Below are 43915 nucleotides of genomic sequence, written 5' to 3' on the forward strand. Positions count from 1 at the left end.
GGCCGCGGCCGTGGGCCGTACGCGTCTCAGATGCCGATGATCTCGAACGGCAGCGCCGGCACCCCGCCGAAGCGCGCGCCGAACCGCGTCAGCTTGGTCGTCAGATACCCGGCCGCGTCCGCCATCGGGTTGTCCGGCGGCAGCGACGCCAGATAGCCCGCGTGCGCGGCCAGGGCCTCGATCCCCGCCTCCAGCCCGTCGGTGACGTCCACGGCGTACGTGGACGCCGGGGAACCGCCGACCGCCAGCCACCGCACACCCGGCCAGGGCTCGTGGCCCTCCTCCACGAGTTCCGGGAAGACCCACGGATTGCCGGCGTCGTTCGCCGCGTCGAGCAGCGCGACACCGACGTTGCGGTGGTCGGCGGAGTTCCAGTCGCCGCTGCGCCACCGCTCGTAGAAGTTGATGGTGACCAGCACATCGGGCCGGTACTTCCGGATGGCGCGCGCCAGGTCGCGCCGGAGCGGCAGACCGTTCTCGATGGTGCCGTCCGGATGGCCCAGGAACTCGACGTCCCGCACCCCCACCGCCTTCGCCGCCCGCACCTGCTCGTCCGCGCGCAGCGCTCCGGTCGCGTCCGGAGCCAGGTCGGGGATACCGGCCTCACCGCGGCTCGCGATCGCGTATGCGACGAACTTCCCCTGCGCCGTCCACCGGGCGACGGCACACGCGGGCCCGTACTCCAGATCGTCGGGATGCGCGGCGACACACAGCGCGCGCCCCCAGTCCTCCGGCAACGGCTCGTACGGCTCGGTCATGGTGCTGCCTTTCCAGGAGTACGTGGGCGGGACGTCGGGGAGCGGTGTACGTGAGCGGCTACGGCACAGTCGCCATCAGGCCCGCCAGGCGCTCCTCGAAGAAGGCGAGCGCGCGCAGATGGTAGGAACGGGCCGCGCGGCCGAGGCTGATGTTGTGTCCGGCTCCCGGCTGCCGCTCCACCCGGACGAGCGGCGCCCGCTCCAGACGGGCGGTCAGGTCGGCGATGTGCGGCTCCCCGTGCAGCCACCACGCCTCGTGCTCGGCGAACGTCAGCCGGAGCGGTACGCCGACGCGCGGCGCGAGTTCGTCGAACATCCCTGGCCACAGCGCCACTTCGGACGCCTCGCGCGAGGGCATCGGGGCCACCAGCGCCTGCGCCGCCCGGAACGTGCCCGGGGGATACAGGTCCAGCGGCCCCCAGGTGCGCTCCCAGTGCACATGGGGGCGGATGCGCGACAGGCCCGCCGACTCCACGGCGTACCGGTGCCCGAGCCCCGAGACATCCAGGGCGAGCAGCAGACCCGGGGAGTGCGCGGCGGTCGTGAGAGCGAGCTTGCCGCCGTAGGAGTGGGCGAGCATCAGGAAGCCCGCGCCCACGTCGTGCCGCTCGGCGAAGGCGTCGAGCGCCGCGGGCAGGACGACGGCCTGCTCGCCGAGCGTCAGACCGGCGGGCACCTGCGCGGCGGACCGGCCGTAGCCGGGCCGGTCGAGCGCCAGCACGGTGAAGCCGAGCCGGGCGCCGAGCGCGAGCAGGGACAGACCGGGGTGGGCCTGCCCGTCGAAGTAGCCGGCCCGCATCCCGCCCCCGTGCACCGCGACGACCGTCGCCCGGGGACTACCCTCCGGCGGTTCGGCCACCAGGCCCGACAGCGTCAGACCCGCCGCCTCCAGCAGGAGCGGGCGTACGCCTGCCGAGTGGGTCGGCACCGTCTTCTTCCGGTCCGTCCTGGACACACTCACGGGGCCGTCCTTGTCGGTTGCTCGGCGGGGACCGGGCCGGGGAACCGGGACACCCGGTTGGCCCGGCCCGTGGGGCGACGCTAGGCCGGGCGCCTCGCCGGGGCCTCGCACAGCGCTGGAGCGGCCCCGGCCCGCGTCCCTCATGCCCGCGCGGTCATGGCCTCGGCGGCCGGCTCCGGCTCGGGCACCCGTGTCCGCTCCGCCCACCGCACGACCGGCCCGCCCGCCAGCAGCACGCCGGTGAACAGGGCGCCGATGACCAGCCACCCGGGCCCGCCGAGCCGGTCGGGCACCAGGGTGACCAGCGTCGGACCCGCGATCAGGGCGAAGGCGTCACCGGTCGCGAAGGCGCCCAGGTACTGCCCCTGCGCGTTCGCGGGCGCCAGCTCGTAGCGCAGCCCCCACCGGGCCGCCTCGCCCCAGATCTCCCCGAAGGTGAACAGCACCGCCACCGCCAGCAGCACGGCGGCCGCCGCCCACGCCGGCATCGCGCCGGTGAACGCGGTGACCGCGCACGCCGCCGCGAGCACGATCGCCGTCAGCCGCTGGAGCCGCGCGGCCCCGCGTACGGTGTCCGCGTCGCGCGCCAGACGCACCTGGAGCGCCACCACCATCAGGGTGTTGACCAGCATGATCCACGCGGCGAGCGCCCGGGGCGCGTCGGTGTGCACGACCAGCCAGAGCGGCAGTCCCACCGCGAGGGCGGTCGGTCCGATCCTGACGATCCCCGAGACCTGCGCGACCGCCAGATACGGCACATCGCGCAGGGCCCCGCGCTGACGCTTGCCGCGCGGTTCACGCGGGACGCCCGGGACTTCGGGCAGCCGCATGTAGAGCCCCGCCACCAGCACCATGGCCAGCGCATTGCCCCAGAACAGCGACAGGAACGCGGTCTCGGAGTCGAGCGCGATGACCAGCCCTGCCGCGAGCGAGGCCAGTGAGAAACCGCCGTTGAACACGGAGCGCATGTACGCCGAGAGCCGGACCCGGCCCTCACGGCCCATCACCCCTGTCACCAGCGCGCCCCGCGCGACGTGGCCGCTCTGCTCGGCCAGCCCGAGGACGACGGCCATCACCAGATAGGCCGCGAAGGAGTGCACGAAGGCCGCCGCGGCCAGCGCCGCCGCCTTCCCGAGCGCGAACACGGCCGTGGTGCCGCGCGGCCCGAACCGGTCGGCGAGCTGCCCCGCCGGCACGCCCGTGAACAGGGCCAGGACACCGGCGAGCGACATGCCGATGCCCACCTGACCCGGCGACAGGCCCACCACATGGACGAAGTAGACGGCACCACCGGTGACATAGAGTCCGTTGCCGAGGCTGGCCACGGCGGTGCACAGCACCAGCAGCCGGCCGGGTCCGGGGTCGGGCAGCAGACGAGAGGTCAGGCGGGAGATCGGACCGGACACGGCAGGCACCTCGCTCGATGGGACGGGCCGGCACCGCGCACGGCGGACCGGCATGCATGGTTCGTGGATCCCGGACGACCGGGATCCACCCGACAGGAAGAGACGGCGCGATGGACGGGATCAGCCCGATCGGCGTGGTGCGCGGCGGACGCCGGCAGGCCTACGAGGACGGGTGGGGAGTGGAGGTCTCGCGGATCGAACTCGACCCGGACGTCCTCGACGCGTCGGCGACCCTCGGCCTCGACGCGTACTCGCACATCGAGGTCGTCTTCTCGTTCCACCTGGCGCGGAAGACCTGCACCGGCAGCCAGTATCCCCGGGGCAACACCGACTGGCCGCTGACCGGGATCCTCGCGCAGCGCGCCCCCAACCGGCCCAACCACCTGGGCGTGACCGTGTGCGCGCTCGACGCCGTCGACGGGCTGACGCTCACGGTGAACGGCCTGGACGCCCTCGACGGTACGCCGGTGCTCGACGTGAAGCCCTACCAGCCGGAGTTCGCCCCGCGCGGCGAGGTGCGCAGCCCCGCCTGGTACAGCGAGCTGATGCGCGACTACTTCTGAGCCGGGCGGGCCGCCGCGCCTCACGACCGGGCCACCAGGTCCGTACGCGCCGCCGCTATCAGCGTGTTGGCCTCGTCCCGGGGCAACTCCTCGTCGACCAGCAGCGCCACCGGGAGCCCCGCCGCACCGCGGACCCGGGCCGCGGCGGCGCTGCGGGTCACCCGCCCGCCGCCCGGCCGCGCCCGCACGGCGAGGAAGTCGATTCCGGGCAGCGGCCGTCCGGGCGCCTCGTCCACCAGCAGCCCCACCGCCCGCGCACCGTCCCCGCCCCGCAGTACGCAGGTGCCGTCCCGGTGCTCCACCTCGACGAGCCGGTGGCGCAGCCGCACCCGCCCCACCGTGAGCGGCACGTCGACGGGCTCCGCGGTGGTGGGCCGGCCGGCCAGCCGCGCCACCGTGCGCGCGACGAACTCCGGGTCCCGCTCCCGTAACCGGCCGTAGGTGTTCGCGCTCCGGCGGCTGCGCAGGGCGAACACCGTCTGATGCCCCTCCAGCCGGTCGCCGCGGCACAACTGCTCGAACCACGCGGTGCTCTCGGCCGCCTCCTCCTGCGCTCGGGCGACGACCGGTTGCCGGGCCGCCTCGTAGGCGGCCAGCGCCTCGTCCGGGTCGTCGTGTTCCGCGAGGGACCGGGCGAGACACAGCGCGTCGTCGATGGCAAGGACCGTGCCCGAACCGGTGGAGAAGTGGACCGTGTGCGCCGCGTCCCCCACGAGCACCGTCCGGCCGTCGGTCCAGCGCCGGTTGACGACCGTACGGAACTCCTGCCAGCCCGCTGTCCGCGAGACGAGCGGAGCACCGCCCAGCTCCTCCCGGAACAGCCCGGCGAGCCGCGTCTGCGTCTCCTCCGGCGGCAGCCCGAGGAGCCCGAGCGCGGCCAGGGTGCCCGGATCGGCCTCCACGATGAAGGTGCTGGCGTCCGCCGCGTGCGGATAGGCGTGCACCACCAGCGGACCGGCGCCCAGGTCCTTGAGCAGGAAGCACGGCTCCAGTACCGCGGGGGTGCTCATCCAGACGAACAGGGTGCGGCCCGATGTCATGGTGGTGCCGAACCGGTCGGCGCGCTCCCGGCGCCGCGCGCCGCCCGCCCCGTCCGCCAGCACGACCAGATCGGCCTGCCGGGGCAGCCGGATGACGTCGCGGCTGACCAGCCGCACATTCGGGCTGCGCGTGGCGAGTTCGCGTACATGGGCGTGGAAGACCTGCCGGGAGATCCCCGACATGCCGAAGGCGCCGGACCGGATGCGTTCGTCGCCGACCGCCGTGACCGTCTCGTCCCACGTCGCGTACGCGGCTTCCGGCAGCCGCAGCGCGTCGGGGTGGACGGCGCGCAGGCGCTGCGCGAAGTCGTCCGTCACGACGATGCCCGCCCCCGGCCCGCGTTCCTCGCGGTAGTAGAGGTCGATGGCCGTGTCGGGCATCAGCCGGGCCAGTTCCAGGGCGCAGAAGGCCCCGGCGGGCCCCGCGCCCACCACGGCCACCGCCCGTACGCCGGAGCCGGTCATGCCGGAGTCCCGTCCCAGTGGAACCGCTCGCCACGGGCCAGGGCGGCGCCGCGTGACACCGCCGTCATCTCCCCGCTGGCGATCTTCATGATCGTCAGGAACTCGGTGAAGTGCGGCTCCGGAGCGTTCAGTCGTGTCCCGGCCTCCTTCATCAGGGCCAGCCAGCGCAGCCGTTGCTCCCGGGAGATCAGGAAGTGCGCGTGCGCTTGGTGCATCTTGGGGTCCCAGGCCGCGGTGAGGTCGTTCTCGCCGTAGATCCGGCGGAAGTGGTCGTACAGCCGTGCGGCGTGCCGGTCCCAGTCGTGGACGGCGAACAGCGGCAGCAGCAGTTCGTCCTTCGAGACCAGTTCGTAGAAGCCCGTGCTCAGCGCCTGGAAGAACTCCGCGCCGCCGATGCCCGTCCAGAAGTCGGAGACCTTCCGGTCGACCTGCGTCGCGCTCATCTGCTCGGCCGACCGCAGCCCCTGGTCGGCGACGAGGAGTACCTTGCCGTCGTGCCGGGGGACCGAAGTGGCGGGTTCGGGGGACATGGGCGTACTCCTTCAGTGGGATCCGTCGAGAACCAGGCCGGCCGCCAGGAGGGTGCTGACGGTGCAGCCGCGCACCCGCTTCGCCTGGACGGTTCCGAGCCCGTAGGCGATCGTGGTGATGCCCAGCCCGGGGGCCAGCTCGGCCGGGCGGTAGAACATGGTGGCGAAGTACGTGAACGAGGCGTCGGGGTGCTTGTAGTCGGTGCCGCTCATCAGCGCGGTCCACTGGTCGCCGTCGCGCACCAGCATCGTGAACGACAGCAGCGCGCCGTCCTTGCGGGCCTCGACGACCCAGACGTTCTCCGGGCCGAAGTGGTCGCGCAGATGCCGGAAGGACCCGGCCTCCCGCTCCGCGTCGGGCACCCCGCCGTACTTCGTCACGATCTGGGCCCGCAGCGCGACGAGTTCGGGCTCGTCCTCACCGATCGGGCGTTCGCTGATCTCGACACCGTGCTCCGCGATCTCCCGCAGTTCGCGCCGCACGGCGAAGCGCCGGTTGCGGCGCAGCCCGGCGATGTAGCCGTCGAGGTCGTCCCAGGTGACGTCCATGTCGCAGCGGTCCACCATCGGCACCACGTCGAACCCCTCGGCGCGCAGGGCGTCCAGGAACTCGGGGTGGTCGGGCCGCAGGAAGAGCGCGGAGACACTGCGGATCCCCTGCGCGCGGCACCAGTCGAGCAGGGCGCGCACATACTCCTTCAGCACCTGCGGGTCGCGGGCGCCGGGGCCGGTCGGGGCCGACTCGTAGTTGGGGCCCATCAGCAGGCAGGAGGGGAACAGAGCGTCGGCGGAAAGCCCGTGCCACGGGTGCGGCCCCTCGGCGACCACTCCCTCACCGACCGATCCGCCGGACAGCACGCGCTGCGGATCGAAGCGCACATGGCCGGTCGGTGCCTCCATCACACCGCCGATCAGGGCCACCCGGTCACCGTCGGGTCCGGGCAGCCCGAAGGTACGGAGACCGCCGGGAATCCGGCCCTCGGCGAGCGAGATCCAGCGATGGCGCAGCGTGACCGGTGCCCTGCCGACCCAGCGGTCCCAGTTCTCGTCGATCCCGCCCCGTACGTGCAGCCCGGTGGTGGCCTCGGCGCGTTGTGTGCGTGGTGTCGTCATGGCGATGTCCTTCCGGTCCCGCCCGCCCGTCCGGCCCGGCGATCCGCAGGGCCGCCGGGCCGAATGGGCTGTGAGTGAACGATCAGGCCGCCAGGGGCTGCGGCGCGCGGTCCCAGACGGACAGGTCGTCGGAGGCCGCGTCCCAGACCGACAGGTCGCCGGGTGTCGCGTCCCACACCGCCAGGTCCCCGGAGCCCGCGTCCCACACCGCCAGGTCCTCGGACACCGAGTCCCAGACGGCGAGGTCCCCGGGGGCCGAGTCCCAGACAGCGAGGTCCTTGGACGCCGAGTCCCAGACGGCGAGGTCCCCGGCGCCGGAGTCCCACACGGCGAGTTCGCCGGCGGTCCGGTCCCAGACGGAGAGGTCCTCGGAGGAACGGTCCCAGACGGAGAGGTCCTCGGTGGCCCGGTCCCAGACCGGTGCCGCGTCCCACACGCCGAATTCCTCGGCCGACGTCGCTCGGAAAACAGAGAGTTCGCGCATTGATTACCTCTTCATTTGATTCACGGAAGGCGATCCACCGGACCGCCGGAACGCGACCCTTGCCGCGTTCATAATTGAGTGTTGCAGGCGGGTTCACGGCCTGTCTTCTCCTCAATTGCTGAGCTGCGCAACGCCGGAGAGGGCGCCGGGGATTCCGTTTGTGCAGGTACCTCGATACCGGGAATGGCGAACAGAATGGGCGGCTGTGACCATGTGCGCGGACGCAGTACGAGCTCGACCTCGCAGTCGGCGAACGGGTCGAGCCGAAGGGGCCCGAGCACGGCGGTGAACAGGACGGGCCGGCCCGGAGTCCCGGCCGCCGCCCGCATGGCCGCGTGCACATGGCAGACGCCCTGGGGGAGAAGGGGCAGGCAGAAGGACCCCAGACGGTCCGTGGTGGTCCAGCCGAAGGGCTGACCTTGAAGGATGGGGCCGTCGAAGGCCCCGATACAGACCGGTGAATCGGGCTCTGCCGCTGCCCGCACGACCCCGCGGACCCGGCAGCGGCCCGCCCGGCCCCGCCGGACACCGGGTGGCCCCACGGCGAGTGCGCCCCGGCCCCGGCTCAGCTCGCGATACCGGGTGGGAGTGACACCCACGGATTCGGAGAAACGTCTGGTGAACGTGCCGGTGCTGCTGTAACCCACTTCGGCGGAAATGGTGGCAACTCCGAGATCGGAAAATTGCAGAAGTCGTTTTGCCTCGCCCATGCGTACGGCGCCGAGAAAGCGCCCGGGGGTCACCCCCGTGAACTGGTCGAAGACGCGGAGCAAATGGAATTTGCTCATCAGTACGGCACGGGCGACCTCATCCAGACTGAGGGGTTCCGCGTAACGTTCCCGGATGATCCGCACGGCCCGTTCCACCACCTGCTCCATACGCGACTCCTGAACAGACGTGGAACGAAGGCGTACGCATAGGACGGTAGGGAGGTGCTGTGGAGGACCGCTCGACACCGGATCGAGGAACCGTCCACAGCGGGTACAGGCGGTCGCCCGGCGCCGGGCTGCCCGTGCTTGCGGGGAGGGTCGGCCGCCACCGTGCGCTACCTTCCTGGGGACATGGACGACGTGGCCGAGGCACCCTTCATCGACCCGGAGTCGGACTACCCGTGCTGCTGGTTCTGCCCCGCACTGCGGCTTCCGCGCACCGGCTTCCTCGTCGCGGACCGCCCCAGCAGGGACTGGCCGTTCGACGCGGCGGACGGGTTCCGGTACACCACCGACACCCGGACCCCGGTCTGCGTCCACCCGGGCCGCGTCGGCCTCGACCCCGAGCGCACCGCCCGGACCTACGTGGACCCGCCGCTGCCGGACCTCGACCGGGACGACGCCGACGCGCCGCGAGGTGTGCACCGGTGGTGGCGGCTGCGGCGGCCCGGCCCCCGGGCCGTGCCGGGGCGTCGGTAGCCTGGGGCGTCATGACGCGTGTCTGGCTGGTGCCGATCCTGTTGCTCGTCTCCGGAGCCGCCGCCGGGGGCGGGCTCATCGCGCGGGGCAGCACCCGTGAGGGAGCCGTTCTCCTGCTGGCCTTCGCGCTCTTCGCGGGCCTGCACTCGCCCCTGGTCTTCCCGAGGTCCATCGGTGTGGCGGAGGCCCGGCGCCGCAGTGAGGCCGACGGCCGGCCCATAGTGTTCTGGCGGCCCGGGTGCGCGTACTGTCTCCGGCTGCGGTTCCGGTTGCGGCGCCGCGCCCGCCGTCTGCACTGGGTCAACATCTGGCGCGACCCGGATGCCGCCGCCGAAGTCAGGGCGGCCAACGACGGCAACGAGACCGTGCCGACCGTGGTCGTGGCCGGGAAACCTCACACCAACCCGGACCCGTCGTGGGTACGTGAACAGCTCGTCGCCGCCGGGCGACGGGTCTGACGGGGCCACCGGGGCTCACGCACGGGCCGGCGCCACCCCGCACGCCCGGGGGACGCCTGCTTACGCGCCCAGCGCGTCCCGGCCGGTCGCGGCCTTGTCCTCCACACCTTCGACGCGAGGACCCTCGACGCGAACGCCCAGCCGGTCCGCCACCGCCCCCAGAGCCTCCCCGAGCGGCAGCGCGATCCGGGTGACGGCCTGGGCATCACCCCGGGTGGGCTCCCGGTTGACGATGAGTACCGGCTTCCCTGCCTGAGCCGCCTGGCGGACGAACCGGAGGCCGGACATCACCGTCAGCGAGGACCCCAGCACCAGCACCGAAGTCGCCGCCCGCACCAGCTCGCGGCAGTGCTCGACCCGTGCCGCGGGCACCGTCTCGCCGAAGAACACCACGTCCGGCTTGAGGATGCCGCCGCAGACCTCGCACGGCACCACCCGGAAGTCCCCGACCTGCTCGTCGGTGAGATCGGCGTCGCCGTCCGGATTGACCCCGGCCGCCACCGGCTGGAACCCGGGGTTCGCCTCCTCCAGCCGCCGCGCGACCTCCCGGCGCGCGACGAACGTGCCGCAGTTCAGGCAGACGACCCGGTCCAGGCCCCCGTGGAGCTCGACGACGCCCTCGCTGCCGGCGGCCTGGTGCAGTCCGTCGACGTTCTGGGTGATCACCCCGGACAGCGCACCGCTGCGCCCGAACGCGGCCACCGCCCGGTGCCCGGCGTTCGGGAGGGCACGCCGGAAGGTCTTCCAGCCGAGGTGGCTGCGCGCCCAGTACCGGCGGCGCGCCGCAGCGCCGCCGGTGAAGTCCTGGTAGGTCATCGGGGTGTGCCGGCTGAGGCTGCCGCCCTCGCCCCGGTAGTCCGGGATGCCGGACTCCGTCGAGATACCGGCCCCGCTCAGCACCAGCACACCGCCGGCACCGAGCGCTTCGACGACGGGTTCCGGATCAGTGGTGGCCGGGGGCAGTCCTTCGGTGGGAGTCCAGCTCAGAGTGGGGCGCATGCGCATGCCTCCAGAGTACGGAACGGGTCTCCCACCGCCCCGCCGTCACGACAGCAGCTCCACGTACCCGTCGGTGCCGTGCACACGGATGCGCTGACCGTCCCGGATCAGCCGGGTGGCCCCGGCCACGCCCACGACGGCGGGCAGTCCGTACTCCCGGGCGATCACCGCCCCATGCGTCATGAGGCCGCCCACCTCCGTCACCAGCCCGGCGATCCCGACGAACAGCGGTGACCAGCTGGGATCGGTGAAGGTGGTGACCAGGATGTCGCCCGCCTCCAGTTCGGCCTCGGCCACATCGAGGATGACGCGGGCCCTCCCCTCCACGGTCCCGCCGGAAACGGGCAGACCGGTCAGCGCGCCCTCCGGCACGTCGTCGCGCCGGTACGCCCCGTTCACCGCCTCACCGTCCGACGTGAGCACGCGAGGCGGGGTGAGCGCGCTGAACGCCCGGAACTCCTCCTTGCGCCGCCGGATCAGCTCCTCGTCCACCGTGTTCGTGCGTACGGCGTCACGGAACTCCTCGAAGGTGAGGTGGAAGACGTCCTCGCGGCGGGCCAGCACCCCGGCGTCCACCAGACGGTCGGCCTCCCGCACGAGGGCCTGCTTGTAGACGGAGTAGCGGTGGATGATGCCGTACTTCGGGTACTCCCGGTACCCGACGAAGGTCCGGACCCGGTCGATCATCTCTTTGGTCTCCTCGGCCTTCCGGTCCCCGTCCGGAAGGGCCCGCAGGCGCGTGAGCACGTCCCGCTCCTTCGCCAGGGCCTTTTGCCGCCCCTCCTCGAAGCGCCGGCCGGCCGCTCGCGGGCCGAAGAGGCGCACGTTGTCGAGGATCACCGGCACCAGCGCGGTGGGACGCTCGCTCCAGCGCGGCCGCGTGATGTCGATCTCGCCGACGCACCGCATGCCGTACCGGTCCAGGTACGCCTCGATGGCCTCGCGCGCCTCCGCCCCGCCCGCCACCTTCGCCAGGCCGTCGAGGAAGCCCTCGTCGCCCCCGGCGTCCCGCAGGTACGCCACCGCTTCCGGATGCGGGCGGATCACGTCCGCGACATCGAGCAGGGCGAGCCCCATCTCCGAGGTGACGTTGTCGGGGGCCGACAGCGTGAGCGTGTCGGCCGCGTTCTTCTCGCCGAGCCACTCCAGCAGCTTGTCGTTCAGCCACCACGTGGACTCCATCCCGGCCATGATCGCCTGCATGCTCCGGGGGTCGCCGAGCACCCGCTTGTGTTCCTCGAAGGCGGTGACCAGGAAGTCGAACAGCATCGGCCCGGAGTGCGTCCGGATGTCCCGCTCCAGGGCGGCGACCGAGGCCTCGCTGCGCGCGATCAGCGCACGGACGACGGCCGGATCGGTCGCGATCGGGGCGGGTCCACCGGCGGCCGGCGGTGCGGCGGGCACCGGGTCCGGGAGCGTGGGCACGAAGCCGGGGTGGCCGAGCACGGTCTCCAGGGCATCCCTGACCAGCGGATCGCCCTTGCCCATCATGTCCAGGAGGCCGGCCCGGACCGAGGGCGGGCCCAGGCGCGAGGTGACGTCGACGAACAGCCGCCCGCCGGCCTCCAGCATCGGAGCCATGGCCGTCAGCCGCCACATCGAGAGCCCCAGGGACTTCATCGCGTCGGTCATCATCTGCTGATGGCCGACGGAGACGTAGACGTGGTTCTCGTCGTCCGCCACCTCCGGTACGGGGAACAGCGTCGTGATCGGCCGGCTCTGGACGATCCGGAACCCGTCGTCGACGAGACACCACTCGATGTCCTGCGGGCGCCCGAAGTGCTCCTCGATCCTTCGTCCGAGCCGGACGAGCCGCAGAACCTGCTCGTCCGTCAGCGCGGGCTGCTCCCGCCGCCGCGCCTCGACCGGCACCTCGCGCGTGCCGCCACCCTCCAGCGCCTCGATCGCCCGTTCCTTCGCGGCGATCGACCTGCCGATGATCTCGCCCTCGCGCACCGTGAAGACGTCCGGGTTCACCAGCCCGGACACCAGCGCCTCGCCGAGCCCGAAACCGGCGTCCACCGTGGCGTTCCTCCGGTTGCCCGTCACGGGGTCGGCGGTGAACAGGATGCCCGACGCCTGGGGGAACACCATCCGCTGCACGACCACGGCCATGTGCACCGTACGGTCGTCGATGCCGCCGCGCCGCCGGTACGTCACGGCCCGCTCGGTGAACAGCGAGGCCCAGCACCGGCTGATGTGCCGGAGCACCGCCTCCGTACCCACGACGTTCAGATACGTGTCCTGCTGCCCGGCGAAGGAAGCCGTCGGCAGGTCCTCCGCCGTCGCGCTGGACCGTACGGCGTACGCGGCGTCCTCGCCGTACCGGGCCAGCGCACCGGTGACCTCCGCCACCAGCTCGTCCGGCAGGGGAAGGCCTTCGACGGTCCGGCGGACCTCCGCGCTCAGGGCGCGTACCGCCTCCCGGTCGTCCGGGTCCGCCCGAGTCAGCCGGCCGAGCTGCTCGTCCACCTCCGGAGCCCCGGCCACGACGTGCCGGAAGGCGTCCGTCGTGACGCAGAAGCCGCCGGGCACCCGGACGTCCTCGATACGCGACAGCGCACCCAGGTGCGCGCCCTTGCCGCCGACGGCCGCGATCCGCGAACCGCCGGCCTCGTCCAGATCCCACACGTACCGCTTACGCACGCAGCGTCCTCATTTCCGCAGGTCGGGGTGGTCAGGCCGACGATTGTGCGCCACCCCCCGGCCCTTGCCGCAAGCCCCCCGGTGCGCTATAAGTTGGGTACGGCAGGGAGAAGGTTCTCCCTGCCTTTGCTTTTGTACGCCGTGGCAGGCGGCCCGGACGGCGTCGCCACGCGCACCCGTACAACCCGTACGGCACTGGGGGCTACGAGGCCGGCCTGCCCCTCCGCAGAAGCACCGGCCGCAGCCGGCTGTAGCCGCGCACCGGCACCGGACGCAGCGGCTTCAGCGCGTACGCCGCCCGCCCGGCCAGCTCACCCGCGAGCGCGGTGTCGACCAGCACGGACGCGGGGCGGGCCACCGCCGTGAGCCGGGCCGCGATGTTGACCGCCGCTCCGTAGACGTCGCCGAAGCGGCCGATGACGGGGCCGTGGGCCAGCCCGGTGCGCACCTGTGGCAGCTTCGGGTCCGCCTGGGCGCGGGCAGCCAGCTCCAGGCCGATGTCGGCGGCCCCCGCCGCCGACTCGCAGACGAAGAGCACCTCGTCGCCGATGGTCTTCACCACCTGCCCCCGGCCCTCGGCCACCACATCACCGGTCATGGTCTCGAACCGGTCGAGCACGTCCACCAGTTCGGCGCCGTCCAGGCCACGGGTCATCCGCGTGTAGCCCACCATGTCGGTGAAACCGACGGACCGGTCCCGGACGTGCGCGCCCGGCCCCGCTTCCTCCTCCCGGCCCTCGCTGAGCAAGTGCCCTGCGTACGCCACGAGATGACGGCGCCACACATAGCGCTGCACCCGTTCGATCTCCGGCAGCAGCGCCGCCATGTGCTCCAGCAGGACGTCCCGGTCGGGCGTGGCGCCCTCGTCGCCGCTCATCCAGTCCCGCAGGGTGTCCACCTGCCAGTCCGCGAGCCGGGAGAGGTGGTGGCCGAGGGCGCGGGCCATCATCGTCTCGCTGTGCTCGGTGATGAGCCCGGCCGCGATGAGGCGTTCGCCCGCGCGCAGGGCCTCCACGTCGGCGTCCGTGAACACCCTGGCGTCGTCGTCGACCGCCGGGAACCCGAGCGCCCGCCACACCTGCACCGCGCGCTCGAACCTCACCCCGGCCCGCGCGGCGACATCGCGCCTCGTCCAGACCCGGCCGCCGCCCAGCAGTATTTCCTCGACGGACTCCGGCCGCGTGCTCATGTGGTGTGGACGATCAGCACATCGAGTCCGGCCTTCCGGGCGACGTCCGCCGGTACGGAGCCCAGGATGCGTCCCGCCAGCGAGCGCAGTCCGCGGTTGCCGACCACGACCAGGTCGGCCGAGCACCTCCGGGCGGCCCGCACGAGCGAGGGGACCGGTTCGCCCTCCACCGCGACCGTGCGCACCTCGGCCGCGCCCTGCAGACGGGCCCGGTCCTTCGCGGTCCGCAGCGTCTCCTCGGCCGGCGCCGAACCCACCACCTGGTACGCCTCCGCCCCTAACTGGTCCTTCGCGGCATCGAGTTCGGCGCCGCTCATGGGTGCGTAGGCGCAGGTGATCACGAGCTCCGCCCCGCATACGCCGGCGAGCCGTGCGGCGGCCTCGACCGCGGCGAACGACGATTCCGATCCGTCCGTGCCGACGAGCACAGTTCTATAGGCGGCCAAGGCAAACTCCTTACTCCGAAGTAAACTTACTTCAGAGTAAGGTAAGGGCCCCGGCGGCCCTGGGCAAGAGCGCGGCGGGCGTGGTCAGCCGTAGAGGGAACGGCCTCCCGGGCTGTCGCCCGTGAAGCGCTGACCCGCGGCGATCTCGTCGCCGACGACCCACCACACGGTTTCGTCGTCCCGGAAGGGAAGCGGGTCCACAGCGCTGGTCGTCTCCCGGACCTGTCTCACCTCGCCGTCCAGCCGCTCGAAGTCGGCGTCCTCGTCGGCCTCTTCACCGCTGAAGGTGAACTCCTCCAGCAGCCGCTGGAACAGCAGGGCGACATGGATCAGGGAAGAGACGTCCGTGTGCAGCTCCACCACCGTCTCCTCGTCCGAGTCGAAGGCATACACCTTGCCGGAGCCGGGATCGAGGGCGAGGTGGGCATTGAGCAGCCACCCGAACACGGGCCACTCGCCCGCGTCCCCGTCGGCCGCGACGACCTCCCGTACGAGGGGGAGGAGGCCCGATTTCGTATCGGGCTCCCGGAGCGAGAGCGTCCCGGTGGGTACGCCGACGGTCTGCAGCAGAAGAGCCCCCTCGGTGTCGGCCGCGAGGGGCGGGAACGCGGCGGCGGGCAGGGACGCGAGCCGCTCCTCGCCGCATACATCAGCGAGTTGGGCACGAGTGACATCGAAGAGCACGGGACGACTCCGGACGCGGTGGGCATGCAGAACGGCACCAGCATGGCGTACGGCCGAGGGCGGCTCCGTCCCGGTCGGTCCGGTCCGCGGTGGGATAGGGTCCCCGACCATGGCTGAAGCGAACTTCCTTTCCTGGCCGCCCACTCCGCTGCGCACCGAGCGGCTCGTGCTGCGCGAGCCGGAGAGCCGGGACCGTCCGGCGTTCGTCGAGCTGTTCGCCTCGTCGGAGGTCCACACCTACCTGGGCGGCCCCCGCCCACGTGACGAGTGCGAGCGCGTCATGCCCGAAATTCCGGGGAGGCGCCCCGGCCACTTCGTCATCGAGTGCGACGGCGCGATGATCGGCACCGTCGAGCTCAAGCAGCGCGACCTGGAGAACCCGGACGCGGTCCGACCGGACGCCGGGAGGGCCGAACTGGGCTACCTGCTGCTGCCGGAGGCATGGGGCCACGGATACGCCGCCGAGGCGTGCGCGGCCGTGCTCGACTGGTTCGCCGAGGCATGCCCCGACGAGCCCGTCACCCTCTTCACCCAGACCGCCAACACGCGCTCGATGCGCCTCGCGGAGAAGCTCGGCTTCACCGGGATCCACCGCTTCGAGGCGTGGGGCGCCGCCCAGTGGATGGGCGTACGCCCTCCGGCCGCGTAACCCGGCCCGCGGCCATAGGACCTCAGGCGTCGAGCACGGCGGCGACGGCCTCGATCTCGACGAGCTGGTCCGCGTAGCCCAGCACGGTGACGCCCATCAGCGTGCTGGGAACGTCGTGCTCGCCGAACGAGTCCCGGACGACCTCCCAGGCCTTCACCAGATCCTCCTGGCGGCTCGACGCCACGAGGACCCGCGTACTGATGACATCCTGGAGCGACGCGCCGGCGGCACGCAGGGCGACCTCCATGTTCTCGACGGCCTTGAGCGCCTGGCCCGCGTAGTCGCCGACCGCCGCCGTCGAGCCGTCGGCGTTCAGGGGGCACGCCCCGGCGAGAAAGATGAGCCGGGACTCGGCGGGCGCGGTGGCCGCGTACGCGTACTCGGCGACATCGGACAGGGCGGCCGAGCGGATCAGGGTGACGGCGCGGGGCATGACGGCTGGGTCCAATCGCAGAGGGGGCGGAGCCCGGACATCCTGCCAGGAAGGCACCACCCCGTCCTCTCCTTTTCCGCGCGCTCAGCAGGCCGCCGTCCACCGCAGCCCGCCCAGCAGGTGGGCACGGAAGGCCGGGTCGCTGTACGCCGATTCCGCGTGGCCCAGGGACGTATAGAAGGAGCGGCCCGCGCCGGAGTCCCGGCACCAGACCAGCGGGTGGTCCGCGCCCATGGTGCCGCCCTCGTACGCGGTCTCGTCGATCGTCGCCAGGATCCGGATCCCCGGGCGGCGCGGGTTGCTCCGGAAGTCGTACCACTCGTCGTCCCGGTCCCAGCGCGGCGGCAGATGGCGCGTCGCCGGGTGGTCCGGGTCCTCGATCCGCACGGTGCCGGGCTGGAAGGGGGTGGCCGGCGAAGCGCGCGCCGACCAACTCCCCGTAGTACGGCCAGTCGTACTCGGTGCAGGCGGCGGAATGGACCCCCATGAAGCCGCCGCCGTCCGAGACCCAGCGCCGCAGCGCATCCCGCCCGTCCGGGGTGAGCACGTCCCCGCTGGTGGACAGGAAGACCACCGCACCGCGCCCCGCCAGGGACGCGTCCGTGAAGACCGAGGGGTTCTCGGTGGCCTCCACGCCGAAGCCGTGCTCCTCGCCCAGCTCGCGCAGGGCCGCACGACCGGCCGGGATCGAGTCGTGGCGGTAGGCCGTGGTGCGGGTGTAGACGAGGACGTCCGACAGGCGGCCGGTCCGGTGCATGCTGCGACTCCGGGGTTCTGGTGGGCGGGGGCGGCGGTCACGGGCAGTCTGCCCCGGTGGGGTCCGGGGCATCCGCCCTGCGCGGTCGCGCGCCTGTTCGCAACGGTCCGCCCAGTGGGCGAGACGGATGTACGTACCAGTTGGGCAACCGTTGACGCCTCCGGGATCTCCCGGGCCGGCCCGCTCCCTAGACTCACCGCATGAACAACCTCACGTGCACCCACTGCGGAACCGTCGGTCTCGAGGACGGTTTCATCGAGGATGCCGGCGAACACTCGCGCGGGTACGCGCGCTGGATCGAGGGTGCGCTGGAGCGGGGGATCTTCGGCGGCGCCAAGCGCATGGGCCGGCCGCGCCGGCAGATCGAGGCGTTCCGCTGCCCCAAGTGCGGATACCTCGCGCTGTTCGCCACCGGTCAGGTGTAGGAACGGGCGGACGGAACCCGGCCGGCCCGCCCCCCGTTTTCGATACGCCGACGATACGCACCGACTCGTAGCATGGGCCGCATGCGCGTGCTGATCGTCGAGGACGAACCGATCATGGCGGAAGCCATCCGGGACGGGCTGCGTCTGGAGGCGATCGCGGCCGACCTCGCGGGCGACGGCGACACCGCGCTGGAGCTGCTGGGCGTCAACACGTACGACATCGCCGTCCTCGACCGGGACATTCCCGGGCCCTCCGGCGACGAGATCGCCGAGCGCATCGTCGCGTCCGGCAGCGGGACGCCCATCCTCATGCTCACCGCGGCCGACCGGCTCGACGACAAGGCGTCCGGCTTCGGGCTCGGCGCCGACGACTACCTCACGAAACCGTTCGCGATGAGGGAGCTGGTGCTCCGGCTCCGAGCACTCGACCGCAGACGTGCGCACAGCAGGCCGCCCGTACGGGAGATCGCGGGACTGCGCCTCGACCCCTTCCGCCGTGAGACCCATCGCGACGGCCGGTACGTCGCGCTGACCCGTAAGCAGTTCGCGGTGCTCGAAGTCCTCGTAGCCGCGGAGGGCGGTGTCGTCAGCGCCGAGGAACTGCTGCAACGGGCGTGGGACGAGAACGCGGACCCGTTCACCAACGCCGTACGCATCACCGTCTCCGCGCTGCGCAAACGGCTCGGCGAGCCCTGGGTCATCGCCACCGTCCCCGGCGTCGGCTACCGCATCGACACCGCGCCCGGCACGGGACGCGAGGGAACGGACCGTGGATAGGCGGCCCGGCCTGAGCATCCGCCTCAAGCTCACGCTCAGCTACGCCGGATTCCTCATGGTGGCCGGCGTCCTGATGCTCGTCACCGCATGGCTCTTCCTGACGCGTGTGCGGCACATCGGACTCGTCTTCGTGCCGGACTACCGACTCGCCGTCGCGCGCGACTTCGCTCCGCTCGCGGCCACGTCCCTGTCATTCCTGCTGGTGTTCGGGCTCGGGGGAGGGTGGCTCCTCGCGGGCCGCATGCTTGCCCCGCTCAACAGCATCACGCACGCCACCCGCACCGCCGCCGACGGATCGCTGTCCCACCGCATCCGGCTTCCCGGACGCCAGGAGGAGTTCCGCGAACTGGCCGACGCCTTCGACACGATGCTCGCCCGGCTGGAGGCGCACGTCGGCGAGCAGCAGAGATTCGCCGCCAACGCCTCCCACGAACTGCGCACCCCGCTCGCGGCGACCAAGGCGCTGCTCGACGTGGCCCGCGCCGATCCGGGCCGCCCCGCCGATCCGCTCCTCGACCGCCTCCACACGGTCAATACCCGCGCCATCGACCTCATCGAGGCGCTGCTCCTGCTCAGCCGGGCCGGCCAGGGGTCCTTCGCGCGGGAGGACGTCGACCTCTCCCTCGTCGCGGAGGAAGCGGCCGAAATGCTGCTGCCGCTCGCGGAGAAGAACGGTGTCACCCTGGAGACCGACGGCGACATCGCGCCCACGACCGGCTCACCGGCCCTCCTGCTGCAACTGACGACCAACCTCGTGCACAACGCGATCGTCCACAACCTGCCGGAGCACGGCAGCGTGAGGGTCACCACCGGGGTCCGTCCGGGCACGGTGACACTCACCGTCGAGAACACCGGCGAGCCCGTCTCCCCGGAGCTGGTCTCCCGGCTCACCGAGCCGTTCCAGCGCGGCACCGAACGCGTCCACACCGACCACCCCGGCGTCGGCCTGGGCCTGGCCATCGTCAGGTCCATCACCCGCGCACACCACGGCATCCTCACCCTCACCCCGCGCCCCGCCGGAGGACTGCGCGTCACGGTGGAACTGCCCGCCGGCACCACGCCGCCACGGCACCTCTGACTCCTCCCGCACATATCGCCCGCGTATGGGAATGCGCATACGCGGCGGCAACCGACCCGCCTCTTGAATATGAGGCATGGATCAGAACACCGCGCTTCCCGCGTCTCCCGGCCGCGTCCGAAGAGTCCTCCGCCCGGTCGTGCTCACCGCCCTCGGCATCGTCGGCGCGGCAGTCGCCCCGTTCGTCCTGCGCATGTTCGTGGTGTCCGTGCCGATGGTCGTGCACGGCGGCTGGTACGCCTGGTTCTTCACGTTCAACGGTGTGATGCTCGCCATGGTGGCCGCGCTGCCGATCTCCGCGCCGGCGGTGTGGTTGCTGGCACGCAGGCACCGGGCGGCCGGCGAGGAGCGCGGCCGGGCCCGGCGCATGGCGCTGGCCGAGGTCGGCATGGTCCACGGCACGGTGCCCTGGGTGTGGCTCATCCTGATGCCGGGTGCGCACGCCGGTGAGGTCCCCGGCCGCGTCAGCCTGGTTCCGCTGGCGGACCTGGTCACGATGGGCCCGCTCGGACTGCTCGGCAACCTCATGGTGTTCGCGGCGCTCGGCTTCTTCGCCCCGATGAGGTTCGCCGCGCTGGCGTCGCTGCCTCGCGTGCTGGCGCTCGGGGCGGCCCTCTCGGTCCTGCTGGAGACCCTGCAGTACGTGTTGCGGCTGGACAGGGTGTCCTCCGTGGACGACGTCCTGGTCAACGCGGCCGGCGCCGCGCTGGCCGCCCTTGTCTCCGCCCGCTGGTGGCGCACGGCGGCTCCGGTCCCGCAGACTGCGGCGTCCAGGTGAGCGGCGCGCTCCCGGGCCCGCACCCCTCGGGTGGCGCGACCACCTTCCACGACGACCCCGAAGTGCCCTGAGCCCGAAGGGGGTTCAGGCGTAGGCCGCGAGGAAGGCGCGGATGCCGCCCTGCGCGTAGCGGTCCAGGTCGGCGTCGGTGTGCTGGGGGCCGCCGTGGAACATGGCCTGGTTGACCGGGATCCACAGCAGCAGCCCGGAGAAGTGGTGGGCGGCCAGGACCGGGTCGGGGGTCTTGAGCAGTCCCGCGTCGGTCAGGCGCCGGAAGGTGTCCGCCAGAGTCGCCAGCACCCGTTCGAACCCCTGCTCGTACCAGGCCGCCCCCAGCTCCGGAAAGGTGTCGGCGTTGGCGATGACGAGACGCCGCAACTGGATCACCTGGGGCTGAGTGAGGGCGCCGAGGAACCGGCGGGCGAGACGGGTCAGGTTCTCGTCGAGGGTCGCGGCGTCGGCGGGGATGTCGGCCACCAGGTCGACCATGGCGTCGATGCGGTCGGTGGTCGCGAGCACGATCTCGGCGAACAGCTTCTCCTTGTCCGCGAAGTGCTTGTAGACGGTCTGCTTGGAGACCGCGGCCAGCTTCGCGATGTCGTCCATGCTCGTGCCCGCGTACCCCTTGTTCAGGAACACGCTGGTCGCAGCGTCCAGAATCGCCTGGTGCTTGCGCACCGACCGGCTGTCCATGCCAGCCACCTCTCTTCGTCCACGTCTCTTCGCCCACCAGAAGAGTACTGGACTGATCAGTACTCAAATGGGTACTGTACCGTCCAGTTCCAGATGGCCGCGTCAGTGGCCCGTCACGGTGAGCGCACGGGAAACCGGCGCAGCCGATGCCCGCCCGCTTCGGAAAGAAGGCAGCAGCATGACCGCACCGGTCAAGGGACCCGCCAGCTACTTCCCGTCCATCGAGAAGAAGTACGGCCGCCCCGTCGAGGAGTGGAAAGCGATGATCCGCGCGTCCGGCCTGACCAAGCACATGGAACTGGTGGCCTGGCTGAAGGCCGAGCACGGCCTGGGTCACGGCCACGCCAACGCGCTGGTCGCCCACACGCTGGCCGAACCGGGGAGGTGACCGCCCGGCCCGGCAGCGGGTCGCTCAGTCGTTGTGGAGGGCCTCGCGCAGCGCGTCGACGGCGAGCTTCCGGGCGACGTTGGCGGCCCGGGTGTCACGCAGGCTGTCCAGGAGGAGGAAGTCGTGGACCATGCCGGCCACGCGCACCGAGGTGACGTCCACCCCGGCCTCCCGCAGCCTGTTGGCGTACTGCTCGCCCTCGTCGCGCAGCACGTCCGCCTCGTCGGTGATGACGAGGGTGGTGGGCAGCCCCCGGAGCTGGTCCAGGCGCGCCCGGAGCGGAGAGGCGTACATCTCGGCACGCTGGGCCGGTTCGCTGATGTAGGCGTCCCAGAACCACTTCATACCGTCGCGGGTGAGGTAGTAGCCCTCGGCGAACTGGTGGTACGAGGGGGTGTTGAAGTCGGCGTTGGTGACCGGGTACAGCAGGACCTGGGCCCTGAGGTCGATCCCGCCCCGCTCCTTGTTCATCAGCGCGAACACCGCGGACATGCAGCCTCCGACGGACTCGCCGGTGACGGCGACGCGCGAGGCGTCCAGACCGTGTTCCGCGCCGTGTTCCAGCACCCACCGGCCCACGGCGTAGTTCTGTTCCACCTGGGTGGGGTACTTCGCCTCCGGGGCGCGGTCGTAGACGGGGAAGACACCCGCCGCACCCGCGCCCACGGTGAGTTCACGGAAGAGCCGGTCGTGGGTCCGGTCGTCACCGAACACCCACCCCGCGCCGTGGATGTAGAAGACCACCGGCAACGGCCCGGTCACTCCCTTGGGCCGGATGACGCGGGTGCGCACCGTGCCCCACTGCCCCGCGTCCACGTCGACCCACTCCTCGTCCACATCGGGGCGGGGCGCACCGGTGCCGCTCTGGAGGTCGAGAAGGATCTGCCGGCCCTGCTCCGGTGGGACCTCGTAGATCCGCGGATGCGGGTCGGTCGCCTCGGCGAGCTCCTTCGCGGCGGGTTCGAGCCAGGGCTCGACGGGCGGCGGTATCTCGGTCATGACAGCTCCCTGGTGTTCCGGGTGCGTACACAGGATGGCGCCGCGCCTCCGAGCCGCCGGTGACAGGCGCACGGAACGGCGCACGTCCCCCTTGTTCATGCTCGTGGATCGGTAGCGATGCGCAACATCTGCCGGGGCCGGGGCCGGGGCGATGCCGTGGGGGAGTGCGTCGTGTTACGCCGCCGGTTCCGTCCGGCGGGACGAGCCCAGCCACGCGCGGTAGCGGCGCAGGGCACCGCGCTGGCGTATCTGCTCGCAGAGCAGCGCCCGCGCCGGGTGGGTGCCGGGCGTCGGGCGCCGGTCGCGGGCGACGCGGCGCATCTGGTGGCGGACCTGGGCCATGGTGGCGGCAGACGCGAGGGCCTTGTCGGACCAGGACACCGGCCGCAGCCGCCGTCCGGCCTCGCGTCCTTCACGCCAGCGCCGGGGCAGGTCGGGTGTGACGGAGAGGGCGGTGCCGATCCCGACGAGCGACACCCCGCTGTCGAGGACCTTCTCGGCGGTCCCGCGGAGGTTGATGCCGCCGGTGAGCATGAGGGGCAGCGGGCTGGTCGTGACCAGGTCCTTCGCCAGATCGAGGAAGTACGCCTCGCGGGCCTGCGTGCGCTTGTCGGCGGGGCGGCCGGTCATCGCGGGGCTCTCGTAACTGCCGCCGGAGAGTTCGACCAGGTCGACGCCGAGCGGCTCCAGCATCTCGATGACCCGGCGCGCGTCCTCCGCGTCGAATCCGCCGCGCTGGAAGTCCGCGGAATTCAGCTTGACGCCCACGCCGAAGGAAGGTGAGACGGCCGCGCGCACGGCACGGACGACGTCCAGCAGCAGCCGGGCGCGGTTCTCCAGGGACCCGCCCCACGCATCGGTCCGGGTGTTGACCAGGGGAGACAGGAACTGGGACAGCAGATAGCCGTGGGCGGCGTGAATCTCCACCCCGTCGAAGCCCGCCTCCTCGGCCCGGCGTGCCGTCAACGCGAACCGGGTCACCGTCGCTTCGATCTGCGCCGGCGTCATCGCCACGGGCCGGCCGAAGCGCCCGCTGTGCCGGCCCAGGTCGACGCCCACATCGGACGGCCCCCACACAACACCGGGCATGCCGGCCTGTACCTGGCGGCCCGGATGGTTGATCTGCATCCACAGGGCCCCGCCACCCGCCTTTCCGGCCTCGGCCCACGCGGTGAACGGCTCCAGCGGTGCGAACTCGTCGAGCACGACACCCGCGGGGCCGGTCAGCGCCTCGGCGTGGACCATGACGTTGCCGGTGATCAGGAGTCCGGTGCCGCCCGCCGCCCAGCGCCGGTACAGCGTGATCAGGCGTCGGCCGGGCAGCTGACCCTCGTCGGCCAGGTTCTCCTCCATGGCCGCCTTCGCGATCCGGTTGCCCAGGACCTGCCCGGATCGCAGGGGCAGTGGCGTATACAGCTCGCTGGTCATCGGAATACCTCTCCAACCGCGCGACCGCCGGAGCGGTCCGCCTCACATGTGTGCGCTGCTCACATTACCGAAGGAATGTAAGCAGCGCACACATGGTGGAGGTGTCCTGTGCCACAAGGGCCCGCCGGGAGGGGTTACCGCAGACCGGACGCGCTCTCCTGGGCGGGTTCCCCGGCCGCCGGACTCCCCGGGCCACCGACGTCCGGTGAATGCGGGGATGCGGCACGCAGCGCCGCCTCGACGCGCCGGTTGTTGGTCATGGAGGCGGTGACGGCCGTCATCGTCAGGAGCAGGGCGGCGGAGGCGTAGAGCGGGGTGCGCAGGTCGTAGGCGGTGGCCAGCCAGCCGCCGAGGAAGGCCCCGACGGGCGCGGCGCACATGGCGAGCATGCGGGAGGTGGAGGCGACACGGCCCATGAGGTGTCCCGGGACGATCGCCTGCCGGAGGGAGGGGCCGAGCACCATCGTGGCGCCCATGGCCGCTCCGCAGACGGCGAGCGCGAGCCCGGCGATGTAGGGGTTCGAGGCGGACGCCAGGCCCAGGATCGCCAGACCCTCGATGGCGGCCGTGCAGGTCAGGGCGGTGCCGGTGCCGAGCCGTCGGCCCAGCTGCGAGGCGATGGCCGCCCCGAGCAGGCCGCCGGTGGCCTCCGCGGTGAGGAGCAGGCCGAAGCCGAACGTGCCGATGCCGAGGCGGTCGTGGGCGAAGAGGGCGAGAACCGTCTCCACGGCGAGGAAGGCGACGTTCCCGACCGCCGGGCGGAGCGCGAGCCCGAGCAGCAACCGGTTGCGGAAGACGTACGAGGCGCCGGCCCGAGCCTGCGTGAGCAGTGACGCACGGGCCTCCGGAACGGGCCGGGGCATGGCGGGCAGTGTGCGTACCAGTAGCGCAGACACCGCGAACGACACCGCGTCGGCCACCAGCGGAACCGACCGTCCCACGGCGAGCAGCGCGCTGCCCGCGGGCGGTCCCGCGAAGCCGGACATCGCGGTCTGGGCGCCGCGCAGACGGGAGTTGGCGCGTTCCAGGAGTGCGGGGTCGCGGCTGAGCAGATCCGGCAGATAGGCCGTGGCGGCCGTGTCGAAGAAGAGTCCGCCGAGGCCGAGCAGGAAGGCGACGGCCGCGAGCAGCGGAATGCTCAGCATGTCGAGCCAGGCTGCCACCGCGGGTATCCCGAGCAGCACCGCGCGTACCGTGTCCGCGACCCACATCGTGCGCCGGCGGTCCCAGCGGTCCACCAGGGCGCCGCCGAGCACCCCGAAGATCAGCCAGGGCAGTGTGCCCGCAGCCGTGACGACGGCGAGCGCCATCGGGTCCCGTGTCAGTGTCAGTGCGATCAGCGGCAGCGCGGCGTGCGTCACGCCGTCACCCAGCGAGGAGACCGTCTGCGCGGTCCAGAGCCGTCCGAATCCGTCCGGCAACTTCGTTGCTTTCGTGTTCACTTGGCTTCCCCCTCGGAGTTCTTGACCTGTGCGGGACGGAACAGTGCGAAGACGAGCGAGGTGTCGGGCAGTGCGGGGTCGGACGCCTCCCGGTACTCGTCCGCCAGCGCCTGCAACCGTGCTCCCAGTTCCGCGAACTGCTCATCGGTGAGCCGCAGATGGGCCATCCGTACGTGCCGTTCACCGTCGGCCGGTGAAGCCTCCAGGTCCGCCACCGCATGCCGCATCAGCACGTCCGGTCCGCCCTCGCCGGGATCGGGCAGCTCGATGGACCGTGCGGCCATCGCGTAATACCGCTCGGTGACGCCCCGTACCTTCCGCGTCCGGACCACCTTGACCAGGCCCGCCCGCTCCAGGAGCCGTACGTGGTAGCTGGAGCTCCCCTTCGCCAGGCCGACCCGCTCGGCGATCTGAGTGATGGTCGCCGGCTCGAAGCGGAGCACGGCCATGATCCGGTGGCGGGTGAGATTGGAGACGGCGCGCAACTGCTCGTCGGTGGTGACCTGAAACGTCTCGGGGACGTCGTCGATTGGCATGCTCACAATGGTCAACGTTTCTTGACCATTGAGCAAGGGCTTTGCGCGAAGATTCGGAACGAGCGGGGATCCAGGGCAGAGTGAGGGGATGACGATCACGTACGAGTGGCGGGGCGACATCGACAACGCGGCCCTCAACGCGCTGCACGCGGAAGGGTTCGGCCAACCGGCCGGCGACACGGACTGGCGTTCGCGGCTGCACCGGCACAGCCTCGGCTGGGTCTGCGCCCGGGAGGACGGCCTGCTGGCCGGCTTCGTCAACGTGGCCTGGGACGGCGGGGTCCACGCGTTCGTCCTCGATACGGTCGTGGCGCCCGGCAGTCGCGCGAAGGGGGTGGGGGTCGGGCTGATCGCGGCGGCCGTCGAGGGGAGCCGTGCGGCGGGATGTGCGTGGCTGCACGTCGACTTCGAGGAGCACGTGCGCCCGTTCTACGTCGGCGCGTGCGGCTTCCGGGAGACCGCGGCGGGGCTCATCGCCCTGTGAGCCCCGCCTCCGGGGTGCGACGTGGGTCAGTCGCCCGAGGTGTCCTCGGCCTCCCAGCGCAGCAGGTCCCCCGGCTGGCAGCACAGCACCTCGCAGAGCGCGGCGAGCGTCGCGAAACGCACGGCCTTGGCGCGGCCGTTCTTGAGCACCGCCAGGTTGGCGGGCGTGATCCCCACGCGCTCCGCGAGCTCACCCACGGACATCTTCCGCCGGGCCAGCATCACATCGATGTCGACGGTGATCGGCATCAGATCACCTCGTCCAGCTCGGCCTGCATCTTGGCCGCTTCGGTGTCGCGGGCGACGGCTTGGGCCAGCAGTGTGCGCAGGACGAGCACGATCAGCGCGACCCCCAGGATGCCCACGCCCACCCCGGCCATGATGACGGTGACGCCCGGGTCCTCGCGCTGACCGGGCGCGTTGACCGCCGTGACCGCGAACCACACGAGGGACGCCGCCGTGATCGCGCCGATCACACCGTCCACGTAGCGGAAGGCTGCGTGCGAGAACACGGTTCCGCGCCGCACCATCGCCACCAGCCGCCATACGCAGACCACGACGACCTGCACCGTCACCATGCCCAGGATCGTGAGCACCCGCATGGGGGTCAGCGGCACCGAGCCGTCCTCCGGATCATTGCCGCTGATCAACGTCCACACCATGCCTGCCTGTACGAACAAGGTGCCGGCGAACACCACCACCAGCAGAGCGCGCAGCGCGCCCACGGTCAGCCGTCCCATGGTTCATCCTTCCATCGAGTTACGATGGAAACCTATCGAATCTCGATAGGTGAAGGCAAGGGGAGTGACAGTCGGGCCTCAGCGGAAGGCGTCGGCGTTCTCCTCGGCCCACTGCTGGAACGTACGGCCCGGCGCCCCGGTGACCTGGGTGACGGTGTCGCGTACGGCGAGCAGTTCCTCGTTCGCGTCCCCGCCCATGACGTCGAGCACCGCGTCCGCGTCCTCCTCCCCGACGACCCCGGCCATCCACGTACGGGCCTCCTGCCGGCCGATCTCCGTGAACGGCACCGCACACCCGATCGCCGCCGCGACGGCCGCCACCTGCTGCCGGGCCGGCATCGCCTCGGGGCCCGTCAGGGCATACGCGCGACCCCGGTGACCGGGCTCGGTCAGCGCGACCCGGGCCACCGACGCGATGTCCGCGGGATGGATCGTGGGCAGCCCGGTGTCCGCGAAGGGCGCGCGGACCGCTTCCCCCGCGCGGACCGACGCGGCCCACAGCAGCGCGTTCGAGGCGAACTGGGTCGGCCGCAGGATGGTCCACGCCATGCCGCTGTCCTTGAGCAGCCGCTCGACCGCCAGGTTCTCGGCGGCGGGCCCCAGATGCGGATGGCTCCGGACGGTGATGGACGACACCAGCACCACATGTTCCACACCCGCGCGCCGGGCCGCCGCGAGGATGTCCGCGTCCGGGCCCACACGGGACGGCAGGAAGAGCGAGCGCACCCCGGCCAGCGCGGGTTCCAGCGACCCCGGCACCGCGAAGTCGGCCTCGACGGCCTCGACCCCCGCGGGGAGTGCCGCCCGTGAGGCATCACGGGTGAGCCCCCTCAGCGGGCCCGCGCCACGGGCACGCAACTCCCTCAGCAGCGCGCTTCCGATGTTCCCGGTGGCTCCGGTCACGAGGATCATGGACGTGTTCTCCCGTCGGCAGGTGACTGACTGGGGAACACGCTAGGAACTCAAGGGAACTTGAGGTCAAGGGGCCGTCGGCACCACCCGCATCCCCAGCCCGCGTACGCGGTAGATGCACGTGTCGTCGCCCCACAGCGTGGCGTCCGCCACCGCGTAGGGCCCCCGTGCGTCCCGGCCGCTCTCCACGATGTCCATGTCCACCCGGATCAGCCGGTGCGCCGGGGTGATCTGGCCCCGGTACGTCCACGCCGTCTCCCGGTCCGGCAGCACCGGCTCGAAGCGGGGCTGCGGCACACCCTCGGCCACATCGCGTTCGAGCAGGTAGTACTGGAGGAGCTGGCACATCGCCTCGACGCCCAGGGAGCCCGGCTGCACCGGGTCCTGGAAGAAGTGCGCGCGGAAGAACCAGGCGTCCGGGCGCACGTCCTTCTCCGACCGCAGCCGCCCGAGCCCCGCGCTGCCGCCGTCCGGCCAGTAACCGGTCACGCGGTCCAGCATCAGCAGCATGGGCCCCGGCAGACGCGGCTCTCCGCCGCAGTAGCGGTCCGGCCGGGTGCCCAGGTCGACGGCCCGGCCGGAGGGCTCGGTGAGGCGGGCGCGGTCGTCCGGCGTGACGGGGACACCCTGCTGGTCCTCGAAGGCCGACCGGGGGAAGAACCCGAAAACGGTCTCCATCGCGAACACGGGCACATCGTCCGCCGTACAGGACACCCGGAACGACTCGATGATCATCTCCCCGCTGCGGGAGAGCCTCGTCAGTTCGGCCCGGGTACGCACCGTGCGCGTCGCCGGGGTCACCTCACCGGTGACCCTCCCCGTCCCGTCGAGGTTGCGGAACAGCAGGTCCGCCTCCGTGGTCAGCGCGCTGCCCACGTACGAGGCGAGCCAGCCGCAGGGCTGCAGCGCGACCTCCATGAGGACGGCGAACGGCATGGTGCGGCCACCGCTCTGCTCGAAGAACCAGGCGTCCTCGGGCACGTCGTACTCCGCCACGACGCGACTGCCCTCCCGCATCCCGCCCTGCGGCCCGTCCACCGAGACGATCCGGCTCATGAAGTGGTACGGCGGGCCGGGCAGCCGCGCCACACCACGTGTGCCGTCGAAGGGCGCGTACATCGGGCCGAACGCCTCGCTCGGCCTGCCCCAGGCGCACGCCAGCAGCGAGGGGTAGTCGAACCGGAACCCGTCGGCCGCCGCGGCCACCGGCTTCTCCTCGCGATGCCCGGCGAGCCCGCCCAGCCGGGGGAGCGGCAGCGGGGTTCCACCGGTCTGCACGGCGGGCGGACCCGCGAGCCGCCACTGCGTCAGCGGCCAGTCCGGGACCAGCCGCAGCGCCATGCCGCGGCCCAGGAACGCCTTCGTCCCGTCCACGGAGCCCAGCACGTCGGCGTGGAGCGTGGGCACCGGACCGGCCGAGACGCCCCGTACGAGCACCTCGTAGACGACGCGCCGGTCCTCCGGGGTCGCCTGTCCCCGGCACATGGCCCGGCAGGGCTGACCGTCCACCGGCTCGAAGCGCCAGCCGTCCCGCGCGACCGTGTACCCCATGGCCGTCAGATAGAAGGCCATCGCCTGGAGGCCGCCCTGAAGCATCAAGGTGCCGGGCATGCACGGGTCGTTGTGGAAGTGCCCGGCGAAGAACCAGTCGTCCGGGTCCAACGAGGTCTCGGCGCGCAGATAACCCCGGCCCCACGGCCCGCCCGCCGGGTCGAACGCGCTCACCTCGTCCAGCAGCCGCAGCCGTTCCCCGTCGAGCCTCGGGGTGCGGACATGGGCGGCGGTCGCCTCCCAGCCGGGGCCGAAGCAGTCCGCCGGCCGCCCTTCCGCCAGGGCCCGCAGCGCCTCCGTGCCGAACCGGCGCCGCCCGCAGGGGACGGCCGGCGGGTCGAGCGGCAGGCCGTCACCGGGCGGATGCCCGGACGGATCCCACCGGATACCGCCGCTGTCGGCCAGCTCCGCCGGCGTGAAGAAGCCGGCCTGACCGTCGCGGACGCTGAGCCGGAGCTCGCCGTCGACATAACAGTCGTAGTGGAAGAAGGCGAGCCGCACGCCGTCGGCCTCCGCGTGGCCGTCGATGTGGATCTCGAAGCGCAGGGTGTCACCGGCACCCGGCGGGGCACCGTGGAAGGTGACCTCGCAGCCGAGCAGCCGGTAGGCGCGCTCGCCCCGGTTCAGGAGGTCGGCGCCCAGCCAGCTGAGCAGAAGCAGATCGGCCTGCCCCGCCTCGATCAGCACGCCGGACGGCATGTGGCCCGTGGAGTCCAGGTACCAGCTGTCCGGCAGGACGTCGGTCTCCGTCCAGATCCTGCCGTCGGTGCGCACCGGCCCCGGCAGGGCGAGCGCCCCTGGCACCGCGTCGATGCCGGTGACGCGGTCGGCGAGCAGCATCGGCGGTCCGGGCATGCGGGTCTGCACCGCGTATCCGTCCTGCTCGGCGAACCGGGGGCCGAACAGGGCGGAGATCCTTCCCCCCGCGAGGTATTCCAGCTGGGCGCGGTCGAACGTCGGCCCGCACACCGGGTCCGACGGGTGGGGTACGACCGGTGGTTCCGACGGGTCCGGTAGGACCGGTGGGTCCGTCAGACGTGCCGGCCCTCCGGGCCCCGGCCGCTGAGGCGCCGGCAGGGCGAGCGGGGCGGCCGTGCGGCGGGCGACGGGTGTGGCCGGGTGTACGGCGCCGGGGGCCGGTGTTCCGGTGCGCGTCAACGCCGTGACCGCCAGCGCCGACATGTCCAGGAAGCGCCGATGGCTCTCGGCGTGGCGGGCCATCACCTCCTGGTGCAGCTCGGCGGCCCGCGATGCCAGCCGGGCGACGGCGGCCCGAGCGCCCCCGGCCCCTGCCGCGGGGGAAGACGCCGCACGGCCCGGACGCTCCTCCACGACGCGGGTTCGTGGCACCGGGGAGGCCGCCGGCCGCCCCGGCCCGGGGGCCGGAACCGGAGCCAGCCGGGGTGCCCGGGGAAGGACCGGCACCCGGGGCGCCACGTCCGGCAGAGCCGGCGGCGGGACCGTCCGCAACGTCACGGTCGGACCGGGATCCGGCAGTTCCGTGGCGGCATCCGCCAGCCGGCCCAGCAACTCCTCGGTACGCACCGGCACTCCGGCGACGACCAGCTCGGCCACCGCGAGGCACAGCTGCCGCAGATCCGTGTCCTGCGGGGAGTCCAGGGCGACGGCCACATGCTCCCGGTCGCCGAGCACCCGCTTGATCCAGCCCGTGCACAGCTTCCGCGGGCCGTGCTCGACGAAGACGCGGACCCCGTCCGCCCACGCCCGCTCGACCGTGGCCGCGAAGTCGATCGTGCCCATGCCCTGAGCGGTGATCGCGTCGGCAGCCCGGTCGGCGGTCGGCACGTACGCCTGCCCGGTGGCCCCGCTGTAGAACCGCACACCGGGCACCGGCGAGGTCGGCCGGTGGTGGGCCGCGCGCCACACCTCGCGGACCTCCGCGAGCTCCGGTGCGTGGGCCGCCAGGTCGTAGTCCAGCTCGACGGCGAACTCCGCGCCCAGACCCGCCACGACGGCCGCACACGCCCGGGACTCGCCGCCGATGACGCACACCCCGGGGGCGTTCACCGCCATCAGATGGACGGCCGGCTCGCCGGCGAGTGCGGCGCGGACCACGTCCGCCCCGGCGCCGACCAGGTAGCTCGACCAGCGGGAGCCCTCGATGCCGTGCCGCTGCCAGTGGCGCCGCACCGCGCGGAGTTCACCGGTGAGTTCCGTCGTGAACAGGCCGCTGTCCCGGGTCGCCTCGTACAGCCCCGCGGCATCGGGCCAGGCACCCAGTGCGACCAGCGCGGTCGACTCGCCGGAGGAGTAGCCGAGTGCGGCATCCGGACGCAGGCCCAGCACCTCCCGGCTGAACACGGTGTGACAGACCGCCAGTTCGGCAGCGGACCAGATCTGCCGCAGCACCCCGTGGCGCGGCCCGGTCCGGAACCGTGCACCGACGGCGTGGTGGGTGTCCCGTACGGCCTCGCCGAGCGAGGGCAGCGCGAGCATCAGCTCATGGCCCATTCCCTCGTACGAGGCCGAGCCGTTGGTGTAGACGAACGCCGTCTCCCCGCCGACCGGCCGGTCCCGGTAGCGCACACCCGACGGCCTCGCCCCGCCCTCGGTCAGCCAGCAGCGGGCCGCCTCCTTGCGCTCGGCCGGCACATGGCCGCCCTCGGCCACGAATGCCAGCCGCGCCGGACCCGCGGCGGAGCGCACACCGGAGTCCAGTGCGGCCAGCACCTCCCGGCGGTCCGCACCGGAGTACACGTGCAGACCCGGGGCCGGCCCCGGCAGCCACGGCCGAGCGTCACCCGCGCGCAGCCGTACCTGCACGGCGGGCCCTTCCATCGGCGTCACCCCGACCCGCGCGGTGCGGGGGACCGCCCCGGTGTCGGCCGGACTGTCCGGACGGGGCACGGCACGGTGCTGGAGGGCCAGCGCGGCGACGGCGACGGAGACCAGACCGGACGCGGCGTGCGCGCGCCCGAAGACCGCCGACGGGTCGAACACGGCGTCGGGGCCGTCACCGATGACCATGTCGGGCTCGTCGTCACCCTTCTCGTCGAGCAGCGCGACCACCGTGTCACCGTCCCTGCGCGCGGTGTCCAGGAGCTTGAGTACGAGAACGACGGCCGCGTCCCCCGGCTCGCCCCTGTGCCCCAGCTCCCGCACGGCCTCCCGGTGGACCGTCTCGCAGGACACGTCGGCGGCACCCACGAGTGCGGCGTCGGCCTCGCCCGCACGCAGCGCCCGCGCCGCGAGTTCCAGCGCGACCGGCCCGGACGCCTCCTCCGCCGACACCGTGAATCCGGAACCGCCGAGGTCGAGTTGGGTGCTGATGCGGTTCGCCGCGAGGTTGGGCATGCTCCCCACCACGCCCTCCGCCGTCATCGCCGGGGCGAACGCGTCCCGGGCGCGGGCCGCCCGCACGACGCCCGCCTGCCCGCCCTCCTCCAGCCAGTGCGGCACCCGCCAGCGGGCACCCGCCCGACCCACCTCCGGGTCCACGCCCATCCCGATGACCACCATGGTCCGCTCACGCGGAAGGCCCACGGTCCGTACCGCCTCCCGGGCGGCCTCCAGTACCAGGAGCTGATGGCGTACGGTCCGCTCCAGGGCCAGCGGAGGGAAGCACAGGTCCTGCAGCCCCACGGCGAACTCCTCGGCGGGGCCCCGCCGTTCGCCGCCCAGGAGCGCGCGGCGCAAGTCCTCGGCGGACGTCCCGTCGCCCACCCGGGCACCGATCGCGACGACGGCCACCGGCGCCCGGTTCCGTGACGTCCCTGACGCGCGCGCCGACCGGGGCACGACGGACCGGGGCACCTCGTCCGGATGGTCCACGATCACATGGGCGTTGGTCCCGCCGAAGCCGAACGCGCTCACCGCCGCCCTCCGCGCGCCCGTCCACTCCTCCGGCTCCGCGAGCACGCGCAACGGTGTGCCCGACAGCGCGTCCAGCGGCCGTCGCCCGCCCAGCGTCGCCGGACGCACCCCCGCCCCCAGCGCACCGAGCACCTTGAGCAGCCCGGTCATGCCCGCCGAAGCCAGCAGGTGCCCGACATTGGACTTCACCGAGCCGATCGGCATGTCCTCGGCGGCCCCGAACACCTCCGCCATGGCCCGCGCCTCCACGGCGTCCCCGACCGGTGTCCCCGTCGCATGGCACTCGACCAGCCCGACCGACTCGGGGGCGATGCCCGCCCGCTCGTACGCCAGACGCATCGCCCGCACCTGGCCCTCCTCGGAGGGGCTGATGAGCCCGGCACCACGCCCGTCGTTGGAGAGCCCCGCGCCCCGGATCACACCGAGCACCGGAAGGCCGGCGGCGCGGGCGTCCGGCAGCCGCATCAGCGCGACGAACCCGGCACCCTCGCCGTGCACCAGCCCGTCCGCGTCCTGCTGGAACGGGCGGCACCGACCCGTACGGCTGGTCGCGGACAGCGCGCAGAACCCCACATGGAGGTAGAGCGGGTCGGGCCGGCTGACCGCACCCGCCACCATCAGATCGGCCGTTCCGTCGTGCAGCCGGTCGCACGCCAGCTTCACCGCGTACAGCGAAGAGGCACAGGCGGCATCGAGGGACCACGCCCCCGCCCCGAGTCCCAGCACCCGCGCCGCGAACGCCGCCGGCAGCCCCGAGGAGAAGCGGTTACGGGCATCGGGACGCGTACGGCGCGCACCCCTCAGCAGGGCGTCGCGCAGCGCCGGCCGCTGCGCGGACAGCCATACGTGTTCGGCGAAGGCGGCCCCGGACTCCGTCGGGTACGACAGGTTCCCCAGCACCAGCCCCCCGCGCGGCAGCGGACCGGGGCGGCCCGCCTCGGAGAGGGCCTGGCGCGCCCCGTACAGGACCCAGTGGAACAGCGGGTCCAGCGCACGGATCTCCTCCGGGGCGATCGCGAAGCCGCCCGGGTCGAAGACGGACTCGAACCCTTCGACGTAACCGCCGATCTCGCTCCATGTGCGGTCCACGGAATCGCCCACCGAGCCCATGACCTGCGGGCGCGGGATCCGCCACCGTCCCGCCGGGGCGGCCGACAGGGCGGTGCGGCCGGCCGCGATGCCGGCCCAGAACGTGTCCGGGTCCAGGGCGCCGGGCAGCACACAGCCCCGGCCGACGACGGCGATCGGTTCGAAATCCATACGGGTGCTCACTCGGTCGGCGGATAAGGAGGCGGAAGCCGGGGAGGGGTGCGGATCAGGACGGGCGGCGGACGAGTTCCACGCCGATGAGTTCCAGCAGGACGCTTCCGTCGGCGCCGATCAGCGCGGCGTCGCAGCGCGCCCCGGTGTCGTGCGTCTTCCGCCCGCGCACCACACACCGGACCTCGCCCTCCACCGGACCGCGCCGGTGGACACGGCACTCCGCGACCCCCATCGGCAGCGTCCGTGCTCCGAGCGCCGTCTCCGCCCAGAGCAGGGAGAGTTGCAGCGCCCCGTCCACAGCCGCCGCGTCCAGCGGCCCGTGCGCGCCTGCCCAGTCCAGAGCGCGCAGCCCCGCGACAACCGCCTCGGCACCGTGCTCCGATGCGCCGTTCACCGTGCGCAGGGCGTGGAACCGAGGGCCGTGGAAGAGGGCCGTGCCCTCGTAGGGACCGGCCGCGTCGAGCGGCTTCAGGGCGTCGGGGGTGTCCCAGGCGTCCGGAGCCGGCAGGTCGTCGGCGGTGTCGAGCACGGCCCGGTAGTACGCCGTACCGTCCTCGCTCCGCAGCTCCGCGTCCAGGCCCCGCGGCGCACCGGGTGCGCCCCGGCTGCCGAGCACGGTGAGCCGGTGGCCCGCTCCCGCCAGGTTCGGCAGGGCGCACGTCCGGTACACGCGCAGCTCCCGCACGACGAGCGGACCGGAGGCCGGGAGCCACGCCACGGCGGCACCGGCGAACCAGTCCAGGGCCAACGCCACGGGCAGCACGGGGACATCGGCGGGCGCGTGGTCCGCCAGCTGAGGCAGCGCGTCCGCGCGGACCAGCACCTGTGCCCGGGACGCGTCACCGGCCGGCGCGATGGCCGCAGGGTCCTCGCCGGCCACGAGGACGACCCGGGGCTCACCGGCCGGGCCGGCCAACTCGGCGCTGAAGGCGGCGGCACCCTGCGCCAGGGGGATGAGCGGCACCCCGGACCGGCCGAAGTGCGCCGCGAGGGAAGGGCTGACCATTCCGCCCTGCCACGGCCCCCAGGCCACACACCGCACCAGGCAGTCGGGGCGGCGGGCCTGTTCGGCGGATGCCACCTGGTGCAGCACCTCGTTGGCCATGGCGTAGTCGCACTGCCCCGGGTTGCCGAACACGGCGGCCACCGAGGAGAACAGGACGATCGTGTCCAGCGGATCGTCCGCCGTCGCCGCCAGCAGGGCCCGCAGCCCGTCCACCTTCGTGGACATCACCAGCCCGGCCTGCTCGTCGCTCTTCTCCGCGATCCGCTTGTCGGCCAGCACCCCCGCACCGTGCACGATGCCGGTGACCGGACCCCATGCCTCACGTACGTCACGCAGCGCCTCGGCCAGGGCGTCGGCGTCGCGGGCGTCCGCCCGGACGTACCGGACCGGTGATCCGGCCGCCTCCAGAGCGGCCACCGTCGCCCGCACCTCGCGCGCGGCCAGGATCTCCCGGGCCCGCGCCGCGATGCGCGCGGGGGAGGTGTCCGTCCCGGCGGCGTCCGCACGCTCGGCGAGCAGGCGGGTGAGCGACGGCTCGTCGGCAGCTGCTTCGAGCCCCGCGGGTTCGGCGCCCGGGTCGGTCCTGCCCACCAGCACGATCCGGGGACGGTGTGCCCCGGCCAGGTCCAGCAGGGCGGCGGCGGTCACCCCGCGCGCGCCCCCGGTGGCCACGAGCACCGACGCGGAGGAGATCCGGCCCTCCCCTTCCGGTGCCACCGGAGCGGGCACCAGGTGCGGGACGGCCCGTGAACCGTCGGCCCGGAGACCGGCCTCCTTGTCGGCGCCGCCTGCGAGGAGTTCGCGTACGACCGCCTCGGCGACCTCCGCGTCGTCCCGGCCGCCGCGCTCGCAGTCGACGACCCTGCACGAGGCGCCGGGCCACTCCTTCGCCGCGGTCCTGACCAGTCCGGCGACCCCGCCCAGCCAGGCCCGGTCGCGCGTGCGACCGCCGAGCCCGAAGTCGCCCCCGGTGTCCTGCACGGCCACGAACGTGACCTCGTTCCCTCCCGCCGCCCGCGCCGCCACCGTCCGCGCCGCGCGGAGCGCCGACAGGTGCAGCTCCCTCGCCTCGTCCGGTGCGCTCGACGAGGTGAGCCCGCCGAGATGGATGACCGCCCGTGCGTCCGACGGCACCTCGGCCACGGCGGTGGCGTCCACGCCGCGCTCGACGAGCTTCCGCGCGACGAGACCGGCCGGCCCGTCGGGACCCCCGCCGGTCACGACGACGGGCCCGTCCAGCAGGCCCGCCGTCACCAGGCCCGATGCCGGTGACTCCAGCAGGCGCGGTACGAGCCGCGTCAGGGGCACGTCCTTCCCGGGGCAGGCGTCCGGGACGGGAAACCCGGCACCCTCCGGGGCGTCGGAGCCCGTGGACGCCTGGGGCGTCGGCTCGGGGGCGGAGACGAGGGCATCGACGATCTCGCGCAGCGTGCGAAGCCGCCCCAGGCGCCCGACGTCGCCCGATGCCACCTCGCCCACCTGACGGCGGACCGCCGACAGGATCTCGACCCGCTTGATGGAGTCCACCCCCAGGTCGGCCTCCAGCTCCATGTCCAGGGTGAGCATCTCCGCCGGATAGCCGGTCAGCCGGGCCACCACCGACAGCAGTACGCCCTCCAGTTCGGACGACGACATGGCCGGGGCCGCACGGGAGGCGGGCGCCGGGACCGGAACCGGAACGGAAGGAGGAGCCAGGACCGGTGCGGGAGGGGGCGCGACGGGCGCCGGCGGTACGGACATCGCCTCCGGCACCAGCAGGGGAACGGCTGACTCAGCCACAGGCACCGAGGCCCGGGGGAGCGGCAGCGGCACGGAGGCGGCGACGGCCTTCCCTCCGACCCCCTCCCCGCCGAGCGGCATGCCGAGCAGCGCGGCCATGCTCGTCTCGGTCATCCGGAGAAACGCCGTGTGGCTGTCCACCAGCATGCGCTGACACGCCGCGTGGGCCTCCGCCGTCTGCCGGTGCACCTGCTCGACGGCCGCGTACACGTCCGGACCGAGGGAGGTGACGGCCTCGGACACGGGGGCATCGTTGGCCCCGACGGTCCGCGGAGGCGCGGGGTGCACAGGGGTGTACGCGGGCATGGGAGCCGCCTGGTGCTCGGGCTCGGGTGCGGACGGGGGCGACGGCCGGCTCTCCGGCTCGGCCGACGCGGCACGGGGCGGCGGAAGCTGACCGTGGTTGGCTCCGCTGATCTTCACCGTCATTCGGGGCTCGCGCTCCTTCGCTGAGGTTTCGGGCACGTCGTAGGGCGCCCAGAGAGCGCCGAGATCGAGGGGGACACCGCGCACGGCGAGTTCGCCGAGGGCCGCGTGCAGGCTGCCGGTCCCGGCCCGGCCCGGCCCGTCCAGGGACACGGCCGCGTGCGGGCGGTCGCCGAGGATCTGCCCCGTCAGAACGGTCAGCGCGTTGCCCGCACCGACCTCGACGAAGGTCCGCACCCCGTTCGCGTACATCGCCTCGATCTGGTCCTGGAAGAGCACCGGCGAGGCGAGATGGTCCGCGATCCGGCGGCGCACCTCCTCGGGATCCGAGGGGTACGGTGCCGCGTCGGCGTTGCCGTAGACCTCGGTCCGGGGCCCCGTCAGCGGCACCGAGCGCAGGTACGCGGCCAGCGGCCCGGCGGCCGGGGCGACGAGCGGACTGTGGAAGGCGGTCGACGTGGCCAGCCTCCGGGTCGCCACACCTTCGGCGGCGAAGCCCTCCTCGGCGCGGGCGACAGCGTCGACGGTGCCCGAAAGCACCACCTGACGCGGCGAGTTGTGATTGGCGGGCCAGACGCCCCCGTACGCTCCGGCGGCCAGTACCTCCGCGACACGGGCATGGTCCGTCGCGACCGCCAGCATCGCGCCCGGCGTGCCGGCCGCGTCCCGCATCAGCTCACCCCGGCGACGGGCGAGACCCACCAGCGCCCCGGCGTCCAGCACACCCGCGCAGTGCAGCGCCACCAGCTCACCGAAGCTGTGCCCCGCCACGCAGTCCGGGCGCAGCCCCAGTTCCCGCACCACCTCCAGCAGCGCCAGCGCGTGCACCGCCAGTGCCGGCTGCGCCCACTCGGTGGCGTCCAGCAGCGCTCGCCGTGCCGCGCGCTCCTCCTCGGTGAAGGCGGGCGGCGGGAACACGACGCGGTGCAGCGCCCGGCCGTCGAAGGACGCGCCGCCCAGCCGGTCCCACACGCCCTGCGCGGCCGGCGACAGTATGGCGACCCCGGCGCCCATCCCGACGTACTGCGCACCCTGGCCGGGAAAGAGGAAGCCGATGCGGCCGGGCGCCGGTTCCCCGTACGCGCAGCGCGTTCCCTGCGGCGTGGCGAACGCCGTGCCGGGCCGCTGCCCGATCAACGCGAGGGCCCGGTCGTACTTCTCCCGCAGGTCCTCCCCGTCGTGGGCGACGATCGCCAGCCGCACCGGGGCGGTGGGGGAGAAGGACGTGTGGCTTTCCCGCGCCAGTGCGGCGAGCGGGCGGCCCGCGTCGGTCGGCGGCGGTACGAGGGCGGCGGGTGAGTCCCCGCTGAACAGGACGAGTTCGCTCGGCGCCGAGCGATGGCGCAGGGCCACCCGGCCCCCGCCCGAGGGCACGTACTCCTCCAGCGTGACGTGGAAGTTGCTGCCGCCGAAGCCGAAGCTGGACACCGATGCCCGGCGGGGACGGCCGGGCGGCCGTACCCAGGGGCGTGTCTCCGTGTTCACGTAGAACGGGCCGTCGGGAAGTGCCGCCGCCGGGTTGGGGCGCTCGACCTTCACGGTCGGCGGCAGCACCTGGTGGCGCAGGGCCATGACCGCCTTGAGGAGCCCGGCAGCGCCCGCCGCGCACTTGGTGTGGCCGATCTGGGACTTCACCGAACCGATGGCGCACCACTGCCCGTCCGAACGGCCCGAAGCGCCGAACACCTCGCCGAGTGCAGCCAGTTCGGCCGTGTCGCCGGCCTTGGTCCCGGTGCCGTGCGCCTCGACCAGCTCGACGGTCTCCGGTCCGTAACCGGCGTCCTCGTACGCGCGGCGCAAGGCCCGCGCCTGGCCCTCGGGCAGCGGGGCGTAGATCGCGGTGCCCCGGCCGTCGGAGGAGGTGCCGATGCCCCGGATCACCGCGTGGACGCGGTCGCCGTCCCGCTCCGCGTCGGCCAGCCGCTTCAGGGCGTACATGACGACGGCCTCACCCAGCATCGTGCCGTCCGCCTCGGCCGAGAACGGCCGGCAGTCACCGCTCGGGGACAGCGCGGGCGTCTTGGAGAAGCACAGGAACATGCCGATGTCGTTGCCCGTGTCCACACCCCCGCTGATCACCAGGTCGGCCCGGCCGAGTGCCAGCTCACCGACCGCCGTGGACAGGGCGGCCAGCGAACTGGCACAGGCCGCGTCCGTGGTGTGGTTGATGCCGTGCAGGTCGAACCGGTTGGCGATCCGGCCCGCGACGACGTTGCCCAGCAGACCGGGGAACGTCGACTCCCGCCACGGCTGGAACCGGGCGGAGATCCGGTCGCACACCGCCCGCGCCTCGGCCTCGTCGAAGCCGCTCTCACGGAGCGCGGCGAGCCACACCGGGCGGTGCGTCCGCCCGTACATGTGCGGCAGCAGCTCCAGCGCCGCCGCACCGAGGACGACACCGGTCCGGTCCGGGTCCAGCCGCGCCCTGCCCCCGACGTCCGCCAGCACCTGGTCGGCGACCATCAGGGCGAGCAGCTGGGAGGTGTCCGTCGAGGAGAGGACGGTGGGGGGAACCCCGTACGCCATCGGATCGAAGTCGACCTCCGGCAGGAAGGCTCCACGGCGTGCGTACGTCCGGTCGGGGGCGGCCGGGTCCGGGTCGTAGTGGTCCTCCACCCGCCAGCGGGAGGCGGGGACCTCGGTGATCAGGTCCTGTCCGCCGGACACGATCCGCCAGTACCCGGCCGCGTCCGTCGCACCGGGTACCAGGGCGCCCACTCCGACCACGGCGACGGGATGGCGGCCGGGAGGGGAGGAGCGCACGGATTCTCCTGGAGAGGTGGGCTTCGGTACGCGGAGGCCGCTCATGACGGCTCGCACGGTGCGTAGGCGAACGCCTCGGACGGCAACGGCACTCCATGGGTGCGCAGTTGATGGGCGCGTGTGAGCACGGCCGCGCCTTCGAGCAGGTGGAGGGCGATCCCGACCACGGTCCGGTTCGCCGGATCGGCGAGTGGGGTGCCCGCCACCCACCGGTTGAAGGAACCCATCGAGGGACCGCACCAGATCTGGTAGTCGGTACGCCGCGATGCCTCGCCGTCGATCGCCCAGCGGCTCGAACTCCCCAGGTACCAGCGGAAGATCAGGGCCATACGGTGCTTGGGGTCCGCCTGGGCGCGCGTGATCTCCGAGGGGTCGCGCCGCTCCCAGAACGCCCGTGTGTGCTGCCAGACCTCGTCGAACGAGGCACCCAGCACCTCGCGTTCGAGCGCGGCACGCAGGGCGGGCGGCATCTCCTCCAGTGCGTCGTGCGCCCGGTACGCCGCGTAGAGCCTGCCGGCCCGCCGGGCGAACATCGTCCCCCGCGCGAGCACCTGCAGCTTCACGCCGAGCTCGAACATGTCCGCCGCCGGCGCCATTGCCACGTCCGCGATGTCGGCGTCGCACAGCATGGCCTTGGCCTCGTCGGACAGCCCGGCCTCGACGGCGGTCTGGTTCACCGACCCCACGACCACGTACGACGCGCCGAGGGCGAAGGCGGCGGCCACCGCGGCGGGTGTGCCGAGACCGCCGGCCGCACCGATCCGGACCGGCCGGCGATAGCCGTACCGCGCGCGCACCTCGTCGCGCAGCGCCGCGATCCTCGGCAGCAGGACCGACAACGGCCGGTTGTCGGTGTGCCCGCCGCTGTCCGCCTCCACGGTGATGTCCTCGGCCACCGGCACGCACGCCGCGAGCCCCGCCTCCTCCCGCGTCAGCCTGCCCTGCGCCACGAGGGAGTCCAGAAGTCCGGCAGGGGCCGGCGAGAGGAACCGCTCGGCCACTTCCGGCCGGGACACCTTGGCGAGCATCCGCGTACGACGGACGATGCCACCGCCCACGTCCCGGCGCAGACCCCGGGCCGCACACCACACGACGGCGGGGGTCAGCTCCATGTACGCCGACGCGGAGACGAGGGGGACACCGCAGCGGACGAGGAGTTCGGCGACACGTGACTCCAGCTCCGGTTCGGCCGGGGAGTGAATGAGGTTCACACCCCAGTTCCGCCGCTCGCCCAGTTCGTGGACGAGCGTGAGGACCGCCCGCTCCACCTCCGGGTACGCCAGACCGCCCGCGCCGAAGAAGCCCAGCATGTCCGCCCGCGCCATCGCCGCCACCATCGCGGTGGTCGCGATGCCGTTCGCCATCTCGCCCGCGATGTAGGGGAAGCGGACCTCGTGCGCCTCGCAGAAGGTACGGCCGCCGAGCCATTCGGGGTACAGCGGCGGCAGAGTCGCGAGCACCCGGTCCGGCGGCACGGGACCGCACACGAGCCCCCGTTCACGCCCGTCCGGTCCGCCGACCAGATGGACGGGTTCCCGGATGCGCCGGGCACAGGCGGCGATCCCGTCGAGGGTGAAGGCATCCGGGGGCATCACGGAGGAGCCGGAAGCTGCGAGGACGGTCACGGGAAGGCTCCAACGGCACAGGGAGGCGGACGGGTCGGTGAGAGGGAGGAGCGGGCGGTCAGGCGCGGTGAACGGGCGGCGAAACGTCCGCGGTCGCACCCGGGGGAGCGGGTACGGTCCACGGGCGCGCGGCCAGGCCCGCCCGGAGGTAGCCGGCACCCACCGGCGCGGATGCGGCGGAGGGGCCCAGCCGGGCCCGGACACGGGTGTCGTCGAATCGCCGCCGGTGCGCGAGGTAGGCCGTCATGCCCGGGTAGAAGTCGAGCAGGGATTCCAGGGCCGACGGGGTGTCCGGCCGGGCGTCCACCAGTTCCACGCTTACCGCGACCAGCCGTTCCAGCACTTCCACGACGGTCGTCACGGACACATCGCGGTCGTGGACGACGTGGTACGTATCGACCCCGCCCGAGGGTGCCCGGCCGGCCAGCCGCACCATGACCTCGGCCGCGTGCTCCACCTGGAGAAGGTTGAGCCGGCCGAGCGCGTGCCCCACCATCCGGACCCGGGGCCGGGCGTCGGCGCGCAGGGCGGGAGTGCCGGGCCCGGGGGCGTGGCGCGCGTCCCGCAGGATGCGCTCGACGACCTGCAAGGGGTGCGACGGGAGGTCGGGGTGCGGCGGCAGGTCGGTGACCAGGATGCCGGGCCGCAGCACCAGGACCGGCCGGCCGTGCTCCTTCGACCAGGCGTGCACCAGTAACTCCGCCTCGTACTTCGAGCGTTCATAGGCGTTCTCGAAGCCGTGGGCGTCGTCCAGCTCGTCCTCGTACGCCACACCCTCGCGCCGGGCCCCGGCCACGAACGCCGTGCTCACGTGGTGCACACGGGGCCGCAGGCGCCCCGCGGCGGCCAGCTCCAGAACGTGCCGGGTCCCTTCCACATTGGTCCGGCGCAGCTCGGCGAGGTCCCCCTCCAGGTTGATACTCCCGGCGCTGTGCCAGAGCGTGCCGATACCGTCGGCCAGTTCCTGGAACGCATGCCCGGACAGCCCCAGCCCGGCCCGCGCGAGGTCCGTCTCCACCACCCGCAGCCGGTCGGGGAGCGCGGCGGTGAACGCCTCGGGAGAGCCGGTCAGTTCGAAGAAGCGGATGATGCGCTGCAGAGCGTCGCCCGACCCCGCGTGCGCCAGCACCGTCACCGACCGGTGCGTGTCGAGCAGACGACGCAGCAGGCGCAGTCCGAGAAATCCGGTGGCGCCGGTGAGGGCTACGTGCACGGCCAGGACTCCAAGGGCTTCGGAAGGGACAGCCACGTCCCGCCGCGCTCGGCGGAGGGCGGGGCGCCGCCGGTGTGACGACGAGGGGAGGCGGGACGCGTCATGACGTTCCGGCGGTGCGGTCGTACCACGAGCGGTACGTGCCACGACCGGCCGGTCCGGCACCGCGCCGACGCTACGAATCACCGTCCCTCCCGGGCACGTTGATCTTCGGCGCACGGCACACCATGGCAGACGGCATGCGAAGCGGAAGACCTCGATCCGGGCTGCTCACCCGAACGAATTACTCCCCGGCCACGGGCCGCGCACGCCAGTACGGAGACGCAGCGACGCCCGTGCCGCGCGGGACTTCGTGGCTTCCGCGGGGAGACGCGCGCTTGGCTCATCCCTCCTTCGAGGGATCTTGCGGGCCGCCCCGGGACCGGTCGTCGCCCGCTCCCGGAGGCGTTGCGGTGCCTGCGCGGGAAGGGGGTTGACGCGCTGCGTCCCTACGGGGGAGACGCAGCCCGGACCGACGCGAGGCGGACGGTGCCCGTTGCCGAGGGCGATGCTGAGGCGCGCGGGCGAACCCACCGCCCCTCCTGCCGAGCCCTTCACCACCACCCCGCCCCGCCACGCATAGGAGTCCCCCATGTCCGCTTCCGGCCGGCCGGCCTCGTCGACGGAGCCCGCACCGCCCACCAAGTCGGTCCCCAGCGCCAGGTCCGCGCCGTCGGGGCCCCGGCCCGAGCGCCCCGACGGCGCGGACCTGGCGCTGGGGACCGACTTGGTGGGCGGTGCGGGCTC

At 73.0% G+C, this 43915-nt stretch carries 36 protein-coding genes and 1 pseudogene; 10 read left to right on the plus strand and 27 right to left on the minus strand.

The annotated features are described in order from the left end of the window. Nucleotides 1–26: 26 nt before the first annotated feature. The 3 genes from EAO73_RS25680 to EAO73_RS25690 form a co-directional block, all read right to left on the minus strand. Entirely contained in the window at nucleotides 27–758 is a 732-nt protein-coding gene (locus EAO73_RS25680; RefSeq protein ID WP_147973956.1) for a PIG-L deacetylase family protein, read from the minus strand. 58 nt (nucleotides 759–816) lie between these two features. Continuing rightward, entirely contained in the window at nucleotides 817–1719 is a 903-nt protein-coding gene (locus EAO73_RS25685) for an alpha/beta hydrolase family protein (RefSeq protein ID WP_147973957.1), read from the minus strand. Nucleotides 1720–1859: 140 nt separating this feature from the next. Beyond that, on the minus strand, nucleotides 1860–3125 hold the full coding sequence (locus EAO73_RS25690; RefSeq protein WP_191134221.1) for an MFS transporter: 1266 nt from the start codon (nucleotides 3123–3125) through the stop codon (nucleotides 1860–1862). Between the two features lie 110 nt (nucleotides 3126–3235). Between EAO73_RS25690 and EAO73_RS25695 the strand changes: the two genes are divergently transcribed. Beyond that, nucleotides 3236–3688 (plus strand): SAM-dependent methyltransferase, encoded by a 453-nt coding sequence (locus tag EAO73_RS25695; protein WP_147973959.1) that lies wholly within the window; start codon nucleotides 3236–3238, stop codon nucleotides 3686–3688. 20 nt (nucleotides 3689–3708) lie between these two features. On the opposite strand, the gene EAO73_RS25700 is transcribed toward EAO73_RS25695, so the two are convergent. The 5 genes from EAO73_RS25700 to EAO73_RS25720 form a co-directional block, all read right to left on the minus strand. Beyond that, on the minus strand, nucleotides 3709–5193 hold the full coding sequence (locus tag EAO73_RS25700) for an FAD-dependent monooxygenase (protein ID WP_147973960.1): 1485 nt from the start codon (nucleotides 5191–5193) through the stop codon (nucleotides 3709–3711). Further along, nucleotides 5190–5723, minus strand: coding sequence for a truncated hemoglobin (locus EAO73_RS25705; protein ID WP_147973961.1), 534 nt, complete (start codon nucleotides 5721–5723; stop codon nucleotides 5190–5192). The genes EAO73_RS25700 and EAO73_RS25705 overlap by 4 nt, the downstream gene beginning before the upstream one ends. A 12-nt stretch (nucleotides 5724–5735) precedes the next feature. Continuing rightward, on the minus strand, nucleotides 5736–6836 hold the full coding sequence (locus EAO73_RS25710; RefSeq protein WP_147973962.1) for a GNAT family N-acetyltransferase: 1101 nt from the start codon (nucleotides 6834–6836) through the stop codon (nucleotides 5736–5738). A gap of 82 nt (nucleotides 6837–6918) precedes the next feature. Continuing rightward, entirely contained in the window at nucleotides 6919–7272 is a 354-nt protein-coding gene (locus EAO73_RS25715) for a hypothetical protein (RefSeq protein WP_147973963.1), read from the minus strand. A 116-nt stretch (nucleotides 7273–7388) separates the two neighbouring features. Continuing rightward, complete coding sequence (locus EAO73_RS25720) at nucleotides 7389–8198, minus strand: helix-turn-helix domain-containing protein (RefSeq protein WP_147973964.1); 810 nt, start codon at nucleotides 8196–8198, stop codon at nucleotides 7389–7391. 183 nt (nucleotides 8199–8381) lie between these two features. Between EAO73_RS25720 and EAO73_RS25725 the strand changes: the two genes are divergently transcribed. Together EAO73_RS25725 and EAO73_RS25730 are read left to right on the plus strand one after the other, a co-directional pair. Continuing rightward, nucleotides 8382–8729, plus strand: a complete 348-nt coding sequence (locus EAO73_RS25725) for a hypothetical protein (protein ID WP_147973965.1) — start codon at nucleotides 8382–8384, stop codon at nucleotides 8727–8729. An 11-nt stretch (nucleotides 8730–8740) separates the two neighbouring features. After that, the gene (locus tag EAO73_RS25730; protein ID WP_191134222.1) at nucleotides 8741–9187 is read left to right on the plus strand and encodes a glutaredoxin domain-containing protein; all 447 of its coding nucleotides are present in this window, start codon (nucleotides 8741–8743) and stop codon (nucleotides 9185–9187) included. Nucleotides 9188–9247: 60 nt separating this feature from the next. Here EAO73_RS25730 and EAO73_RS25735 read toward each other — a convergent pair whose 3' ends face one another. The 5 genes from EAO73_RS25735 to EAO73_RS25755 form a co-directional block, all read right to left on the minus strand. Further along, nucleotides 9248–10192 (minus strand): NAD-dependent protein deacetylase, encoded by a 945-nt coding sequence (locus EAO73_RS25735; RefSeq protein ID WP_147973966.1) that lies wholly within the window; start codon nucleotides 10190–10192, stop codon nucleotides 9248–9250. Nucleotides 10193–10231: 39 nt separating this feature from the next. Next, a complete protein-coding gene (rph, locus tag EAO73_RS25740) occupies nucleotides 10232–12832 on the minus strand; it encodes a rifamycin-inactivating phosphotransferase (RefSeq protein WP_147973967.1) in 2601 nt (866 codons plus the stop codon). Nucleotides 12833–13034: 202 nt separating this feature from the next. Further along, nucleotides 13035–14021, minus strand: a complete 987-nt coding sequence (locus tag EAO73_RS25745; RefSeq protein ID WP_147973968.1) for an adenylate/guanylate cyclase domain-containing protein — start codon at nucleotides 14019–14021, stop codon at nucleotides 13035–13037. Further along, complete coding sequence (locus EAO73_RS25750; protein ID WP_147973969.1) at nucleotides 14018–14467, minus strand: universal stress protein; 450 nt, start codon at nucleotides 14465–14467, stop codon at nucleotides 14018–14020. The genes EAO73_RS25745 and EAO73_RS25750 overlap by 4 nt, the downstream gene beginning before the upstream one ends. 84 nt (nucleotides 14468–14551) lie before the next feature. After that, nucleotides 14552–15151: an SUKH-4 family immunity protein gene (locus tag EAO73_RS25755; RefSeq protein ID WP_147973970.1), complete on the minus strand. Its 600-nt coding sequence runs from the start codon at nucleotides 15149–15151 to the stop codon at nucleotides 14552–14554. A 109-nt stretch (nucleotides 15152–15260) separates the two neighbouring features. Between EAO73_RS25755 and EAO73_RS25760 the strand changes: the two genes are divergently transcribed. Then, nucleotides 15261–15800 (plus strand): GNAT family N-acetyltransferase, encoded by a 540-nt coding sequence (locus tag EAO73_RS25760; protein ID WP_147973971.1) that lies wholly within the window; start codon nucleotides 15261–15263, stop codon nucleotides 15798–15800. Between the two features lie 22 nt (nucleotides 15801–15822). Here the strand turns inward: EAO73_RS25760 and EAO73_RS25765 are convergent, their stop codons facing one another. Both EAO73_RS25765 and EAO73_RS25770 read right to left on the minus strand, forming a co-directional pair. Further along, nucleotides 15823–16233 (minus strand): RidA family protein, encoded by a 411-nt coding sequence (locus EAO73_RS25765; RefSeq protein ID WP_147973972.1) that lies wholly within the window; start codon nucleotides 16231–16233, stop codon nucleotides 15823–15825. Nucleotides 16234–16317: 84 nt separating this feature from the next. Next, a pseudogene (locus tag EAO73_RS25770) lies at nucleotides 16318–16990 on the minus strand (ThuA domain-containing protein). A 200-nt stretch (nucleotides 16991–17190) separates the two neighbouring features. Between EAO73_RS25770 and EAO73_RS25775 the strand changes: the two are divergent. The 4 genes from EAO73_RS25775 to EAO73_RS25790 all read left to right on the plus strand — a co-directional run bounded on the left by EAO73_RS25775 (nucleotide 17191) and on the right by EAO73_RS25790 (nucleotide 20048). Continuing rightward, nucleotides 17191–17415 (plus strand): hypothetical protein, encoded by a 225-nt coding sequence (locus EAO73_RS25775; protein ID WP_147973973.1) that lies wholly within the window; start codon nucleotides 17191–17193, stop codon nucleotides 17413–17415. 81 nt (nucleotides 17416–17496) lie between these two features. Then, nucleotides 17497–18192, plus strand: a complete 696-nt coding sequence (locus EAO73_RS25780) for a response regulator transcription factor (RefSeq protein ID WP_147973974.1) — start codon at nucleotides 17497–17499, stop codon at nucleotides 18190–18192. Then, nucleotides 18185–19270 carry a sensor histidine kinase gene (locus tag EAO73_RS25785; RefSeq protein ID WP_191134223.1) on the plus strand — a complete coding sequence of 362 codons (1086 nt, stop codon included), beginning with the start codon at nucleotides 18185–18187 and terminating at the stop codon, nucleotides 19268–19270. Before EAO73_RS25780 ends, EAO73_RS25785 begins: the two co-directional genes overlap by 8 nt. Before the next feature lie 76 nt (nucleotides 19271–19346). Then, a complete protein-coding gene (locus EAO73_RS25790) occupies nucleotides 19347–20048 on the plus strand; it encodes a VanZ family protein (RefSeq protein WP_147973975.1) in 702 nt (233 codons plus the stop codon). Nucleotides 20049–20132: 84 nt separating this feature from the next. Here the strand turns inward: EAO73_RS25790 and EAO73_RS25795 are convergent, their stop codons facing one another. After that, nucleotides 20133–20741, minus strand: coding sequence for a TetR/AcrR family transcriptional regulator (locus EAO73_RS25795; protein ID WP_147973976.1), 609 nt, complete (start codon nucleotides 20739–20741; stop codon nucleotides 20133–20135). 178 nt (nucleotides 20742–20919) lie between these two features. On the opposite strand from EAO73_RS25795, the gene EAO73_RS25800 reads away from it, so the two are divergent. Further along, nucleotides 20920–21129, plus strand: coding sequence for a DUF4287 domain-containing protein (locus tag EAO73_RS25800; RefSeq protein WP_147973977.1), 210 nt, complete (start codon nucleotides 20920–20922; stop codon nucleotides 21127–21129). A gap of 24 nt (nucleotides 21130–21153) precedes the next feature. On the opposite strand, the gene EAO73_RS25805 is transcribed toward EAO73_RS25800, so the two are convergent. From EAO73_RS25805 to EAO73_RS25820, 4 genes are all read right to left on the minus strand, one after another. After that, nucleotides 21154–22128 carry an alpha/beta hydrolase gene (locus tag EAO73_RS25805; RefSeq protein ID WP_147973978.1) on the minus strand — a complete coding sequence of 325 codons (975 nt, stop codon included), beginning with the start codon at nucleotides 22126–22128 and terminating at the stop codon, nucleotides 21154–21156. A 174-nt stretch (nucleotides 22129–22302) separates the two neighbouring features. Beyond that, nucleotides 22303–23556, minus strand: coding sequence for an NADH:flavin oxidoreductase/NADH oxidase family protein (locus EAO73_RS25810; RefSeq protein ID WP_147973979.1), 1254 nt, complete (start codon nucleotides 23554–23556; stop codon nucleotides 22303–22305). 134 nt (nucleotides 23557–23690) lie between these two features. Next, entirely contained in the window at nucleotides 23691–24977 is a 1287-nt protein-coding gene (locus EAO73_RS25815; protein ID WP_147974071.1) for an MFS transporter, read from the minus strand. A 17-nt stretch (nucleotides 24978–24994) separates the two neighbouring features. Further along, nucleotides 24995–25534 (minus strand): ArsR/SmtB family transcription factor, encoded by a 540-nt coding sequence (locus tag EAO73_RS25820; protein WP_147973980.1) that lies wholly within the window; start codon nucleotides 25532–25534, stop codon nucleotides 24995–24997. A gap of 88 nt (nucleotides 25535–25622) precedes the next feature. On the opposite strand from EAO73_RS25820, the gene EAO73_RS25825 reads away from it, so the two are divergent. Next, entirely contained in the window at nucleotides 25623–26018 is a 396-nt protein-coding gene (locus EAO73_RS25825) for a GNAT family N-acetyltransferase (RefSeq protein WP_147973981.1), read from the plus strand. Between the two features lie 26 nt (nucleotides 26019–26044). On the opposite strand, the gene EAO73_RS25830 is transcribed toward EAO73_RS25825, so the two are convergent. The 7 genes from EAO73_RS25830 to EAO73_RS25860 all read right to left on the minus strand — a co-directional run bounded on the left by EAO73_RS25830 (nucleotide 26045) and on the right by EAO73_RS25860 (nucleotide 43129). Then, nucleotides 26045–26266 carry a helix-turn-helix domain-containing protein gene (locus tag EAO73_RS25830; RefSeq protein WP_147973982.1) on the minus strand — a complete coding sequence of 74 codons (222 nt, stop codon included), beginning with the start codon at nucleotides 26264–26266 and terminating at the stop codon, nucleotides 26045–26047. Beyond that, nucleotides 26266–26757 carry a DUF2975 domain-containing protein gene (locus EAO73_RS25835; RefSeq protein ID WP_147973983.1) on the minus strand — a complete coding sequence of 164 codons (492 nt, stop codon included), beginning with the start codon at nucleotides 26755–26757 and terminating at the stop codon, nucleotides 26266–26268. Before EAO73_RS25835 ends, EAO73_RS25830 begins: the two co-directional genes overlap by 1 nt. Before the next feature lie 78 nt (nucleotides 26758–26835). Next, nucleotides 26836–27669, minus strand: a complete 834-nt coding sequence (locus tag EAO73_RS25840; protein WP_147973984.1) for an SDR family oxidoreductase — start codon at nucleotides 27667–27669, stop codon at nucleotides 26836–26838. A gap of 66 nt (nucleotides 27670–27735) precedes the next feature. Next, a complete protein-coding gene (locus EAO73_RS25845; RefSeq protein WP_147973985.1) occupies nucleotides 27736–34314 on the minus strand; it encodes a type I polyketide synthase in 6579 nt (2192 codons plus the stop codon). A gap of 55 nt (nucleotides 34315–34369) precedes the next feature. Beyond that, nucleotides 34370–40336, minus strand: a complete 5967-nt coding sequence (locus EAO73_RS25850; RefSeq protein ID WP_147973986.1) for a type I polyketide synthase — start codon at nucleotides 40334–40336, stop codon at nucleotides 34370–34372. Beyond that, nucleotides 40333–41883 (minus strand): PfaD family polyunsaturated fatty acid/polyketide biosynthesis protein, encoded by a 1551-nt coding sequence (locus EAO73_RS25855; RefSeq protein ID WP_191134230.1) that lies wholly within the window; start codon nucleotides 41881–41883, stop codon nucleotides 40333–40335. The genes EAO73_RS25850 and EAO73_RS25855 overlap by 4 nt, the downstream gene beginning before the upstream one ends. A gap of 91 nt (nucleotides 41884–41974) precedes the next feature. Then, nucleotides 41975–43129 (minus strand): SDR family oxidoreductase, encoded by a 1155-nt coding sequence (locus EAO73_RS25860; RefSeq protein ID WP_147973988.1) that lies wholly within the window; start codon nucleotides 43127–43129, stop codon nucleotides 41975–41977. Nucleotides 43130–43915: the final 786 nt, after the last annotated feature.

It is taken from the genome of Streptomyces sp. col6 (genome assembly GCF_008042035.1).
GTDB lineage: Bacteria > Actinomycetota > Actinomycetes > Streptomycetales > Streptomycetaceae > Streptomyces.

Bases quoted from the DNA above. Each gene is read 5' to 3' on its own strand.
- EAO73_RS25680 (WP_147973956.1), bottom strand. From the start codon at position 758: ATGACCGAGCCGTACGAGCCGTTGCCGGAGGACTGGGGGCGCGCGCTG.
- EAO73_RS25695 (WP_147973959.1), top strand. From the start codon at position 3,236: ATGGACGGGATCAGCCCGATCGGCGTGGTGCGCGGCGGACGCCGGCAG.
- EAO73_RS25700 (WP_147973960.1), bottom strand. From the start codon at position 5,193: ATGACCGGCTCCGGCGTACGGGCGGTGGCCGTGGTGGGCGCGGGGCCC.
- EAO73_RS25705 (WP_147973961.1), bottom strand. From the start codon at position 5,723: ATGTCCCCCGAACCCGCCACTTCGGTCCCCCGGCACGACGGCAAGGTA.
- EAO73_RS25710 (WP_147973962.1), bottom strand. From the start codon at position 6,836: ATGACGACACCACGCACACAACGCGCCGAGGCCACCACCGGGCTGCAC.
- EAO73_RS25720 (WP_147973964.1), bottom strand. From the start codon at position 8,198: ATGGAGCAGGTGGTGGAACGGGCCGTGCGGATCATCCGGGAACGTTAC.
- EAO73_RS25725 (WP_147973965.1), top strand. From the start codon at position 8,382: ATGGACGACGTGGCCGAGGCACCCTTCATCGACCCGGAGTCGGACTAC.
- EAO73_RS25730 (WP_191134222.1), top strand. From the start codon at position 8,741: ATGACGCGTGTCTGGCTGGTGCCGATCCTGTTGCTCGTCTCCGGAGCC.
- EAO73_RS25735 (WP_147973966.1), bottom strand. From the start codon at position 10,192: ATGCGCATGCGCCCCACTCTGAGCTGGACTCCCACCGAAGGACTGCCC.
- EAO73_RS25745 (WP_147973968.1), bottom strand. From the start codon at position 14,021: ATGAGCACGCGGCCGGAGTCCGTCGAGGAAATACTGCTGGGCGGCGGC.
- EAO73_RS25760 (WP_147973971.1), top strand. From the start codon at position 15,261: ATGGCTGAAGCGAACTTCCTTTCCTGGCCGCCCACTCCGCTGCGCACC.
- EAO73_RS25765 (WP_147973972.1), bottom strand. From the start codon at position 16,233: ATGCCCCGCGCCGTCACCCTGATCCGCTCGGCCGCCCTGTCCGATGTC.
- EAO73_RS25775 (WP_147973973.1), top strand. From the start codon at position 17,191: ATGAACAACCTCACGTGCACCCACTGCGGAACCGTCGGTCTCGAGGAC.
- EAO73_RS25780 (WP_147973974.1), top strand. From the start codon at position 17,497: ATGCGCGTGCTGATCGTCGAGGACGAACCGATCATGGCGGAAGCCATC.
- EAO73_RS25790 (WP_147973975.1), top strand. From the start codon at position 19,347: ATGGATCAGAACACCGCGCTTCCCGCGTCTCCCGGCCGCGTCCGAAGA.
- EAO73_RS25795 (WP_147973976.1), bottom strand. From the start codon at position 20,741: ATGGACAGCCGGTCGGTGCGCAAGCACCAGGCGATTCTGGACGCTGCG.
- EAO73_RS25800 (WP_147973977.1), top strand. From the start codon at position 20,920: ATGACCGCACCGGTCAAGGGACCCGCCAGCTACTTCCCGTCCATCGAG.
- EAO73_RS25805 (WP_147973978.1), bottom strand. From the start codon at position 22,128: ATGACCGAGATACCGCCGCCCGTCGAGCCCTGGCTCGAACCCGCCGCG.
- EAO73_RS25810 (WP_147973979.1), bottom strand. From the start codon at position 23,556: ATGACCAGCGAGCTGTATACGCCACTGCCCCTGCGATCCGGGCAGGTC.
- EAO73_RS25820 (WP_147973980.1), bottom strand. From the start codon at position 25,534: ATGCCAATCGACGACGTCCCCGAGACGTTTCAGGTCACCACCGACGAG.
- EAO73_RS25825 (WP_147973981.1), top strand. From the start codon at position 25,623: ATGACGATCACGTACGAGTGGCGGGGCGACATCGACAACGCGGCCCTC.
- EAO73_RS25830 (WP_147973982.1), bottom strand. From the start codon at position 26,266: ATGCCGATCACCGTCGACATCGATGTGATGCTGGCCCGGCGGAAGATG.
- EAO73_RS25835 (WP_147973983.1), bottom strand. From the start codon at position 26,757: ATGGGACGGCTGACCGTGGGCGCGCTGCGCGCTCTGCTGGTGGTGGTG.
- EAO73_RS25840 (WP_147973984.1), bottom strand. From the start codon at position 27,669: ATGATCCTCGTGACCGGAGCCACCGGGAACATCGGAAGCGCGCTGCTG.
- EAO73_RS25845 (WP_147973985.1), bottom strand. From the start codon at position 34,314: ATGGATTTCGAACCGATCGCCGTCGTCGGCCGGGGCTGTGTGCTGCCC.
- EAO73_RS25850 (WP_147973986.1), bottom strand. From the start codon at position 40,336: ATGAGCGGCCTCCGCGTACCGAAGCCCACCTCTCCAGGAGAATCCGTG.
- EAO73_RS25855 (WP_191134230.1), bottom strand. From the start codon at position 41,883: ATGCCCCCGGATGCCTTCACCCTCGACGGGATCGCCGCCTGTGCCCGG.